This is a genomic window from Pseudomonas sp. GV085 (assembly GCF_003050925.1).
Classification (GTDB): domain Bacteria; phylum Pseudomonadota; class Gammaproteobacteria; order Pseudomonadales; family Pseudomonadaceae; genus Aquipseudomonas.
On the sequence record NZ_QAOV01000016.1, the window covers coordinates 1 to 57,671 of the forward strand.

The window sequence follows — 57,671 nt, forward strand, 5'->3', positions numbered from 1 at the left end:
CTTTGCAACTTCAACCACTTGCGCTTCAGATCTCTCGTCAGCGGGAGGCGAATTCTACAGCGTTACACGCTGCTGTCAACACCTCTTTTTCAACTTCCTTTTGGCTTCGATGAACTGAAGCAACCTGCTGCCGAAAACTGCGTAACTCATTGTTTACCAAGGAGTTTTCCGTTTCGACTGCGCCGGAAGTGGGGCGAATTATAGACATCTATAATCTGCCGTCAAGCACTGATTCGGGTTTTCTATCAACAACCTGCAAATCGCCCCAAAGGACGCCTATATAGAAGGATCAGAACGCCCTTCTATATAGAAGAGCTTCCTCATAGGCAGCCGCAACCCATGTCATAGTCAAAAAACAAAAAAGCACCCAAGGTGCTTTTTTGTTATCGCTGTCAGCTGTACAAAGCCGCCACCCTCGCCCGCGCCATGTGCAGCTTCTTGTAGCTGTCGATCAGACGAAGGTGCCTGTCGAGCCCTTCCAGTTTCATGCTCGTCGGCGTCAGACCATAGAAACGTACGCTGCCATCCACCGACCCTATCGCCGCGTCCATCCGCTCGTTGCCGAACATCCGGCGGAAGTTGACCTCGTAGTCGCTCAGTTCCAGGTCATCGTCCAGCTGCATTTCCAGCACGACGTTCACGGCTTGATAAAACAAGCCGCGCTCGACGGTGTTGTCGTTGTATTGCAAGAAGGCTTCCACCAGATCCTTGGCCTGATCAAACTTCTGCAAGGCGAGATAAATCAGCAGCCTCAGCTCCAGGATCGTCAGCTTGCCCCAAGGCGTGTTGTCGTCGAACTCGATGCCGATCAAGGTGGTGATGTCGGTGTAATCATCCAGCTCGCTGTTTTCCAAACCCTGGGCCAGCGTTCTCAGGCCGACCTTGCTCAGACTGTGCAGATTGAGGATGTCGGCGCGGAACTGCAGCGCTTTATTGGTGTTATCCCAGATCAAATCTTCTACCGGATAAATTTCCGAGTAATCCGGCACCAGAATGCGGCAGGCCTTGGCGCCGATGTGCTCATAGACCGCCATGTACACTTCTTTGCCCATGCCTTCGAGAATGCCGAACAAGGTCGCGGCCTCTTCGGCATTGGAGTTTTCGCCTTGACCGGAGAAATCCCACTCAACGAATTCGAAATCAGGTTTTGCACTGAAGAAGCGCCACGAGACCACACCACTGGAATCGATAAAGTGCTCGACGAAGTTGTTCGGCTCAGTCACCGCCTGACCTTCGAAGGTCGGCTGGGGCAGATCGTTCAGTCCTTCGAAACTGCGCCCTTGCAGCAGTTCCGTCAGGCTGCGCTCCAGCGCCACTTCCAGGCTTGGGTGCGCGCCGAACGAGGCAAACACGCCACCGGTACGCGGGTTCATCAAGGTCACGCACATCACCGGGAACTCCCCGCCCAGCGATGCATCCTTGACCAGCACCGGGAAGCCCTGCTCTTCCAGGGCCTGGATACCCGCCAGGATGCCCGGGTATTTCGCCAGCACTTGCTGCGGCACATCCGGCAAGGCCATTTCGCCTTCGAGGATTTCGCGCTTGACCGCGCGCTCGAAGATCTCCGACAGGCACTGCACCTGGGCTTCGGCCAGCGTGTTGCCAGCGCTCATGCCATTGCTCAGGAACAGGTTTTCGATCAGGTTAGACGGGAAGTACACCACCTCATTGTCCGACTGGCGTACAAACGGCAGTGAACAAATGCCACGCTGGGTGTTGCCGGAGTTGGTGTCGTACAGATGCGAGCCACGCAACTCGCCATCCCGGTCGTAAACCTTCAGGCAGTACTCGTCGAGGATTTCGCTCGGCAGTTCGTCCTTCGGGCCCGGCTTGAACCAGCGCTCGTCCGGGTAATGCACAAACGCCGCATTGGCGATGTCCTCGCCCCAGAATTGATCGTTGTAGAAGAAGTTGCAGTTGAGCCGCTCGATAAACTCGCCCAGCGCCGATGCCAGCGCGCCTTCCTTGGTCGCGCCCTTGCCGTTGGTAAAACACATTGGCGAATGCGCATCGCGGATGTGCAGCGACCACACGTTGGGAACGATATTGCGCCACGAAGCGATTTCGATCTTCATGCCCAGGTCGGCCAGGATGCCCGACATGTTGGCGATGGTTTGTTCCAGCGGCAGGTCCTTGCCCACAATGTAGGTGCCCGCTTCGCCAGTCGAATGCGGCATCAGCAACGCCTGGGCATCGGCGTCGAGGTTTTCGACCTCTTCAATCACGAACTCAGGCCCGGTTTGCACCACCTTCTTTACCGTACAACGGTCGATGGAGCGCAAGATCCCCTGACGGTCCTTGGCGGAAATGTCCGCCGGTAATTCGACCTGAATCTTGAAAATCTGGTTGTAGCGGTTTTCCGGATCAACAATGTTGTTCTGCGACAGGCGGATATTTTCGGTGGGGATATTGCGAGTCTCGCAGTACAACTTCACGAAGTACGCCGCGCACAACGCCGACGAAGCCAGGAAGTAATCGAACGGCCCCGGTGCCGAGCCATCGCCCTTGTAGCGAATGGGTTGATCGGCAATCACCGTGAAGTCGTCGAACTTGGCCTCAAGTCGAAGGTTGTCGAGAAAGTTGACCTTGATTTCCATGCGTGCTTACCAGAATAACGAGCTATACGATTTGGCCGCCATTATCCGGTTTTTCAGCGCAGACCGTTAACTTTCCACTATTTTTCGACCAACACCACCCCGCGCTCCTCGAGCAGGCGCACAAACATCGTCAGGCTCTGCGACACCGTCCCCCTGCGCCACACCAGCCAGGTGCGCAGATAGCGGAACGACTCCGACAGCGGCCAGACGCTGACCGTCGTGCATCCAGGCATGCTTTCGAGCATGCTGCGGGGCATCAGCGCCAGGCCGGCACCGGCGCTGACGCAGGCCAGCATGCCGTGATAGGACTCCATTTCGAAAATCTTGCCGGGCACCGCCGCGCCATTGGCGAACCAGCTTTCGAAATGATGGCGGTAGGAGCAGTTGGAGCGGAAGGCATAGATGTTTTCGCCGTTCACATCCTTGGCCCGATGAATCGGCTCATGGTTGAGCGGTGCAATCAACACCATTTCCTCCTCGAATGCCGGCACGCCCTCCAGCGCCGGATGCAACACCGGACCATCGACAAATGCCGCGGCCAGCCGCCCTGACAGCACCCCATCGATCATGGTCCCGGAGGGGCCGGTGGACAGGTCCAGTTCGACCTTGGCGTGCTTCTGGTTATAGGCGGCCAGTAGCTCTGGAATACGTACCGCCGCAGTACTTTCCAGCGAACCCAGGGCGAAGGCTCCCTGCGGCTCTTCACCTGCCACTGTGGCGCGCGCCTCCTGAACCAGGTCGAGAATACGTCGTGCGTAATCCAGAAAGCTCCAGCCTGCCGGCGACAGGCGCAGGCGACTCTTCTCGCGGATAAACAGGTCCACACCCAGGTCCAGCTCAAGCTGCTTGATTCGGGTCGTGAGATTCGATGGCACCCGGTGGATATGCTGGGCGGCCACGCTGATGCTGCCGTGCTCGGCGACAGCCTTGAAAATTTCGAGCTGAACCAGATCCAAATCATTCTCCAAACGTGAACGTTATGCTCAGTATTATTCAGTTTCCAGAAAACATATAGCCCCATAACCTGAGCACATCCCTACCCCGCAGGACGGTGCCATGACCAACGTTTCCAGCCTTACCCATGCCATTTCGATCAACCCGACCACCGGCGAGCAGATCGGCCATTACCCTTTCGAATCCGATTCGGCATTACAGGCCGCGCTGACGCGGGCCGCTACCGGGTTTCGCGCCTGGCGCCGCAGACCGGTTGAGCAGCGCGCGCAGCTGTTGATCAACCTCGGCCAGGCCTTGCGCAACAATGCGCAGGCCATGGCGAACATGATCACTCTGGAAATGGGCAAGCCGATTGCTCAGGCCCGCGGTGAAATTGAAAAATGTGCGCAGCTCTGCGAGTGGTACGCCGAACACGGCCCCGCCATGCTGAGTTCAGAACCGACCCTGGTTGAAGGCGACAAGGCACGCATTGAATATCGCCCGCTCGGCCCGATTCTCGCCGTCATGCCTTGGAACTTTCCCATCTGGCAAGTCCTGCGCGGCGCGGTCCCAACGCTACTCGCCGGCAATACCTACGTGCTCAAACACGCGCCAAACGTCATGGGTAGCGCCTACCTGCTGCTGGAAGCCTTCCAGCAAGCGGACTTTCCTGAAGGTGTTTTCGAGGTTATCAACGTCACCCCGGAGGGTGTATCCAGGGCGATCGCCGATCCACGTATCGCGGCGGTCACCCTCACCGGTAGCGTGCGTGCGGGCATGGCCATCGGTGCTCAGGCTGGAGCGGCACTGAAGAAATGTGTATTGGAACTGGGCGGCTCCGACCCGTTTATCGTGCTCGACGACGCAGACCTCGATGAGGCGGTGAAAGCCGCGGTGATCGGGCGCTATCAAAACACCGGGCAAGTCTGCGCCGCCGCCAAGCGCCTGATTGTCGAGCAAGGCATCGTCGAGGAGTTTACCCGCAAGTTCGTCGAGGCCACCCAACGACTGGTCGTCGGTGATCCACTGACCACCACCACTTATATCGGCCCGATGGCTCGCTTCGATCTGCGCGACGAACTGGATCAACAGGTGCGCGACACACTGGAAGAAGGCGCGACGCTGCTGATGGGTGGAAAGAAGGCTGAAGGCCCCGGCAACTACTATGAGCCTACGGTACTCGGCGACGTGACCGATCAGATGACATCATTCAAACAGGAGTTGTTTGGTCCTGTGGCCTCAATCATCACGGCCCGAGACGCAGCCCATGCGCTGGAGCTGGCCAATGACAGCGAGTTCGGCCTCACCGCCACTCTCTTCACGCGCAATGTCGAACTTGCCCGGCAGATGGCCGACGAACTTGAAACCGGTGGCGTGTTCATCAACGGTTATAGCGCCAGCGATCCGCGTGTCAGTTTTGGTGGCGTGAAGAAGAGTGGCTTTGGCCGTGAGCTCTCGCATTTCGGGGTGCGCGAATTCTGTAATGCACAAACGGTTTGGCTGGATCGACGCTAAGGACAGCGCAGTACTGCGAACTGGCTCAGTTTCCGACTGCGCAAAAACCTTGATACCGGAATAAAAAAACGGGCGCCTTATCGGCGCCCGTTTTTTGTTCAAAGGATTGATGACACAGGTGAGGTCAGTCCACCAGTGCCCTGCGTGTCGCCCTGCGCTGATATGTTTTTTTTCATTAAGTTGATTTGTGAATTATTTTATGTCATTTATACCCTCGCAAATCATCAGGACAGTCCACCTCACCAGACCGGACGGTAATCCCGTATCACCCCAACGCCCCATCCAAGGAGTCAACAATATGTACAAGACAGAACTTCTAGGTGCTCTGGCACTGTGCGCCGCAAGCTTGCTGGCACATGCCGACGACGACAGCCTGCGTATCGGTATCGAAGCCGCCTACCCGCCCTTCTCTTTCAAGACGCCAGAGGGCAACGTCAGTGGTTTCGACTACGACATTGGCAACGCGCTGTGCGAAGAGATGAAGGTCAAATGCGAGTGGGTCATCCAGGAATTCGACGGCATGATCCCGTCGCTGAAAGTGCGCAAGATCGATGCTGTGCTGTCGTCGATGTCGATCACTGAAGACCGTATGAAGTCGGTCGATTTCAGCAAAAAGTACTACCACACGCCGGGTAAGTTCGCGATGAAGACCGGTAGCGTGATCAACGACCCGCTGGTCGATCTCAAAGGTAAGAAACTGGGCGTGCAACGCTCTTCGACCTATGACCGTTTCGCCACCGAGCAGCTTGAGAAAGCCGGCGCCCTGGTGGTGCGCTACTCCTCGCAAAATGAAGCCTTCCTCGATTTGGCAGCGGGTCGCCTGGACGCCACGCTTGCAGACATCGTCAACACCGATGAGAGCTTTATCAAAACACCATTAGGTAAGGGTTTCGCACTGACAGGGCCGGACATCAATGACCCGAAATACTTCGGCAGAGGTGCCGGAATCGCGGTGCGTAAAGGCGACAGTGCGAACGTTGCACGTCTGAGTGCAGCGATTGACGCGATCCGCGCCAATGGCAAGTACCAGCAAGTGATGGGCAAGTACTTCGCCTTCGATATCTACGGCGAATAAGCCTTTATCCGAGACCCTGGCGCCGGCCCCTTGCGGGCGCCGCTTTTGGCTTGTCTTGCGCGCCTCCCGGCGCTCGCTTGAGGAATTTCATCATGCTTCACGGCTACGGATCGAGCATTCTCGATGGCGCCTGGCTGACCATTAATCTGGCCCTGACCTCCATGACCATGGCCATTTCCCTGGGACTGATCGGCGCAGCCTTTCGTTTGTCGCCATTCAAATGGCTGGCGGTGCTGGGCGAAGGTTACACAACCCTGATTCGCGGTATTCCTGACCTGGTGTTGATCCTGCTGATCTTCTACGGCGGCCAGGATCTGATGAACCGCATTGCCCTCGCACTCGGTTACACCCGGTACATCGACGTCAATCCCTTCATCGCCGGTGTCTGCACCATGGGCTTCATTTTCGGTGCCTATCTCTCGGAGACCTTTCGTGGCGCCTTCATGGCGATCCCTAAAGGTCAGGGCGAGGCTGGCGTGGCCTACGGCATGAGTGGCGCTCGGGTGTTCTGGCGGATTCTGGTGCCGCAGATGATTCGTTTCGCCATTCCCGGGTTCACCAACAACTGGTTGGTACTGACCAAATCCACCGCGCTGATCTCGGTGATCGGTTTGCAGGACATGATGTTCAAAGCCAAAAACGCAGCGGACGCCACCCATGAGCCGTTCACGTTTTTCCTCGCGGTTGCCGCGCTTTACCTGATGCTGACCAGCATGTCATTGCTGGTGCTGCGCTATCTGGAAAAACACTACTCGGTCGGCATCAAAGCCGCCGAACTGTGACTGGGAGCTCCCCCATGATTCTCGACTACAACCTGATCTGGGAAAACCTGCCGCTGTATTTCAACGGCGCCTTGGTGACCCTGAAAGTGTTGCTGATTTCCCTGGCCGTTGGCCTGGTGTTTGCGGTTCCGATAGCGCTGATGCGCGTTTCCCGATCACCGCTGATCAACTTCCCGGCCTGGCTCTACACCTACGTGATTCGCGGCACCCCGATGCTGGTGCAATTGTTCCTGATCTACTACGGGCTGGCGCAGTTCGAAGCGGTACGTCAAAGCGCGCTCTGGCCTTACCTGTCCAGCGCGACCTTTTGTGCCTGCCTGGCCTTCGCAATCAATACCAGCGCCTATAGCGCGGAACTCCTGGCCGGCAGCTTGAAGGCCACGGCCCACGGCGAAATCGAAGCCGCCAAGGCAGTGGGCATGTCGCGCCTGACCTTGTACCGCCGCATCCTCCTGCCGTCGGCCTTGCGCCGGGCGCTGCCGCAGTACAGCAACGAAGTGCTGATGATGCTGCAGACCACCAGCCTGGCGTCCATCGTCACGCTGGTGGATATCACCGGTGCCGCGCGAACCGTCAGTTCGCGCTTTTATCTGCCGTTCGAGGCATTCATCACTGCCGGCCTGATCTACCTGGCCCTGACCTTCATCCTGGTTCGCCTGTTCAAGCTGGCCGAGCGCCGCTGGCTGGCCTATCTGGCACCGCGCAAGCACTAAGGAGCGTTATGAAGCACATTCAATACCTTTTGCCGTGGAGTGCCTCGGGCACAGAACGAAAGTTGTCGCTGTTTCGTTTTGGCAGCGGGCCGCGCAAGGCCTACATCCAGGCTTCCCTGCATGCCGACGAACTGCCGGGGATGCGCGTTGCCGTCGAACTCAAGCGCCGTCTGCAAGAACTGGAAGATCAAGGCCTGTTGACCGGGGTGATCGAACTGGTGCCGATGGCCAATCCAATTGGTATCGCACAGATGTTCCAGGCCACCCATCAGGGGCGCTTTGAATTCTCCAGCGGGAAGAACTTCAATCGCGACTTCCCGGAACTCGCCGAGGCCGTGGTAAAGCAACTGGAAGGTCAACTGGGCGACGATGCCAATGCCAACATCGCACTGATCCGCCGCGCCATGGGCGATGCCCTCACCAACATGCCGGCACCGGCATCGGAACTCGATGGCTTGCGGCGCCTGTTGCTGCAGCATGCCTGTGATGCCGACGTGGTGCTGGACCTGCACTGCGACTTCGAGTCGATCATGCTGCTGTATGCCATGCCGCAAAACTGGCCACGCTTGCGCTCATTGGCCGCCCGCCTGGGCGCTGGCGTGGCCTTGCTGGCCGAGGCGGCGGGAGGCAACGCCTTCGATGAAGCCTGCGCAATCCCCTGGCTGCACCTGGCCGAGCGCTTTCCTGAAGCGAATATTCCGTTGGCGTGCGTGGCCACCACGATTGAATTGCGCGGCATGGCTGACACCGAGCGCGAGCAATGCGTCGACAGTGCCCAGGCCATTCTCGACTATCTCGCCGAGCAAGGCCTGATCAGCGGTGACTGGCCTGCAGCGCCTCCGAGCCGTTGTGAAGCGACACCGTTCGCCGGTGCGCAGTATGCCTATGCGCCGCACCCGGGGGTGGTGAGTTATCTGCAACCGTTGGGCGCCCACGTCAAGGTCGGCGATCCGCTCTTCGAAGTGCTTGAACCGCTGACCGATCAGCACAGCGTGGTGCACGCCAGCACCGACGGCATCCTGTATGCCCGTGAACGCCTGCGCTTTGCCCAGCCCGGTTTGTGGTTGGCCAAAGTGGCCGGTAACGCCCCTATTCGCCAAGGCCGTTTGCTCAGCGACTGATTCCAGAGAGTTGAAACCATGTACAAACTTGAAATTCAGGATCTTCACAAAAGCTACGGCACCCACGAAGTGCTCAAGGGCGTGTCCCTGGAAGCGAAAGCCGGTGACGTCATCAGCATTATCGGCTCCAGCGGCTCCGGCAAAAGCACCTTCCTGCGTTGCATCAACCTGCTGGAGCAACCCAACGCCGGCAACATCGTGCTCAATGGCGAACAGCTCAAGCTTACGACCAATAAACTCGGCGGGCTCAAGGCTGCCGAACCCAGGCAGTTGCAGCGCATGCGTTCGCGCCTGTCGATGGTGTTTCAGCACTTCAATCTCTGGTCGCACATGAGTGCCCTTGAAAACGTCATGGAAGCTCCGGTGCATGTGCTTGGAATGAACAAGCGAGAAGCCCGGGAAAAAGCCGAACACTACCTGAACAAAGTCGGCGTGGCACACCGCATGGACGCCTGGCCGGCGCATATGTCCGGTGGCGAGCAGCAGCGCGTAGCAATTGCCCGTGCACTGGCCATGGAACCTGAAGTGATGCTGTTCGACGAACCGACCTCGGCTCTCGACCCCGAGCTGGTCGGCGAAGTACTTAAAGTCATGCAGGATCTCGCACTCGAAGGACGCACCATGGTGGTCGTGACCCACGAAATGGGCTTTGCCCGCGAGGTTTCCAATCAACTGGTGTTCCTGCACAAGGGGCGAGTCGAAGAGCGCGGCAATCCGCGTGAAGTGCTGGTCAATCCACAGTCCGAGCGTCTGCGGCAATTTCTGTCCGGGAGTTTGAAGTAAGACCGCCGCCCACCCATCCACTGCTCGGCGCTGCCCTGACAGGGTTGGCTTCGGATACACTCCAGCCAACCTTGTCAGGGCATCAGGCACAGCCCTTCTCTCACCTTCAGGAAATGTTGAGCTGGATATGCCAACCCCATCGAAAGACACCACTGTCTATGCCGCACCGGTCATGCGCAAACTGACGGAAATCGTTTCCGAACTGCCGCCGTCACTGCGCAAGGTGGCGGACTTTATCCTGCGTCACCCGCTCAAAGCCGCGACGCTGACCATCGAGGAGATGGCACACGAGACATTGACCTCTCCCGCCGCCGTCAACCGCCTGGCCAAAGCGCTGAACCTGGGTGGCTACACCGGCATGAAGGCCGAGCTGGTGGCGACTTTGCAGCAGATGGTGTCGCCGGTCGACAAGCTTCGTAATGAACTGGCGCATCGACCGGGTGGCGCATTTGGCCTGCATGAGCAAATCCAGAGCGCCACCAGCAACCTCGCCACGGCGGCGACCAACAACCATGAAGATGCCTTTGAAGCGTTCGTCACCCGCCTGACCGAGGCGCGTAAAATCTACATTCTCGGCTTTGGCAACAGCGTCTACTTCGCCGGTCTTGCCGCCTCGACCCTGATGCCCTTCTGTGCGGACGCCACCGCCATCAGCATGGAAGGCGGCAACGAAAACGCCGCTTACCGCCTGGCCGCAATCACCGATCAGGATGTATTGCTGGCGATCTCCTTGCCGCGCTATTCCCTCGACACCCTGCAACTCGCGCGTTTTGCCAATGAGCGCGGCGCCTCGGTGCTGGCAATCACCGACTCACCCGCCTCGCCTCTCACCAGCATTGCCGAACACGTGCTATTTGCCCCCGCCGACCATCCGGTCATGACCAGCTCCAACATCGCCGTGCTCGCCTTGATCGAAGGATTGGTGGCGGGTGTGATGGCCCGCAATAAAGAAGCCGTCAAGCTGGCGACAGAGTTGACCGAAAGCGTGATGTCTTACCTGCATATTCCTTCCAGCAGTAAATCGCCGAAAAAGTGATACTTCTTGGGGGGCGTCGCCCCCGCAGCACTGCGTACGCCTTGATGTCATGGTACCCGCACGACTACGCGCCTGGCGCCAACATGCTGAAATCGGGAAAAGGCGGGGTTAGAGCGAGCGTAAAAAGCCGGATCAGGCGCCGGCCACGGGGGGAGATTTGCAGCAATTGCTGCGGTGTGATGCTCATGTCTTGCATCGCTTCGAATGTAGATCGTCGTAAAGAAAAACGACTGGCCACCGACTTATCGACAGCGCATGGCTTAGCTTATAGAATCGCGCGCCGAAAAAAATAAAACTTTCTTGATTCGCAGGTAGCGCATGACACCCTCCGTTAGCGAAACAAAGAATCTGGACATCGAAGTATTGCGTGCCTATGCCATCGCTATTACTTTCGTTGCTCATCTCGGTCTTTTAAATCCGGATTGGTTTAAATGGACTACCTATTTCTGGCTGGGTGGAGGGGTAGATTTATTCTTCTGCATTTCCGGATTCCTTATAACGACATCATTGATAAAAGCTTTGAACCCGCAAGATCAGTTCCTGCGTTTTGCCGGATCTTTTTGGACAAGGCGGTTGTTTCGATTGTGGCCCGCAGCGATTTTCTGGTCGACCATAACGTTGGCAATTTCATTTACCTTTGACGTCTCCAGGACATTTGGCTCACAAGAGAACATGGTAAATTCCTGGACATTCGGCATGTTGAATATCCAGAATATATACATCTGGTACACTGAAAACTCAAACAGTGCAACTCCACTATGGCACTACTGGAGCTTGTCACTAGAAGAACAGTTCTATGTAATTCTCCCCATCATTCTGTTCTTCGTCCCTAATCGAAAATTATTGATCATCCCTTTTCTTGCCGTAGCAATTTACCATTCCACACAGATACGTCCGTGGGGTACATTGCTTTGGTTTATTCGAAGCGACGCATTGCTTTACGGCACCCTAATCGCGTTGGCCTGGCATTACTACCCACAGCGGATATCAAAAATTTTCTCTACCAACAATAAAAAAACATTACAACTTGCATTATTGATCTGCATTCCCCTACCCATCATCACAGCAAAAATCGGCTGGTCCCCCTACTACATGGGACTTGTCGCAATCACTTCAAGCCTGGTTGTGCTCCTGTGTTCGGAAAATCTAAACCTTACGGGCTCACATGGCCGCCTCCGAAAGATCGCCATTTACATCGGATCGCGCTCCTACTCCATTTATCTTGTTCACAACCCTATATTTGCAATTGTAAGAGAAATATGCCTTCAGTCAGGGTATACGGATCTCACACTTGAAACCGATAAAATATTTGCCGTCCTCATCGCGCTAGTACTAACTGGAGTGATAGCAGAGTTTTCCTACCAAGTTGTGGAAACTCCACTTAGAAATTACGGGTCGCTGCTTTCGAAAGCAAAATTCAAGCGGGTGATGTTGGCCAACTAATGCTATTGGAGTAGCCGTCCTGTTCAGCGAGGCTGATTCAACGCGACGCGGTATTTTTTCAAAGATCTCGAGTCGCTGACTGCCAAGGATGCCAGCCGAACACTCAAAAATAAAAAGGGGGCGGGACGGAGTGATCCCCCTGGCTCCCCATCTTCTTTTTCATACGTCTTGAAAGCTTCGAGAGTTTCTCTCTGGACTTTTCCAGGCAGGAAAGCGGCGACGTGACAGTGCTACGGCCTGAACTGGTGATGGTCAGCCACTTGTTTGTACGCCAGTCGGCAGAGTTGGCGGCAGCAGTGACTCACCGAATGCTGAAGACCTTGCTCGACAATCACTGGCATCCTTCAGGGGTCTTCGACCGTAAGCGCTCCATGAATCCCACATTTTAAAGGTAGGATTTATGGCTATCTTGGAGTTTGCGGTGTGTAGTTGGGCGGAAACTGGCGGGGTGAACGATCAACGTTAGCCGAACGGCATCTCCCGCCCCTCCCACTTATTTTTATTTGTTTCATAATTGACCTGCCAGCCTGCCGGTGAACGGCAAGCGGAGGACTTTGCATGCTCCAAACGACCGAGGTATCGCGCGTGAAGCGCTTCGCCGCAAACACGGCGGGTCGGGATTTCGCTGTCGGCGATATTCACGGACACTTCACCCGACTGCAATCTGCGCTAGACAAGGCCGGCTTCGAACCGTCGGAAGACCGACTGTTCAGCGTCGGAGACCTGATTGACCGAGGCCCTGAATCTCTGGACGTCGATGAATGGCTTTTATGCAAGCCCTGGTTTCATGCTGTGCGCGGCAATCATGAGCAGATGACCGTCGATTCGTACGCCGCTGGCTGCACCGGCGCTCAAAGCTACATGCACTTGATCAATGGTGGAGCCTGGTTCTACGGCCTCTCCAGCATTGAGCAGGACTGCTACGCGAACATTCTCCAGGCCTTGCCGCTGGTGATCGAGGTCGAGACGGCACAAGGCCTGATCGGCATCGTGCACGCCGATGTACCTCGGGGCAGCTGGGGAGAAATGATCTGTGCACTATCCGGATCGGAATTCGAAGCGGATCACGTAGCCGCAATGCTCCTGTGGTCGCGCAAGCGGATCACTGAAGAAGACCCATCAGGCGTGGAGGGTATTCGGGCAGTGATCGTGGGCCACACGCGTCTGAGTCAGCCTGCCGTACTCGGGAACGTGTATCACATCGACACTGGCGGCTGGATGGATGGTCACTTCACGCTGCTGGATCTCGCCACCCTGCAATGCATCCCACCCATCAACCCAAAGCTCAGACACGACCGGGGTTAACCACCTTCTGCCGTCACGAACGGCATGGAACATCACAGTCGATGACCTGATCGGTGGTGAGATCATCATCTTTCAAGGCGAATTCAGCGAAGACTTCATGGCCGATCCAGCGTCCCCCTGGTTGTGCCGCTGCGAGGCCGAACCTGCCTGGATACGCAGCGTTCAGTCCAGCGCCGGGGCATCAGCTGGGCTACAACGAGTTGAAGACGCTGGAAGTGCATGAGCTGATCATGGCCTTGGCCGGCCATGGACAAGCCGGCACCGATTTCGAGCAAGCCCTGGAAGTTGAGCGACTGGCGACGGCGATTCGATTGGCGGCACGGGAACAGCGCTGGGTCAACATCAGCGAGGTTTGATCGCGGATAACGCCGCCAATCGGCGGCAATGACGCTATTGCCCTCGGACATACTGTCGATGAGGTTGCCGGCGCGTTCAAACCGGGCCTCAAGCAGGTGATGAAAGAACAGGCATCAACAACCAGCAGGACATTCACCAACGGCTGCTGATCTACCTGATCAATTCAGACTTCGATACAGCGGCGTGGATGCTTAAGAATCTCATGGCACCTTACGAGACCAGCGAAAAGGTCTCGCGAGCATTTAAGGATAAGCGCTTGGCGCAGTTAAAGCGCGATCCCGGAAAGCTACCGAGCGATACTCGGTGATTGTTTTGTCCAGAGGAGGTTTATGGCATCTGTTTCAAGCCTCAGGCTGTTACCGACCCTGAGCCAGAACAGTACGTCGTTAGGTGTCAATACGCTGAAAAAGATCCAGTGCCCCGAGCCGTCAGCCTTTTCCTCTACTTCTGCAACGTACAACGCGACCTCGCTTTCGCTAAGTTCCAAGGCATCGGAGATTTCTCGCTGTGTCGGCTTTCTTACGCTGCTCATAGTGAAATCCATTTCTTGAACAAAGTGCTGAAAGCATAGCTGAACACCGGAACCTGGAATCTCCACCTGTCGCATCCGGCGCGTGCAGGGTTCACCCCGCCAGTCACCTCAGGGGAGAGTGTGTGTAACGCAACTGGCGAGGCGAACGATTGAACGTTAGCTGAACGTCTCAGCTTGTCGCCTGCACCTTGTCTGAATGGGTGCCCACCCTGACCAGTTGCTGGCCATTCAGTAATCCGTCTGAAACACACCAGGCCGGGCGAGCGATCATGACTTTACCCAGCGCAGCGCCAAGTGTCTCGAACACAACCCTGAACAAAATTAACATTGAGCCAGCCGGTGAACGGTGGGCCAGGAATCGCCATGTCCGATTTTCAAATGGGTCGCTTGATAAGGCGTTTTGAAACCGCCACTATTCCTTAAAATATATCAGTCAACTTCTTTAAATATATAAACCGGCATCAAACCATCGAAGACGATCAACACTCTCACCCTACCGCGTCAATATACCCATTATCACATTACACCTCATTGAACAGTAATTATTGGGTGCACTCCAAGACGCACACTTCCCACGAATAACGCAACGCCTTAATAACACCCAACCCAACACCAACAAGCATCACTGACTTCTTATAACATTCGTTGACACCGGGACGCAGGCACCCTAGATTAGTGGCACTCTGCCAACATCCAGACTACGCATCAACTTTGTCAAGTTAATGGAATGCTGAGTTCCTGAGCTATTTCATTCCTGGTACAACGCATGAAATATGTAGACGACATTACGAAACTTTTTACACGTTTTGGCGCCAATGCGGAAAGCTACCAGGAAATACAACCGAACTATAAAGACTTCAAAGACGACCCGGTTACACCTGCACTGGCTGAGCCAGAGCCGTCAGTGGCATTGCCTCCCCCAACACCAACGCCCCCCGTGTTTCTACTGGACGAGCCACAGCCTGCTTTATTGATTGGCGCGCCGGTCGAGCCCGTGAAGAATGCTGCCCTCTCGCTACCTTCGCCAAAATCCTCTTCCCTGACCGAGCCACCTGCGAGTTCTACTACGGGTGACCGTCAGCGATTGAGCGACCTGTTGCGTGAACTCAAACAGGTTCGTCGAGACGGTCTGCCAGAAACGACTGGCAAGCGAACCAGGGCGAAGGTCATCGCTATCGTTTCGGCGAATGGTGGGGTGGGTAAAAGCACCGTCGCCGCTGGCCTCGCAAAAACACTTCGGCGCCCTGGCGGACGAACCATCGCAATTGATCTGGACCCTCAGAACGCGCTGTCCAGCCACTTGGGTATCACCAGGCAGGTTCCCGGGCTGCTCCAGCTCAAAGAGCAGGACGCAGACTGGGGCGCCCATCGCCTGCCGGGCTTTGGCGACAGCGAGTGCCTGCCCTTCGGCACTGGCGAGGTGAACGATCGCCGATTGCTCAAGCAATTGATGCTTGAAGACTCTGACTGGTTGAATCAGCACCTTGCGTCAATGGACCTCAGCGAAAACGATACCGTGATCCTGGACACGCCTTCAGGTGCGACCGTCTATTCGCAACAGGCACTCGATGCAGCCGATCTGGTGCTGGTGATGACAGTGGCCGACGCGGCCTCCTACCTGGCACTGGACACCATGACCCAGTGGCTGGAAACCAGCCGACGACGCGCACAGCAACAACGGTATGTGCTCAATCAACGGGATGACTCGCGTTCGTTCTGCAGGGACATGGGCGTGCTGTTTCGGCGGCGGCTCGGTGCCAACCTGATCGGGACGGTTCGCCTCGACCACCAGTTCAACGAGTCGCTGGCCTATGGTCGGGACCTGTTGCAGTACGCACCTGAGAGCATTGGCTGTCAGGACATTCTTTCGTTGTCAGGCGCGGTCCATGCCCTGCTTTGGGCGGATGCTTCAAGTCAGCAGGACACGCCATGACCGCCCGGCTCAATCAGCTGCCTGCAAAGACATGGTGGTTGCAGCAGCTACTGGATTCTTTCCAGGCTCGCGTCAGTCGCTGGCCCCTGCGTTGGCGCCAAGGCCTGAAGATCTCGGCCGGGCTGATCGCTGCATTGTTGGTGCTGGGTATCCTCACTGCGCCGCTGAACCTGTATTCCCAGGCCGCGTTTGCCGCCGTCTGTTTTGCCGCCAGCCTGATCATTCGCAAGCAAGCCGGGCGTCTGGCGATCCTGACCCTGATCACCCTCTCGCTGATCGCTTCGCTGCGCTACATGTACTGGCGCCTGACCGACACCCTGGGCTTCGACAACTGGCAGGATGCCGTATTTGGCTACGGGCTGGTGCTGGCCGAACTGTATGCCTTGCTCGTCCTCATCTTCGGCTATGTACAGACCGCCTGGCCGCTGCACCGCACACCGCAGTTTCTGCAACAACCGCCCGCGCAATGGCCGACGGTAGATGTCTTCATCCCCACCTACAACGAAGCGTTGGGCATCGTCAAACTGGTAGTGCTTGCGGCTCAGGCCATCGACTGGCCCGAGGGCAAACTGCGGGTGCACATGCTCGATGACGGACGCCGGGAGGAATTCAAGGTTTTCTGTGAGCAGATTGGTGTCAACTACATCACCCGCGACAACAATCAACATGCCAAGGCCGGCAACCTCAACGAGGCACTCAAGGTCACCGATGGCGAATTCATCGCCATATTCGACGCCGACCACGTGCCCACCCGCTCCTTCCTGCAGATCACCATGGGCTGGTTCTTAAAGGACCCGAACCTGGCGTTGCTGCAAACGCCGCACTTTTTCTATTCACCGGATCCGTTCGAAAAGAACCTCGATACCTTTCGCTCGGTACCCAACGAAGGTGAACTGTTCTACGGCCTGGTGCAGGACGGCAACGACCTGTGGAACGCGGCATTCTTCTGTGGCTCCTGCGCGGTCATCCGGCGCACTCACTTGCTGGAAGTCGGCGGCATCGCCACCGAAACCGTGACGGAGGATGCGCACACGGCGCTCAAGCTCAATCGCCGTGGTTTCAACACCGCCTACCTCGCCATTCCACAAGCGGCGGGCCTGGCCACCGAAAGCCTTTCCCGACACATCAGCCAGCGCATACGCTGGGCACGGGGCATGGCGCAGATTTTTCGCACCGACAATCCGCTGTTTGGCAAAGGTCTGAACCTGGGGCAGCGCATCTGCTATCTCAACGCCATGATGCACTTTTTCTACAGCCTGCCTCGCCTGGTGTTCTTGACCGCACCCCTGGCCTACCTGATGTTCGACGCGCAGATTTTCCATGCCTCGGCACTGATGGTCACGGTCTATGTGCTGCCGCATATTTTCCATTCCAGCCTGACCAACTCCGCCATCCAGGGGCGCTTCCGCCACTCCTTCTGGAACGAAGTGTATGAGTCGGTGTTGGCCTGGTACATCATGCGACCGGTACTGTTGGCCCTGATCAGCCCTTCGCTGGGCAAGTTCAACGTGACCGACAAGGGCGGCACCATCGAAAAGGACTATTTCGACTGGAAGCTCGCGCGGCCTTACATCGTCCTGCTGACCTTGAACATGATCGGTCTGGTGATTGGCGTGGTGAAACTGATCGGGAGTGATTCGGCCCAGGTCACGACCCTGCTGATCAACCTGGCCTGGACGGTGTACAACATCATCATCGTCAGCACCGCCGTGGCGGTGGCCACCGAGTCCTCTCAGGTGCGTACCGAACCCAGGGTGCCCGCAGATCTGCCTGTGCGCGTCTATCGCGAAGACGGCACCTCGTTCGATTGCAAAACCCAGGACTTCTCACAAAACGGCGTGGGCCTGGCACTGCCACCGCAGGTTCAGCTCAGCGTCGATGAGAAAGTGCGGCTGTGCATTCTGCGCACACCGCCCTCAAGCCTCTTTCCCGCAACAACGATCTTCAGCAACGACAACGTGACGGGCGTGCAATTCGAGGCTTTGACCCTGCGCCAGCAAAGTGAACTGGTGCGACTGACCTTTTCACGGGCCGACACCTGGGCCAACACCTGGGGTAACGGCCGCCTCGACGCGCCCATGTCGGCGTTGCGCGAGGTCAGCAGCATTGGCTTGCGCGCCATCCTGCGCTTGTTCGTTGCAACCCTTAAGGACAGCCACGCGCTACTGCGCAAACGCCCGGTCGCTCCATCACCTATCGACTCCACCGCGGACACGCAACGATCTTGAAGCCTTCCACTCGCCGGACCTTTCTTCCTCGTCGCTCACTCATGCTGATCGCCTGCTCGCTAGCGGGCTGGAGCGGCTTTGCCTTGAGTGCTGCCGCCCCAATCAGCGCCACGGACACGGCGCTGATGCCAGTCGCATCGCTGCCGGGGACCGATGCCCCGGGCAACAGCTATACCCGCACCCTCAAGGAGCTGGGCAAAAGCTATTCGATGACCCTTAAAGGCGTGGAGGCTACCGACAGTGTGAATTTCGATGTGCGCGCCGATGAAGTCGTCACGGCTGCGCAAGTCACGCTGCAGTACAGCTACTCACCGGCGCTGCTGGCCGATCTTTCGCAAATCAACGTGCTGATCAACGATCAAGTGGCCGCCAGCCTGCCCCTCCCGAAGGAAGAGGCCGGTAAAGTGCAGACCCGGACCGTGCAGATTCCACCGCAGACCATCACCGAATTCAACCGGCTCAGCCTGCAGTTCATCGGTCACTACACGATGCAATGTGAAGACCCTTTGCACTCCAGCCTGTGGGCCAGGATCGGCAACGAGAGCCAGCTGAGCCTCCAGGTGTCCTCGATTAAACAGCCCAACGACCTGTCCGCTCTGCCGCAGCCTCTGTTCGATCGTCGAGACGCCTCGCCCCTGAAGCTACCCTTCGTGTTCGCCGCGCGCCCAAGCAATCCTGCGCTTGAGGCCGCCGGCATCCTGTCTTCCTGGTTCGGCGCACTGGCCAGCTACCGCGGCGCAACCTTCCCAGCCAGCCTCAGCAGCCTGCCGGCCAAAGGCAACGCGGTGGTGTTTATCAGCGCCAGCGAGTCAACGACCTTGAGTGGTTTGCCGATCAAAGAGGCCACCGGGCCGACATTGACCCTCGTGAGCAATCCCAATGATGCTCAGGGCAAACTGTTGATCGTCTCCGGGCGCGACGGCGCCGATCTCAAAGTCGCCGCGACCGCGTTGGCCCTCGGTGGCTCGGCCTTTTCCGGGCAGAGCGTGGTGATCGACCGGATCGACTCGCTCAAGCCACGCCAACCGTACGACGCGCCCAACTGGCTACCCTCCGATCGCCCGGTTCGTCTGGGTGAACTGGCCAAACCCGCAGAACTCAATGTGTCGGGTTATAACCCGGGACAAATGACCGTTGCCCTGCGCTTGCCACCCGACCTGTTCAACTGGCGTGAGCCCGGTGCACAACTTGACCTGAAGTACCGCTATACGCCGCAACCGGTCTCCACCAACTCTTCGTTGCTGATCAGTTTCAACGACACTTTCATCAAGTCGATCGACCTGCCTTCGATCGAGAAACTCGGCAACAGCGACAGCCTGCTGTCGATGCTCAAAACCGACGACAGCCTGGCCCGCACGTCGCGCATGCTGTTGCCGCTCAATTCAGTCGCGCTGCAATCGCGCCTGCAATTTCGTTTCATGTATGACTACATCAAACAGGGCGAATGCCGCGACATCATCATCGACAACATGCGCGGTGTGATCGACCCGGACTCGACCCTGGACCTCAGCCAATACGAACATTTCATGGCGATGCCCAACCTCGGGGTGTTCAAGGACAGTGGCTTCCCGTTCACCCGCATGGCCGACCTGTCTGAAACATCGGTGATCCTGCCCAACGAGCCAGGCCCGGCCGATCTGAGCGCCTATCTGACCCTGTTGGGCCGCTTCGGCGACTCCACCGGTTATCCGGCCACCGGCGTGAAGGTGGTCCACGCCGACCAGGTGGCCGAGCAAAGCGACCGGGATTTGCTGGTGCTCGCCTCGGGCAACAATCAGCCGCTGCTGGATCAATGGCAGCACCTTTTGCCGGCCAGGGGCGAAGACGCTGCGCAGTACTTTGAACTGTCTGACCTGCCCTTGCGTCTGCGCAACTGGATCAGCCCGGATACGCAAACCAATCGGCGTGAAGCGCGCAGCAGCTTCAGGTTCAGCGCCGAGGGCGGCAGTGCTTATCTGACCGGATTCGAATCGCCGCTCAAGAGTGGGCGCAGCGTGGTGTTTATCGCCGGCACAAGGCCCGACGGCCTGGCCGACGTGACCAGTGCCTTGCTCAGCAGCGAGGAAAATGCCCGGCAATTGCAAGGCAGTCTGGTCGTGGTCAAGGGCAAGCAGGTCGAATCGCTGGTCGCCGAGCAGGATTACTACGTCGGGCGCCTGGGTCCGTTGCGCTATCTGCAGTGGTACCTCTCGCAGAACGTCATGGCGCTCATGCTGTTCACGCTTCTCGGGGTCCTGCTGCTTGCGTCCATGGCCTACCTGGCCCTGCGCTTACGGGCCAAACGTCGTCTTGGCCAATGAGCCGCGCGGGCCAGTGTCGTTCATGCCTGTGCCGTCCATGAGCAGCCGGGGTACTTCACGTCGCCAGGGCCTGCGCGGTAACGCGCGCAGGTTGAGCGCTATGCTTGCGCTCGCCCTGCTGGCGCCGGCGATGGCGGCCGCACAATCCTGCGAGCCGCCGACCTGGCCCCTGTGGCAAACCTATGCAACACGCTTCGTCCAGGCCGACGGCCGGGTTCTGGAATCGAGCCTTGAGAACAATCACAGCACCTCTGAAGGGCAGTCCTACGGCATGTTCTTCGCACTGATCGGCAACGATCAGCCACGCTTTGACAAACTCTGGCGCTGGACCTCGGCCAACCTCGCCGGCTCCGCCACCGCCACACGCCTGCCGGGCTGGTTATGGGGGCAAGGCAAGGACGGTCAGTGGCGCCTGCAAGACGTCAATTCGGCCGCCGACGCCGACCTGTGGATCGCCTACGCCCTGCTCGAAGCCGCACGCCTGTGGCATCGGCCGGACTATCACCGGGACGCCCTGCAACTGATGGCGACGATCGAGGCGCAATTGGTCGTCAATTTGCCAGGGCTGGGCCCAATGGTTTTGCCTGGACCACAGGGCTTCGTCCAGCCGGACGCGCTCTGGCGCCTGAACCCCAGCTACCTGCCACTGCCGCTGTTACGGCGGCTGGCCAAGGAAGCACCCTCCGGGCCCTGGCAAGCGATTGCCGATAACACCGCGACGATGATTGCCCAATCCAGCCGCCACGGTTTCATCGCGGACTGGGTCGGTTATCAAGGCACTTCAGCACAATCGGGCGTCTTCGTGAGCGACCCGGTCAACGGCGACACGGGCAGCTACGACGCCATTCGCGTGTACCTCTGGCTGGGCATGAGTGATACCTCCGAACCGCTGGCAGCGCTGCTGCTCAAACGGCTGGACGGTATGGCCCGCAGCACTGTCGCGACGGGTTCCCCCCCGGAAACAGTCCAGGTTATGCACGGCAGTGTCCAGGGTCAGAGCCCTTTCGGCTTCCGGGCTGCACTGATTCCCTACCTTCAGGCCAAGGGGCAACCCAGGTTGGCCGATCAGCAACGAGACCGCGTGGAAGTCGCCTTGCGCGAAGCGCTGTCCAGGCCTGATACCGACGTTGGTCCGCCGCGTTACTACAACTTCATGCTCAGCCTGTTCGCGCTCGGCTGGGCAGATAAACATTATCGATTCCGGGAAGACGGAACGCTGAAACTCTCCTGGGAGACCGCATGCACGCGCACCACCGCACGCTAGCCATCGCCGTCATGAGCGCATGGACGGCCGCTGCTGCCCACGCTCAAAGTCCGACGCCACAGACATTGCTCGTCGAGCAAGGGCAGTACTGGCAGTTGCACAAAAACCCTCAACGCGCGGCGGAAGTCTGGCTGAAAGTCCTGTTGCTGGACCCGGCCCAGGTTGACGCACTCTATGGCCTGGGCTTGATCGGCGTGCAACAGGACAAGCCACAACAGGCGCAGCAATACCTCGCCCGCTTGCAGGCCATCCAGCCTTTGCCGCGGCAGGCACTGCAATTGGCGCAGGACATCGCCCTGGCACAACCGCAGAACCAGCAGCGCCTGGAAGAGGCTAGACGCCTCGTCGATGCCGGTGAGCGCGACAAGGCGACCGTGGTGTTTCGCTCGCTGTTCGATGGCCGTCCACCTCAAGGTACGATCGGCCGTGAGTATTACAACAACCTTGCCTTCAATCAGGCGGACTGGGCTGAAGCACGCGGTGGATTTCAGCGCCTGCAACGTGAGATGCCCAACGACTCGATCGTCGCGCTGTTTTACGCCAAGCATCTGGTACGCCATGAAGACAGCCGTGCCGAGGGCATCCGCGCCCTGGCCGCGCTAACCCAACGTACCGACATTGCCGGTGATGCCGACGAAAGCTGGCGCCTGGCGCTGACCTGGATCGGTCCGCCCGATCCAGCACAAGTACCGTTGTTCGAGGCGTACCTCAAGACGCATCCGGATGACGTGGAAATCCGGGCACAGATGAACAAGGGCAAACAACAGGCAGCGACGACGGCTAGCAAGGAATGGCAACCGCCCGCCGAAGTCGCGCGCGGCCTGAAGGCGCTCAAGGAAGGCGATCAGGCCACCGCCGAACAGGCTTTTCAAGCGCGCTTGAAAACCCGGCCCGACGATGCCGATGCGCTGGGTGGCCTTGGGGTGGTTCGCCAGCAGCAACACCGACTGGCCGAAGCGGAAAAGCTCCTGGCTCAGGCCACGCGACAACAGGGCGGCAGCCACTGGCAAGTTGCGCTGAACGAAGTGCACTACTGGTCTGCGTTGCAGCAGGCCCGCGACGCCCAGGCCAAAGGCCAGACAGCCCAGGCACAGGACTTGGTCAACCAGGCCCTGCGGCTCAACCCAAACGGGGTGGACGCTCGCCTCGCCCTGGCGGACATTCAGGCCAGCGCGGGCCAGTTCGATGACGCCCAGCGCAACTATCGCCAGGTGCTGAGCCTGCGCCGCGACGACCCTCAAGCACAGGAAGGGCTGGTCAACGTGCTGCTCAAGAGCGGCAGGAACGATGAAGCCCTGCAACTGATCAACAACCTGCCCGCCACCGGACAGGCAAAGATCGGCCAGTCCGCACGCCTGCAAGCTTTGCGCGCGACGCAACTGGCCGCCCTCGCCGAACAACGCAACGACCTGCCCGCTGCGCGTAACGCCTTGCAAGACGCGCTGCGCGTTGAGCCGGACAACATCTGGACGCGTTTCGCCCTGGCCCGCCTGAATCTGGCGATGGGCGAACCCCAGAAGGCTCGGGACCTGATCGATGCCATGCTCCAGGCCCACCCCGACAATGCCGATGCGCTTTACGTCAGCGCCTTGCTGTCGGTCCAGATGGGTGAGTGGAAAGCCGCCCAGACAACCTTGGGACGCTTGCGCCCCAACCAGCGCACCCCGGACATGCAAGCGCTGGCCGCTGACGTCAGCTTCAACCTGCAACTTCGCCAGGTGATCGAGTTGGGCAAGCGCGGACAGCGCCAGGAAGCCCTGACCTTGCTCGAGCGCATTCAGCCGACGGCCAACGACAGTCCAGACCGCACGGCCAGCCTGGCCTCGGCCTACGTCGACATCGGCGAGCCGGGCCGTGCGCTGGCCCTCATGCGCGGACGGTTGCAACAGACCACGGCGCCCTCGGCGGACTTCATCCTGCAATACGCCGCTGTCCTGCTTAAAACCGGAGAAGACACGCAGGTCAACCAGATTCTGCGCGACCTTCAGAACAAGCCCTTGAACGCGCCGGCCCGCAAGCGATTCGACGACCTGCTCTATCTCTATCGCATCCGCCAGGCGGACCAGCTGCGTGAGCGCGGCGATCTGGCCAACGCCTATGACACGCTGGCGCCCGCACTGGCGCAACGTCCCGGTGACAGCGCGGCCGTCGCGGCCCTGGCGCGGATGTACTCGGCAAACGGCGATACGGCAAAAGCCCTCGAACTCTACAAACCGCTGTTACAGCGCCAGCCAAACGACCCGCAACTACTGCTGGGTGCTGCCGACGCGGCGGTGCTGGCACATGACGCGGCCTTTGCCGAACAGGCACTGCAACAGCTGCTCAAGACCGAATCCGGTAACCCTCAAACGCTGACCGAGGCCGCACGTCTCTACCAGAACATGGGCAAGACCGGCACGGCGACTGATCTGCTGCGCAAAGCCGTGGCCATCGAACAGAGCGAGAAACACAGAAGCCAGGGCGGCCAACTGGCCGGCTCGACGGTGGCGCCCAACCCTTTTGCCGGGGTATCGGGCTCACGTAACGAAGTCAGTCGCGACACCTTGCTGGCAGCCATCCCGCCACCGGTTCAGGAGATGCCGGGCAGCGCCCCTTTTGCCATCGATGCCCCGCCTAGGCCGCAGCAGGCGAGCAATCCATTCGAGTCGCAGTTGCCCCGCGCAGCACTGGTGAGCGAGGACATCAGCCCCGCGCAACTGGCGCTCAATAAAATCCTTCAGGAGCGCAGCGCCTACGTCACCCAGGGCGTGAGCATTCGCAGCAACAACAGTGAGTCGGGGCTGAGCAAACTCACCGATATTGAAACACCGCTGGAAATCAATATCCCGCTGGATGAGAGCCGCGTCGCCCTGCGCGTGACGCCGGTCTCGCTGAACGCCGGCAGTGCCAACAGCGAGGCGCTGTCGCGTTTCGGCAACGGTGCGCAGAGCGGCAGCGTTGGGTCGCAGAAAGCCGAGGGCGTCGGCCTTTCCGTCGCCATTCAACGGCCCGCGGATGGGCTCAAAGCCGATCTCGGCACTACCCCGCTCGGCTTCAAATACACCACCGCCACGGGCGGCATCAGCGTTGATCGCCCCATCAGCGACACCTCTAATGTCCGCTACGGCGTGAGCGTTTCCCGGCGTCCGGTGACTGACAGCCTCACCTCGTTTGCCGGCACCACGGACAAACGCAGCGGGCAGTCCTGGGGCGGTGTGACCGCCAACGGCGGACGCGGTCAACTGAGCTTTGACGACAGCGAAGTCGGCGCCTATGGCTACGCCTCCTGGCACCAGCTATTGGGTAACCATGTCGAGTCCAACAGCCGCAGTGAACTGGGCAGCGGTGTGTACTGGTACCTGCAAAATGCAACGGACAGCAAACTGACCGTCGGTTTGAGCATGACCGGCATCAGCTACGCCAACAACCAGGACTATTTCACCTACGGCCACGGCGGCTATTTCAGCCCGCAGACGTTCTTCGCCCTGGGCATTCCGGTGACCTGGGCACAACGCACCGGGCGTTTGACGTATCAAGTCAAGGGCTCGGTCGGCGTGCAGCATTTCGAGCAGGACAGCGTCGACTATTTCCCGACCGACAAAGCCCAGCAGGCGGCCTCGGGCCTGCGCTACGAAGGGCAAAACAAAACCGGGATCGGCTACAGCGTCGCCGCGGCGGCTGAATACAAGGTCGCTGCGAACTTCCTGCTGGGCGCCAATCTGGGCCTGGACAACGCCCGCGACTACCAACAAATCAGCGGAGCCCTGTCCTTGCGCTACCAGTTCGAGGAGATCAGCGGCCCCATGAGCCTGCCGGTCAGCCCGTACACCTCGCCTTATTCCAACTGATCATTCTGGAGCTTTCGATGCCCACTTCTGCCCTTGCCGGTCTGACTCTCCTTGTCCTTGGGGAGAGCCATATGAGCCTCGCGGACCATTTGCTGGAGCCGCTGCACGACAACCTGACTCGCCAAGGCGCCCAGGTCCACTCCATCGGTGCCTGCGGCGCCAGCGCCGGTGACTGGCTGATCAGCAAGAAGGTCGACTGCGGCGCCGAGCGCAAAGGCAACGACAAGATCATGATCAAGGGGCGCGAGGCAACCACCACACCGATCCAGGACCTGATCGCCGCCGACAAGCCCGACCTGGTGGTACTGGTCATCGGCGACACCATGGCGTCCTATGACAAACCGGTGTTTCCGAAGGCCTGGGCATGGCAAAGCGTCACCGGCCTGGCCAAGGCCATTGCCGCTACCGGAACCCGCTGCGCCTGGGTGGGTCCAGCCTGGGGCAAAGCCGGTGGCATGTACCAGAAGAATGATGCCCGCACCCAATTGATGTCGCAGTTTCTGGCCGCGAACGTGGCGCCTTGCACCTACATCGATTCGCTGACGTTCTCCAAACCCGGGCAGTGGATCACCACCGATGGGCAGCACTTCACCGTCGCCGGTTATCAATCCTGGGGCAATGCGATTGGTGGCGCGTTGGCCAAACTGCCTGCCGACACTGTCAGCAGCACGGGAGCCGGTAAATGACCCGGTCCACCTGTGGCTGGGCGCTGTTCGCGCCCTTGATGCTGAGCCTGCACGCCCAGGCCGCCGACATTGCCCTGTACCCGACGGGCCCGGATCAGGACTCGGCCTTCCTGCGCTTTATCAACGCCGCCGACCAACCGCTGCAGCTGCTGGCCGAAGGTTCGCGCGCAAGCCTCAAACTGGAAGGCTCGATTGCCGTGTCCGACTACCTGCCCGTGCCCGCCAATCAGCCGATCAAGGGCACCCTGGAACGCAACGGCAAAAGCCAGCCGCTGGACATCCAGGTGGCGGCAGGCGAATTCGCCAGTGTGATCGCCTTGTCAGACAGCGCTCAAGGTATCCGCCAGGTCGTCATCCGCGAGCAACCCGACGACTTCAATAGCCTGAGAGCCTCGCTGGCGTTTATCAGCGCCGATCCAGCGTGCACCCAGGCCGGTTTGCGCGCTGCGGGGAAGAACGCCGACCTGTTCAAGGCGGTGGCCGACGGCAGCGTGCAACGCCGAGCGATCAACCCGGTCAACCTGTCGGTGCAATTGGTCTGCGCCCAAACCAACGTCGGTGCCCCGCTGGACCTGGGCCAGCTCAAGGCTGGCGAGCGCTATAGCGTTGTGCTGCTGCCTGGCGCAAATGGCCCTCACCTGTTGCTCGCGACTGACGTCCTGGCCCACTGATCGGATCGCGCCACCACCATGGTTTTTGCCTCTCTCGAGTTTCTGACGTTGTTCCTGTCGCTGTTCCTGGCGGCCTATGCCGTGTGCCCGGCCGCCTGGCGCAACGTCACGTTACTGATCGGCAGCTGGCTGTTCTATGGCTGGTTGAGCCCACGGTTCCTCGCGGTGCATGTGGTGCTGACGATCACGGCGTGGGTCGGCGGCTTGCTGATTGACGCCTTGCGCGAAGATGGCAAGGGCCGCGTGCGGCTACTCGCGACGCTGATCGTGCTCAACACGGCGGTGCTGTGCTGGTACAAGTACGCCAACATCGTTGCGGGCACCTTGATCGATACCTTCACCGGGTACGGCGCCATGCCCCCGGACTGGCAGCGGGTCATCATGCCGGCGGGGCTGTCGTTTATCGTCTTGCAGGCGATTTCCTATCTGGTGGATGTGCATCGCCGTACCGTGCCGGTTGAACGCAGCTTCACTCACTACGCCACCTATATTTCGATGTTCGGCCATTCGGTCGCCGGCCCCATCATCCGCTATGACTGGGTTCGGCGTGAGCTGAATCGACGTTACTTCAACCTGCAGAATTTCTCGCTGGGCGCACGCCGGTTCATGGTCGGGATGTGCATGAAGGTCCTTGTGGCCGACACCCTGTCGCCGGTAGTCGACGTGGCGTTCAGTGTGCCGAACCCCAGCTTCTCCGACGCCTGGATCGGCTGCCTTGCCTATTCCTTGCAACTGTTCTTCGACTTCGCCGGCTACAGTGCCATGGCCATCGGGCTGGGGCTGATGCTGGGATTTCACTTTCCCGAGAACTTCGATCGTCCGTATCTGGCCAACAGCATCCAGGACTTCTGGCGCCGCTGGCATCTGTCGCTGTCCAGCTGGTTACGCGACTATCTGTATATTTCGCTGGGCGGCAATCGCAACGGCACCTGGAAAACCTACCGCAACCTGTTTCTGATCATGGCCATCGCCGGCCTCTGGCACGGTGGCGATAGCTGGAATTATCTGCTGTGGGGCAGCGCCCATGGCATTGCGTTGTGTGTGAATCGTGCCTGGAACAGCTCTTCCCTGCCCCCGGTGCCGCCGGTGCTTTCCCATGGCCTGACACTGCTGTTCGTGTGCCTGGCCTGGACACTGTTCCGCGCCCCCGACTTTCATAGCGCGCTGAGCCTGTATGCCGGACAGTTCGGTCTGCAGGGCATCGCCCTCGGTGACGAACTGTCCACGACCCTGCGCCCGGTGCACGGCCTTGCGGGTTTGCTGGGAGTGTTCGGTGTCGTCGCACCGCTGCTGCGCCCTTACTGTGAGAAACAACTGGGCGGCCTTTCGCTCTACACCGCCGCCCTTTGGCCCATCGCCGGTTTCATGCTGTCGTTCGCACTGATCGCCAGTCGCGAAACCGTACCCTTCCTGTATTTCCAATTCTGATGACGAGCTTAAAGCACACCCCGCCCCCCACTCAGCCAGATGATCTGGCGACACGCAGCAGTCGGTTGGCCGGCGTGGCGCTGCTGATATTCCTGGTCGTCGGCCTGCTGTCCTCTGGCCGCCTGATCGTTTCAGGGCAGATCTCGCTGCTACCCGATAAAGTGCTGGCCACGCAGATTCTCGATGGCGATATCACCCATCGGATCGCCAAGGAACTGTCCAACGCTTACCTCCCCACGACCTTCGCCGAGCTGGAGCGCGGTGTCAGTTGGCTGCTCCTGCGCGACACGGGTCCGAGGGTTCGCTCGGGCTGTCCTGACTGGTTGTTTTTGGCCGATGAACTCAAGGTCAATCATCAGGCACAGCGCAATGCCGATGCCAAAGTCCAGGCAGTGATTGATCTGAAGCAGCAGCTCTCCCAGCGTGACATCAGCCTGCTGGTGGTCATCGTTCCAGACAAGAGCCGCATCGCTGCCGGGCAGCGTTGCGCACTGCACCGCCCGGCCGCTTTCGAAGGGCGCATCCTGGCCTGGACCTCGAAGCTGGATGCGGGGGGCGTGTCGAATCTGGACCTCACCGGTGCGCTGATGCCACTGGGGGCCAGTGCCTGGTTGCGCACCGATACGCACTGGAGTGAATCCGGTGCGAAGGCGGCGGCCGAGGCCATTGCGCAGCGCCTGAAGGCCCTGGACATCAGCGCAACGCCACGCAGGTCGTTCAACGAAAGTCATGCCCCGCTCGCGGTGCGACCTGGTGACCTGGTCCATCTGGCGGGCATCGACTGGCTGCCGCTCAAATGGCAACCCGCACCCGAAATGCTCGCCGAGACCCGCACCCACGAACTTCCCGTTGCGTCAGCCGCCAGCCCTGATACCGAGGCAGACCTGTTTGGCGATGCCGACCTCCCCAATACCGTGCTCATCGGCACTTCATTCTCACGCAACTCCAACTTCGCAGGGTTTCTGCAGCAGGCACTGGGCGCCCCCGTAGGTAACTTCGCTAAAGATGGCGGAGCGTTCTCTGGTGCTGCAAACAGCTACCTCAACAACCCGGCCTCCAAAGAAACGCCGCCAAGGCAAATCATCTGGGAAATCCCGGAGCGGGACCTGCAGTCGGCTTACATCGACCCCATTGCCTATCGCTCGTTGCGGTAGGTCAATCGCAGCCGGTCGAACCGCCGTCGGGTACGAGAAGCCCCTACCCAACATGGTCGATAAAAAAGGGCCGGGGGCTATCTCCATAAATGGGGCATTTCACCCACCCAACCGGGCGTTTACCACCTGATTTGAGGAATATTCCCCCCTTCCCCTTTTCTCTCGCGTCAAACACTCAGTGCCTGTTCATTCATTTGAATTTTTCCTTTGCACTATTGAAGTGGCTCATTAGTTGCAGCCCCCCTGGTACCCGCAACAGCTGTCGTCCCGTACATCATGGAGACGGCGGGCCCGGCATGATGCGAGGGGTGAAAAATGAATCGTGCGACACCACCATGCAACGCCATCGCCTTGCTGCCCGGGTCAAGCCCGCCCTGTGCGATGCGCCTTACCCTGACTACCGCCAACGCCGTGCCGCTGGATGATTTCGGCCCGCCATCCGTCAGCCTGTGGGCGACGGCATCAGCGGCCACCCGTCGGCTGTTCGCCCTGATCGGCGCGCAGTTCATCCTGCCGGTGATCCTGATGTACTCCTTCTGGAGCGATTACGTATTGGGCGGAAAAGGGAGAATGGGTGATGGCTTCCTCTAATAAATCAATTGCACGAGTCACGAAAAGGCCGACTGCCCTTTATAAGCAGGTCGCCGAGTTGAGCCTGATGTTTATCGCGTTGCTGATTATGCTGGCGTTGTCCGCTGTACTGGCGATGGAGTTGACCTTTGGAACGCTCTGACGAGTCCGGTAAAAAACAAGTCATCCTTCGCTTCCAAAGCTAGCTGAACGGCATGGAAAGACACACTGCAACGGACACTGGATTTCAGAACTCTTAAGGTTTGCTTAAGGACTTTAAATGTCCCCGGCGGACAGACTTTCCTGAACGATCAGGAGAGCCGCCATGAACCCGCAATCGGTGATTTCAAACCATCCATGCACCCTTGCCCGGCCGCTGGGTGCCCTGTCCGGCTGGCAGGAGCGCCGCGCCAAGGAGCTGATGCTGCGTGACATGGGCAGTTGCGTTCGCATCAGCGAGATTGCCGAACACTGCAACCTGTCCCGTAGTCACTTTTCCCGGGCGTTCAAAAAGGTTACCGGCCACTCGCCGCAAGCCTGGCTAGTGATGATGAAAATCGAAAAAGCCAAAAGCCTGCTGATCACCTCGATGCCGATCACCGATGTCGTCTATGAATGCGGTTTCGCAGACCACTCGCATTTCACCCGCACCTTCAGCCGCCTGGAAGGGATGACACCCAAGGCATGGCGACGGACCTTTGATCATGTAGCGAGCCACCCTGGCCAGCCACCCGTGATTGATCGGGACATACCCGAATGGATAATTCGCGAAAGCCTGGTCGACGGCGTGGGACAGTCGCGCGCGCAAGAGCTGCACGCGTGAACTGATCGAGATCGACAAAACGAACTCCTCCCCTTTGGCCGCTCATGCGGCCTTTTTTTAGGTTCTTCACGTAATCCCGGGGAACTGTAGGAGCCAGCTTGCTGGCGATGGACTCAAGTACGCCGCGTTTATCCGGTTCACACGCGTTATCGTTACCGACCATCGCTGGCAAGCCAGCTCCTACAGGGGAACGCGTGCACCACCAAACAACGAGGTCGAGCGTTAGCTCGCCTCGCGGTGCTGTTGCGGTGCACGCCGCCTCGTGAGGCCGAGCGCAGGTTCTGCGCAGTGGGCAACCCGGCATGGATGCCGGGTTAGCCGCGCACGGCCATGGATGGCCGATCGCGGCGGGCCCACGGAGCAGGACCGGAGCGAGGGCATGCCGAGCCACAGCGAGGCACCGAATGTAAGGGGCAAAGCGCTTTGGTTACTTTCCGCCGGGCCGCGCAGGCTTTTCGAAAGTGACCCGCCGTCAGGGCGGAACCCTAAGTGGCCGTTACCGCAGCAATGAATATGTACACCAGGAAGAAAATGCTCGGCCGTAAGGTCGCCATCGCTGGCAAGTCGGATCGCCGCATCGCAGTTTCTACAGGTATCGGTGTTCCCCCGGGATTCCGTGAAGAACCTTTTTTTATCCGGCGCTGGCCGGTGCCAGTGGCAGGTTGAAGCAAATCCGGGCGCCCTGCTCGCTGTCCTGGACCACCAGCGTCCCGCCGTGCGCGCCGATCACCGACCTGCAGATGGCCAGGCCCATTCCCATGCCGCTGCCTTTGGTGGTGTAGAACGCATCGAAGATCTGCTCGCGCTGGTGCGTGTCAATTCCGGGGCCGTTGTCCTGGAAGCAGACCTGGACATGAGCGTCCTTTACCGCTGAGCCGATGATAATGCGTCCATTGGGCAACCCTGCTCCGGCGATGGCCTCCAGCGCATTGGTGATCAGGTTGAACACCACCTGCTGGATCTGTACCGCGTCGACCGACACCGGGCATTGCGCATCGAGCCGGGTTTCCAGGCTCACGTTGCGGTTCGCCAGGTCGGTGGCGGTCAGGCGCACGACCTCACCGATCATCTGATCGATATGCACCGGCAACCGTTGCGACGGCACCTGTTTGGCGAGTACGCGAAGCGCCTGGACAATGTCCGCGGCACGGGCGCTGTCCGAGCGAATGTCTTCCAGCCCCTGAATCGCCTCTTCCAGATCGGGTCGATCACGCTTGAGCCAGCGCAGGCTGGCCGAGGCATTGGACACGATGCCCAGTAACGGTTGGCTGATTTCATGGGCAATCGAAGCGGAAAGCTCGCCCATGACCTTGAGGTGCGAGCTACGCGCCAGTTCCGCCCGGGAACTGCGCAAGTCCGCTTCCATCTGCGCGCGCAGCTGGTTGTCCTCGACCAGCTGTTCATACAGCTTGGCGGTTTGCAGTGAAACCGCAGCCTGAGAGGCGAGAATTTCCAGCATGGTCAGGCGTTGGGCGCTGAACAGTTTGGGAACCAGGCTGTTTTCCAGATACACCAGGCCAATCAACGTGCCTTGTTTGAGCAATGGCAGGCACAACACCGACCGTGCCTGGCGCTGTTGCAGATCGGCGCTGTAGGCCTCGGGACAATCGGTGCGGGCATCGTCGAGCACCAGGGGCGTGCGCGTGCGCATCGTAGCGTTGAGCACCGAGGCCGGCGCCATCCGTTCGAGCGGTTGCCCGGCGTCCAGAGCGACCCGTACATTGCCGGCTTCGACCGAAGCCGTCGCCGCCAGTTGCAGTTCGGCGCCGCTGACGATCATCAGCACGCCATTGTCGGCACCGGCCTGAATCATCAAGTGATTCATCAGGGTTTCGACCAGTCGGTCGAGCAGAACCTCCTGCGACAGTGCACGCGCCGCTTCGATCCCCACCTCAAGATCGAGGCGGACCTGGGTCACAGGCCGGACCGGCTCGAACGACGGCTGCGCACTCAGAAACGGGTGCAAGGTTTCCAATTGACGTGCCTTGCCTTCGGCGCCCCACAGGTTGTAGCAGTCACGCGCGACACGCAGGTGGTGGCTGGCACCCGACACCAGCCCGTTGGGTAGGCAAATATCGGCCAGCTGCTCATGGGCCAGCGCCTGCTCATGGATGAAACCGGCCGCCGCCGCCGCGATCTGCGACTGATCGAAACAGCGGATGGCTACCAGTTCCTGACCGCGCAAACGGGCGATGACACCCTCGATCAACAGCAATTTATTGCGGAAGGTTGTCGGGTTGAGTTCGACCCACAGCAGGAACCGCAGGCGTTGCCGCTCGAGTTTTTCCAGTTTTTCCGCCACCTCGCCCGGCGCTTGCGCACTTCCCAGCGCCAGGCTGTAGAACAGGTAGTAATCAGCGAGATTGATATGCGCCGGAATGGACCAGGCCAGCGCGGCAGCTTCTTCGAAACGTCGCAATGCGTAAGGGATATCGCCGAAATAAAACGCCGACATACCGGAGTACAGCCACGACCAGAACAGCGTCGGCTGCGACACACGGGTACGGTCGATGGGGCCGAAACGGTCATGTTCGATGCCATCCAGTTCGGCCAACGGCCGATGCGGGCGCCCGTCGCGCAGGTCGGTGGCGAATGCCTGTTGCGCCAGCAGGATGCGCTCGATATCGATGTAATGAAATTGCCGCACCCACGCCAACCCATGCTCCAGTTCGTTCAACACCCCTTGCAAGGGTTCGCCCATGAACAGCAGGTCGGAGCCGATGTGGTTGCAGGCATAACAGGACATGCCCAGGTCGCCACCGGCCTGGCCGCACTCGAATGCGGCGAACGCCTTCTGTCGAGCGTAGGCCATCGGGCGGGTCCATGGGCTGACCTGATCGAGCGCCACCAGTGTGCCTGTGCGCCCTGCTTCGTAGCCGTGCTTGTCGGTGAGTTCAAGCGCCACTTCGGCGAAGGCCTGCCCGTCCACATATTCGCCATAGCGTTCGGCAATCATCACGCCAAACCAGGCAAAACCGTAACCGCTGCTTGGCGTGGTGCCATGCAGCAGTGTGAGTTCGACCATTTTCGCCAAATGCAGCAAACGAATGTCGTCGTCGACGAAGAACGAAGAAATCAACGTACTGAGTAACTCCATGGCGGCTTCGACAGGCGGGTCATCGGCCTTGGGCAAATGCACCAGATCGGCGATGCGGCGTGTGCCGACAAGCTCGCGAACCTGGGTAAATGCCAGGGTCAAATCGTTCTGTGAAGGCCTGCGCTGAAGGGGAATATCCAGCAGGGCCAGACCGTTCAACGCCTCGGTGATCGCCCCCTCGTAATCGGAATGCAGCGTGCGCAAGGTGGCTCGTAACCGATAGGTCTTCGCGCGGTCGAGCACTGTGGTGGCCTGGGTCAGGCAATCGTCGAGGCGGCGCCGGGCGCTTTCCAGATCGGCCAGGAGCATGTCGCACTCGGCCGCCAGCCATTGGGTGGCGAACGCCTGGGTGTAGAGGCTCGACCAACCCGTCTGGCCGAGCAGACTCTCGGCCGTGCGAAGATAGCCCACGGCCTGCTCGACAGCGGCGGTGTCCCTGGCGCGTTCGGCGGCTTCGACCAACAGCTCGACGAACGCGGCGCGGCGATGCGCCTCCAGTTCATCGGCGTCAATGCGCTGGATCTGACTGGCGATTTCGAACACATGCTCATGGATCTGCTCGCCCCAATGATCAAGCATGGCGCCAGCGATACGCGCATGCTCGGTGGCGCGCCCCGCTGACGCCGCCAGCTGACAGGCCGCCTCAAGCACACGGTCATGGGGAAACACCAGTTGCTCGCGCTCACGCAGCAGAAAACCCGCATCGACCAGGCTTTGCACATCATGGGCGATTTGTTGCGGCTCACACGGCAACAGCCGCTGCAGCAGTGATTCATCACAGCGCCCGCCGACATAGCCGGCCGCGCGCAGCACTTCGCGCTCCATCGGTGACAGGCGTTCGAGTCGCAATACCATCAAGTCCGCGACGTTGTCGGCGTAGCGATAACCGTCCACCTCCTGTTGATTCCAGACCCAGTGGCGACCCTGCACATCGAAGCGCACCAGACGTTCATCGATCAATGCGCGCAACACCTGGCTGACGAACAGAGGGTTGCCGGCCGTCTTGTAATGCACGACTTGCGCGAGCGCCTCAATCTCCCTGGGGGCGGTGTCCAGCTCAGCGGCGATCAGCTGCGCGACGGCGGGCACCGACAATGGCCCCAGCATGACGCTTGCGCAGGGCAACGATTGCTCGCGGCCCAGCACCTCCAGCACTCCCCCCTCGCGCTCGAGGGCCTGCGACTCGGCCTCGCGATACGCCAGGATCAGCACCAGATGCCGGGGCCGCCGGGCGACGAAGGCCTGCAAAAACGACAGCGTCGAATCGTCCGCCCATTGCACGTCATCCACGAATAGCACCAGGGGGCGTCCCGGCTGAGCGAAGACTTCCAGTACATCGAGCAGGGTCCGGTTGGCGCGATCGAGCGCATGTCGGGCCGGCATGTTCGGCAGCTCAGGCGTAACCCCGATCACCAGCTCGGCCTCGGGCGCCAACTCCACCAGAAGCCTGCCCCGCCCCTTGAGCCGTTCGACCAGTTGCTCGCCCAGTGTCTGCAACTCCAGAGCCGGCTTGCCCAGCAACTGGGTCATCAGCGACTTGAAGATTTCTGCCAAGGGTGCAAATGGAATTTCCTGCTGCAACAGATTGCTCTTGCCACTGGCCCAGTAGCCGGACGCCAGCGGCCGGACACCCTGATGGATCAGCGTCGACTTGCCGGCGCCCGGCGCGCCACCGACCAGCAGAACCCGGGCAATGCCATCGCTGCCCACCTGATGCATCAGCTCGACCAACTGCGTACGTTCGTCCTCTCGACCAAACAGCACATCGCTGCGGGCCAGGGAAGGCAACGCATCGAAAGCGCCCAGGCGGAACGCGTCGATACGCTCATGTTCCAGCCACTGCCGTTGGCACCAGGCCAGATCCGCGGCTATTGATTCGGCACTCTGGTAGCGGGCACCCGGTTCTTTCGCCAGGCCTTTGAGCAGCACTCGGCAGATGCCTTCCGGCAGATCGGTGACATGAATCGCCGGTGATTCCGGCTGGACAGCGGCGTGCACGTGCAGCCATTGGGACGGGTCGCGGGCGGTGAGTGGCAGTCGGCCGGTCAGTGCCTGATAAAGAATCGCGGTCAGCGCGTAGACATCGCTGCGCGCATCAAAGCTGGCGGCATCGCGTCGTACCTGCTCGGGGGCCAGATAAGGCCATTGTTCCAGGTCAGGCAATTCATCGGCGGGCGCTTCCCCGGCATGGCGGTGAAAATTCAGTAGTCTGACCGAGTCGGCCGCATCCACCACCAAGTGGTGGGGTAGCAGGCTGGCATGTCGCACGCCCATCTTCTGGGCGCTCGCCAGCGCGTTGGCCGCGGCTACGGCGATGGCCAGCAAGCGCGCCAGTGGCAGCCCTGTGTCAGTGATCAAATCAGTCAGCGGAACCCCAGACACGGGATAGATCAACAAAGGCCCCTCGGCCGAGCGGATGAACGCGACAGGGGCAATCGCCCAGGCCGGATCCAGCCTCAGGTGAAAATCGCGCTCCAGCCGCTGGCATAGAGCAGGCCGTTGAATCGGCGCCCGGGCGGCGAGCCAGCGTGTGCCCGATGCCCGATCCTGGAGCGTGAACCAGGTCAGGTCGTTTTCCCGGCGCAGTATGGTGAAGGTGCAACGCTCCAGCCAGGCTTCATCGTGTACGACATCAAGACTGTGGGAACCGGATGCTGAGAGAGGGCTGCTGGGCATGAACAATCACCGCTGAAGATTCGTTTCGGGCTGAGCCTGGGAGTATACGCAAGGCTCTGGTCCGCGGGCTGCGCTCAAGCAATCCTGTCCGTCATCGGCACCAGAATGGCAGTTGAGGGCCCCTGCCGCCTGTGGTTTTTGCGCTCTGAAATCGCCGCGTGTTATCCCTCGGGATAATTGCATTATGCGAGGCCGTCCCCTAGGGTGCGTTCTCAGTTAGTTTTCCCGTGAAAACTAACTGAGAACGCACCCTAGCGTGTAGCCCTGATGAAACGACGTTCCGGCGTCACGCCCCGTCAACGCAGTGCAGAGGAATGTATGATCCGACTCGGCCAAGCCACTATTTCCCTGGAACGGCGCGAAGCCTTTCTTGATGGACGGCCGCTGCGTGTCGGGGGCCGGGCGTTCGAAATCCTCTCGGTGCTGATGCAGGCCGATGGCCGAATCGTCAGCAAAGATGAATTGATCACACAGGTCTGGCCTGACACCGTCGTCGAGGAAAACAATCTGCAGGTGCAGATTTCCTCGCTGCGCAAGTTGCTCGGAGAAAAAGAGCTCATCCAGACGGTCCCGCGCCGAGGTTACCGATTATTGAAAGAACGTGAACCGCCCCTGCCCCTGTTCCATCCTGCGGCCCCGGGCCCCTTGGCGTCCGAGGATCAGCAGAGGATCGATCCTGACAGCGTGCCGGTGTTCATCGTGGACGATGACGCCTGCGTGCGCACAGCGCTCAGCCGACTGCTGCGGGCCGAAGGCATCGTGCACCGGATATTCGCCTCGGCCGAAGAATTGCTCGGCGCTGACCTCGATATCGGCCCCGCTTGCCTGTTGCTGGACGTCAGCCTGCCCGAGGCGACAGGCCTGGAACTGCAATCCACACTCGGGCGGCGCGGACTTCCGTGGCCGGTTATTTTCATGACCGGTTTCGGCACCATCCCGATGTCGGTGCAGGCCATGAAAGCGGGAGCGGTCGAGTTCCTGACCAAGCCTTTCAACGACGGCCAGTTGCTGGACATCCTGCGCACCACCCGTCAGCGCGCAGCGGCGACGTTCGAGCAATGGCAACGCACTCAGAGTGCCCGTCAAAGGGCCGCCCTGTTGACCCCCCGTGAGCGCGAAGTGCTGCCACTGATCGTGGAGGGTCTGTCCAACAAACACATCGCCAACCGGCTGGGCACCAGCGAAATCACCGCCAAGGTCCACCGCAAACACATCATGGAGAAGATGCAGACGCGCTCGCTGGTGAGTCTGGTCAGCCTGTATGGCTTGATTAGCTCAGAGCCGACGTTTGGCGTGCAGAGTCCTACATGACTACCAACAATGACTGCGCCGCGCCCGGGTCATCCGTCAGCGCCATGATCATCGTCTGCATCGTGGACGACGATGCGTCCGTGCGCAAAAGCCTGGCCAACCTGCTTCGGTCGGCCGGATACCGCGCCCGGGTATTCGCCTCGGGCGAGGAATTCCTGGCCCTCGAAAACTTCGATGACATTGCGTGTCTGTTGCTGGATTTGAAGATGAACGGCCTGTCAGGGATAGACGTCATGCACGCACTGACGCTCAAGGACAGAAAATTCCCGGTGATTTGCATGTCGGCACATTGGGATGAAGCGACACTGGCCGAAACCGGTCGCTATAAACCCATCGAATGCCTGCGTAAGCCCTTCAGCAGCGATGCTTTGCTGAGCGCTATCGAGTTTGCACTTCAAAGTGAGTAATGCCGACCCGCCAGCTACACTCATTCGATACATTTGCGCACAGAGACTTCCGCCATGGCGACCAAAACCGCAATCGTATTCGCTGGCGGTGGCAGTTTGGGGGCGGTGCAGGTGGGAATGTTGCGGGCCCTGGTCGAAGCCAATGTTCGATTCGACATGGTGGTTGGTGCTTCGGTAGGCGCTATCAATGGTGCCTACTTTGCCGCAAGACCCGATTCCGATGGCGTCGAGGCGCTCGCCGGATTCTGGCGCGGGCTGAGTAAAACTGACATCTTCCCCCTCTCTTGGTTCGATACCTGTAGAGGATTGATCAAACGGCGTGGCTATCTGTTGCAGCCGTCGGCCTTGAATCGGCTGCTGGGTCAGGCATTGCCCATTCACCGCATTGAGGATGCGGTGCTGCCCCTATACATCGTCACCACCAACCTGCTCAGTGGTGCCGAGACGGTTCTGTCCAGTGGCGAACTCGAGCAGGCGTTACTGGCCAGCGCTGCCATTCCGCTGGTGTTCCCCTGCGTACAAATCGCCGATCAGTTCCTGGTTGACGGCGGCGTGGCAAGCAATACACCTATTTCGACTGCCGTAGCCTTGGGAGCCACCAACGTCGTGGTCATCCCCACCGGAATGAGTTGCGACCTAATGCAACCTCCCCGAGGACTGGTCGCCTTAGCCCTGCACACCGTCAATCTGATGAGCATGCGCCAACTGGTGAGCGACATCGAACACTTCCGCACTTTCGCCAGTCTGCACATCGTCCCGCCTTTGTGCCCGGTGGATGTCTCGGTTTTCAACTTTGACCAGACCGAGTCTTTGCTGCAGCGTGCCTATGAGCAGACCCTCCGGTGGCTGGAACGTGGGGGACTCGAACGCACCAAGGTACCTGGTGCCCTCACGATCCATTCGCATGCCCATGAGCATTGAGGGATGTGAATCACCAAAAAAAGAGGCCCGCACCAGCGAACCTTCAGGCCGGAGCAGCCAGAACGATGCCTGCTTTTCAAGATCAACCCGAATCAGCTCGCCCTACCCGCCCTGAATGCCGCCATATTGGAGTTCACACTTCGGGTTGCCCATGAGGTGGCGGCGAGGCTTCCGGGCTCGGATTTCACGTAGCAGTGTGCAAAAAATGCGTTTTAACCAGTCAATGACCAGGCTGTTTGGGCGAACCGACTTTTTCAACAGAATCGGCCAATAGCTACCTCTCACACAGCTCTTCATATTTATCCCCCCGCTGCGCGCTCATCAACTGCCAGAGGTGTGACGTCCCGATTGAGTAGTTGATTAACGACGAAAGGGAAACTTTCGGGAAGGCTCGCAAATATGGACTCTATTAAAAATTGAGTCCTGTCGATTAGTACCGATAGGTTGCCTGTACTGAAAATCCATTCGCACTATTTTCGTAGTTGGCACTGTATTCCGGCTGAAGACCGGAGTTGTTCGACTGTTTCACTGAGACTCTGGAATCCCAGAGATAACCATAAGCAAAGTCTATCGTCAGATCGGAACTCGGCGAATAAGCACCGCCCAAAGTCACGGCCTGGCGATTCCCAACCGGAACGCGCACGCTGCGATCGGCATTTCTAATGGGCGACGGATCATAGGCGTAACCTGCGCGCAGCAGCCATTGTTGGTTCAATTCAAAGGACGCGCCAACTGCGGTGGCCCAAGTGTCACGCCAGTTCATTTCTTCGGTCACACTTCCCAGGCCAGCCGCCTGGCCCAAGGGGGAAAGACCGCTGTTGACTGCCTCGACCTTCTTGATCCGGCTCCAACGCTTCCAGGTGGTTCCCAGGTATCCCGTCCAGCGACTATTGAAATGATGGGTGATGGACGTGTCCACGGATTCGGGCATAGTGATGTCTATCTTGTTGTCATAGTTTCCGTCCAGCGGGATAACGCTCGGGGAGCCGGAAACCTCAGTATGCCCTTTGAGGTGATAAGCCACTTTTGAGTGATAGTTAATCCCCCAACTCGTCGCCTCACTCAAGTCAAACAAGATGCCGAGATTGTAGCCAAGTGCCGTGTCATCGCCTTTAATAGTGACCTCTGTGTCCTGGCCGTTGTTCAGGGCACCGGTGGCCAAGTCATTCTGAAGCTTTGCAGTGAAACGGTTGATGGTCGGCCCGCCACCAATGGATACGTAATCGTTGATCCGATAGGCAATGGTGGGCTGCAGGGTTACTTCCTTGGTCGTGCTATAGGAACCATGGTAGCGGCCCTGAAAACCGCTCTCGTAATCATTGATCAGGCCACTCGGAGCATACAGGCCCAGACCAATCGAAAAACGCTCGTCAAGCGGCGTCGACATATAGGCGAAGGGCACGACCCCCAATGGTACCGAGTCCCCTTTATTCGTTCCCGGGGCACTGCTCTGCGCATCACTGATGTCATCGCTCACCGAGACAACCGCGGCTCCGCCGGAAATCTCGGTACGCTTCAATTTGGTCAAGCCCGCAGGGTTGCCAAAGATGGTGCTGGCGTCCAGCGCAGAAGACGATCTTCCCGCATAAGCAGTACCCGCGCTGCTTGCACTTTGTTCGTTCAAGGCAATGCCATTGGCCCCCGCGCTTGTTGAAACGCTGAGTATTGCCGCGGCACCTGTGAATTTGATCCAGGAAGACACTTCTCGCACAGCTGAGAGACACGGGATTGCACGGTTGCTCAGGTTCATTTCCCACCTCGTATTGTTGTTATTGATTGGTGCGCAGGCAAAGCTTCGCCTTCCGGTGCACTTGGCAGTGCCGGTTGAAGTTCATCGTTTTTTTGAAAAAGGCCCTGGCTGATCAGTACCAGGGCCGGAGTGGCGAAATTACAAAGTCAGGATCATTTGAGCCACTCCACCTGAAAGCTATAGCGACCTAGAAGGAGGGCCAGGGACTCTTGATTTCTCCCGGCCCGGATGCAGGCGACCAGTCCACGTTGTTCATGCGCAATCACTTCGACCCCAATGTCCTTCAGACACATACGATCCACATCCTGCCGGACTACCCTGGCAACTTCGCGCCGCTGCAACGCGGGCTTGAAGATCTTGCCCACCGCCGTCAACGGCAGCGCTTCGAGAATTTCGATCCGCTTGGGAATGGCCGCCCGCTCACTGATGTGGTGTTGAGCAAACCGCTCAAGTTCTTCGACATCGCAAACGTGGCCTGGCCGCAGTTGCACGTAGGCAACCGGCACTTCACCCGAATAGGCGTCCGGGCTGCCGATGGCAGCCGCCAACGCCACCGCTGGGTGGGCCTGCAAAGCCTCCTCGATTTGCTTGGGATCGATATTGTGGCCGCCACGGATAATCAGCTCCTTTTTGCGCCCGGTCAGCCAGAAGTAGCCATTTTCATCCTGGCGACCCAGATCGCCCGTATTCAGCCAGCGCTGACCATTGATGTCGATCCACAGGCCCCGGTTATGGCTTTCTTCAACGTAACCCTCGAACAGGTTCGGACCGGTGATGGTGATCAGGCCAATTTCGTCGGTGTCGGCGTCGCGCAGATACTCTCCAGCGTCATCGAGCATGACTGCACGCATGTCCTGATAGGCAATCCGTATGCCGATGGAGCCGACCAAGCGCTCGCCATGGGGCGGATTAACCGAGGAGACGCACGCGCCTTCCGTGAGTCCGTAGCCTTCGAGGATCTTCACCCCGGTCCGGCCTTCGAACTCCCGGAAAAGCTCAACCGGCATCGGCGCGGCGCCACACATGGCATAACGCAGGCTGGACAGATCGTGGCCCCGTGCTTCATTTTGCAAAAGCGCGGAATAGACAGTGGGTACGCCGGAAAAAAAGTTGATGCCGAAGTGTTCAACCATCTCCCAGAAGCGTGGGATCACACCCTCGCCGCGATAACCTTGCGGCGTTCCGAGGATGACATGATCACCTTGCGTCCAGGGCATCAGTCCTGTCACCAGCTGGGCATTTACATGGAACAGCGGCAACCCACAAAAAATGACCTGGCCACTCCCATGTGGTTGCATGTGCGTGGCCATGGCCCACGCGTTGAAGACCTCCGCCCCATGCGTACGCATCGCAATCTTGGGGAGCCCGGTGGTACCGCCGGTACAGAAGTAAGAGGAACGCTCCTCAGGGCGGAACAGCCGAGCACTCTTCAGATGCGTGCCTGGCTGGGCATTCATCAACGCTCGTAATTCGTGAATCGTGGCATCCCTGTGCACCTCACGTTCTTTCTGTGCCAGGGATTCAAGCGATTCACGCTGAGCTGCATCAACATAGGGTCCCATGCCAACCCAAACGACGTGCTTGATCTCGGGAAGTTGATCCAGCTGGGAGGCCAACTTAGGCCACAGGTCACTGCCCGGCGTCGGTGCGAGCGTTACCACCACGCTGGCCTTGGCGGCCCGCAGCAAGGCAGCCATCTGTTTGGCTTCTTGCAGTGGGTTGATCGCCATGACGACACCGGCCGCTTCGCCCCCCCAGATGGTGAAGTGGGTTTCCGGCAGGTTGGGCAGGATGAAGGCCAGCACTTCACCCGGGGTAATGCCCAGATCGTGGAAAGCATTCGCCGCTCGAGTGATATCTTCGATGAGTTCGGCATAGCTCCAGTGATGGGTGTTCCTGAAGCAGGTAGCGTCAGCGAAGAAACTCAGTGCGGGCGCATTGGGAGAAAGTTCGGCTGTACGCGCCAGTGCTTCATAGGTGCTGGAAGCCAAGCCACGTTCCGACAACGGGACCTGCTCGATACGTTCAATGTCGTTCAGAGATTGCACCATCATTTTCAGGCTTCCTCTACGACTCGGTTGCGTTGCACACCCAGGTCAATCACGCCATCCGCACTGCGAATGCGCGCTTCGACGACGTCTCCTGCCTTGAGATACTGCGTCCGCCCTTCCTGCGCCTTGAGGAACAGCTTCCACTTGGTGGCTTCTGGCATCAGGGCCGCAATGCGCTGTTTGGCGGGCGACGGTATGCTCAGAGCGCATCCCGCCGGAGTACCGGTGGCGATCAGGTCGCCGGGGGCAAGATCTTGCACGGCGGAGAGTTCGGTCAGGGTTTCAGCGGGGCCATACACCAGGTTGGCCGTACTGTCGCTTTGCCGTACTTCGCCGTTGACCGTCAGGCGCAACTGCAATGCTTTCAGGTAATGCATGTCCTGGGCACCCAGCAAGCAGAGGTAGGGGCCGACCGGGCCAAACGTGCGAAAGCTCTTGCCCTTGTAGAACTGCATCTGGGGGATCTGAATGTCGCGTGCCGAGTAGTCATTGACAATGACCACGCCGGCAACGAATTCATGCAGGTTGGCATCGTTGACGGTCACTGCGCCACTGATAACGCGTTTCATCACCAGCCCAAGTTCGATCTCATAGTCAAGGAAACGGACGGTGCGCGGCTTGATCAGGACGCTGTCTGCGGCCACCAGGCAACTGGTCGCCTTGGTGAAGATCATGTTGTATTTCTTCGCATCCGGGTCCATGCCCGACTCGATCATGTGCTGTCGATAGTTGGCCCCTTGGCAGACGAATTGTTGATTGCGGGTCACCGGCGACAGCAGTTTCACTTGGTGCGCCTCCAACTGAGTACCATTGAGTTGAGCGAGCTCATCGATACTGTTCTGGTTGATGAAGTCACCCGTGGTCTCAAAAGTACCTGGGACAATCGTGATACGGTCTTGGCGTAACACGCCCCAGTGGATACCGTTCTCAAACTCAAAGCGGACTACATGTACAGCAGACATTGAAGGTACTCCTGGGACAGCGTTTGTCCCGCGCTCGATGGCGCGAGAACTGTGGTGTTGTTCTGAGGGTGGGCTGGCGACGCTGTAGATCAACGAGCCGCCGGCGATCAGGGCACCGGCTTTGAGCACGTCTCGCCGGCCATATCGTGTCGCGTTGCCCGACATGGCGGCCGCGCTACCCGAACATCCGCATCAGCGTGATCAACTTGCGAAGCGTCAAGTCCGGGCTGCGCCGCAGGTTGCGGATCAGGGCTCGTACATTGCTCAAGCTCATCCTGGGTTTGGTAAAACTCTTGGGCATGCGCTGCCCCCACTGCGCCATTGCCTCGGGACTCACGGGATGGATGCCCACAGGTTGTATGGCGGTAAAGATATCTCCGTCGCAGTAGTGCTCGTGCTTATCACCCCAAGGGTCTTGCCAGTAATCGAAGATCTGACTGCCCAGGATGTGCCGGCCGATTCCCCACGAGTGCTCCCAACCCCGCTCTCGCAGGACCCGTTGCCCCATGCCCACCGCGTCGGCATCGACGACCTCATAGGCACTGTGGCTATAGGTCGCCATGAACCCCTGGGCAATCGCGAGCGTATGGTGATCCGCAGGCCTGTCACCGAGATCAAGGCGCATGAAAGCGACGATGGGGGTGCCGTCAGGGAGTACCTGCACATCGCTGGGAATAAACCCGAAATGCCGGGTGTACCAGGCACAGGTCGCCTGATAGTCGGCCACTTCAATGACGATGTGACCCAGTTTGATTACTTCAGGCGGTGCAATCGGCGGGCGCTGCGTGGCGTTGATTCGCGATTGCTCTTGCGCCAGATTCCAGGGAAGTGGGGCTCTGTGCAGCAGGGTTTTACTTGGCGTCTGGCCACAAACTGCTTCGACGGTAAACCCTGAAGGATCGGTCAGTCTGAGGTAGTGCCCGCCGCCAGGATGTGTCGATGTCTCGATCGATGACGCACCTGGAATTTGCGTCAGCTTTTCCAGATCCTCGAGCGATTGGACTGCCAGCCCGAACCCGACAAAACATGCATTTTCTGCACGGTGGACACGGTAACAATAGGGAGCCGGTTCAGTGCCGCGCAGATAGAGCGTTTCGGCGTTCTGATGACTGACGGCCAGGCCGAAGTCTGTCAGGAAATGCGCCGCTTCATTCAAGTCTGGCCTTTGAAAGATCAGGTGAGTCAGACCTTGGGCTTTAACCGTCGGTTGCGGATACCGGACAGGCTGTTGTGTTGCTAACTGGGGCAGTTGATTTTTGTTATTCATTGTTCTTGTTTTCCAGTTTTCAAGGCAAAGCGATCCCCGAACCCCTGAAAACGCCAGGGGTTTTTCGTTGTTTCAGTTACCGCGCTTAGTCGATAGGAGGAAGTGCCGGCAACTCTACGGTCGCCAGCGCTCTAGCCTCCTCCAGAGGCACACCCAAGGCACGCAGCACGAGTTCAGCCGTATCAGATCCCGATTCGCGCCACGTTCTGTGCCCTTCCAGCACCAGAAAAATCGAGCCCAGGACGCTGCTCGAAATCAGCGTCAGTACTGAGAGCAATTGCTCCTGCGCAAACGTATAGCGTCCAGTGGAAAGCCCGCTCAGAAGATCCGTAGTCGCCTGGCTGCTGAACATTTCGCGTAACGAAGAATTGCTCATGGCGAACTTATGGATGAATGCGCCCCACTGTGAGTCTTCGTGCGCTCGACGAATGAACAATCGAATGCCATTGGCAAGGCGCTGAGCCGGATCAGAGAGGGAATTGAAGCTCTTGTTGACGCGCTCATGCATCTCCTTCGCGAGATGGCTGGCGACCGCCTCAAACAGGCTTTCCATGCTGTCGATGTTGCTATAGACCGTTCCGCGCGCCACGCCTGCCTCTTGGGCGAGGTCGAGAATGTTCACTTGTGAGGTGCCTCTTTCAGCGAACAGGCGGAAGGCGGCTTGATGAATGCGGCGCTGTGTTGGATTCAGGGATTCCACGGTTCTCTCTCCAGGATTACCTTATGGACAGATTGAACACTCGTGTTCATTTTACGTCAACCCTATTTTTAAACGTGTCGCTTGTTCTGTCTGAAAGTCGCCTGAAGCCGGGTCAATTAAAGTCAGGCGCCATTGACACAACTGAACACGCATGTTCAATTGTGTTGTGTTTCAGGCTTGCCTTCTCGGCACATCAAGCCCTGCGCTGGCCGGCCGACTTTTTATTAGCTGAAGGACAGAACATGACCGGCTCAATGCTCTTCAAACCGCTTCGTTTGCCTAACGGTACGGTGATTCCAAACCGGATCGCCAAGGCTGCCATGGAGGAGAATCTTGCCAATGAGGATCACGCTCCAGGGGACGCGCTGGTCAAGCTCTATCGGCGTTGGGCGCAGGGTGGTGCCGGCCTGATCATCACTGGCAACGTCATGGTTGACCGCCACGCCTTGACCGGCCCCGCTGGCGTGGTGCTTGAGGACGATCGGAACCTGGACGAATTCAGGCTATGGGCCGATGCCTGCCGCAGTCGTGGGGCCCAGGCCTGGATGCAAATCAATCATCCCGGACGGCAGCTATTGGCTTCCATGGGGCAATCGGCACGGGGGCCCTCTGCGGTTGCCGTCGACATTCCCGGACTATCAAAAGCTTTTGTGCCGCCCAGGGCTTTGGAGGAGCAGGAGATCGAAGAGCTGATTGAGCGCTATACCCAAGCGGCGGTGCTGGCCGAGCGTGCCGGATTCACCGGCGTGGAGATACATGCAGCGCATGGCTACCTGTTCAGCCAATTCCTTTCACCCTTGACCAACCGGCGTAGCGACCGCTGGGGTGGCAGCCTGGAAAATCGTGCGCAAATTCTCCTGCGAACCATCGACGCAATACGCCTGCGAGTGGCACCGATCTTTTGCGTCGCTGTGAAGCTCAATTCCGCGGACTTTCAGCGCGGCGGTTTCGATGCCGAGGACGCGGCTCGCGTGGTGGAAATGCTCAACGCCAAGGCGGTCGACCTGGTCGAGTTGTCCGGCGGCAGCTACGAAAGCCCGGCGATGCAGGGGCAAACACGCGATGGCAGCCGCTTGGCTCGAGAAGCCTATTTTCTCGAGTGTGCGGAAAAAATAGGAGAAATAGCGCGCATGCCGCTGATGGTCACCGGCGGCGTGCGTAGAAAGGAGGTGGCGGAGCGAGTGGTGAGCGGCTCGGTGTCGATGGTGGGGCTTGCCACCGCGTTGGCAATCGAGCCGACCCTGCCAAGCCAGTGGATGGCAGGTAAGGACACCGAAGTGGAGCCCATCGTCGTCCGCTGGAAGAACAAGGCGCTGGCATCGCTTGCAACGGCGTCGGTGATCAAGAAGCAGCTCGGCTTGCTGAGTCAAGGAAAACGGACAAAACCCAGGACGTCGCCACTCATGGCATTGATCGGCAATCAGCTGAAGTCTCGTCGCCAGGCGAAGAACTATCGGCAATGGATTGGCCGGGTTTAGCCGGCCGGTAGCGGCTTATCGGCGATTCTCCTGGCTTTGGCAGGTGTTACACCCAGAGCCTTGAGAATCATCTCGGCGACCCGCTGATCGTGCTCTTCCACCGCACGCCCTTCGACAACCGAGCGCATGGCGCCGGTTGTGCACGATACGACCATGTCCAGAGCGATCCCTTCATCCTCATAAGCGAAAGTCCCCGCGCGTAGACCTTCACGCAAATCGCCCAGCACATGAGCAGCCAAGCGCGAGCGCATGGTCTGATCGGAATGGATGATGCGCAGCAGTGCGTTGGCCCATTGATGGTCGTACGCAGCCCGGCATACGAACATGCGCACACCAATCGAAAGCCGCTGTGCACCGCAGTGCACGTCCGAACTCAAGGCGGAAATGGCATCGGAGAACTCACTCGCCATGGCGATGCCAACGGCCTCGAGCACTTCGTCGCGCGTTCGAAAATAGTTGTAGATGGTGCCGTTGGATACCGCGGCCTCCGAGGCGACATCGAGCAGTGCAATCTCCCCCACCTCCTTACGTGCGACAAGACGCAACGCCGCGTCCACCAGGCCGCGACGGGTACGTTCACGCTTCTTGTGGCCTCGAGTGAGAGGCTCTTGCTCAGTTGCTTCTGAAGGGAAAGTGGGGGAAGGCATCTTCAGGCTCTTAATCGAGGGGGCTCGTTAATGGTAATGGAAACGCTATCGGCTGTGGCGTCGGCGCTAGCCAACAGGCCCATACAGTCTCGAACGAGACTGCCTGCGTCGAAGCCTGGGGCGTGGTGCATGATGATACGGTCGGGGCGAACAGCAACCAGCGTGCCTTTGGCAGCCAGCGGCAGGATGCCATGGTTCAGGTCTTCGATGAAGTCGCAACCGCCGCCGGAGCGCTGGCCGCAGGGTCCGATCTGCAAGAAGTGGCCTCCCATTTTGTCCCAGGAAACAACCTGAGCAGCGGTCAGCAGTGACAACGGGTCAACACCGAATCCAACCAGGGTCAGGTTGCCTCCAAGCGCATCGTCGCTCAGTTGGATCTGCTGTTGCATGTTGCGAACCCAGGCTTGGGGAAACAGGCTGCCACGAACCAGTTTGTCGCCCCGACGATGCTGCACGAACAGGCCATGCTTGAAGGTGTTCTTCGGCTTGATGTCCAACTGCTCGAAGTACCTTCTGGTAGCGGGAGTCAACGCCAGCATGCGCATCAGGCCATGGATGAAAAAAGCTGCGATCCTGTTCTTGGGCATCACCAGGCGGCCCATGAGTTTCGCCAGATCGATCATCGCCTGGGCATGGGGGCGGCGCTCTTCGTCATAGGTATCGAGTATTGCAGGCGCGGCATGGCCGCGAAGGACCCAGGCCAGTTTCCAGGCTAGGTTGGCGCCATCTCGAAGGCCCGCTACGAGTCCTTGCCCGACAAAAGGTGGGGTGATGTGCGCTGCGTCGCCGGCGAGGAAGATACGTCCCTTGCTGAATCTGTTGCAGCAACGCGCGTGGAATCGATACACCGCCTTGCGCTCGATTTCCAGTTCCTGCGGGTTGATCCATGGCGCGATCAGCCGGGCTATGCTTTCCGGGCTTTCCAGCTCTTCCCGGGATTCGCCTGGTTGCAGCATGAACTCCCAACGCTCCCTTCCACCGGGTGCGGGCATGTGCGGCGTTGGACGCCTCGGATCACAGATGAACTCGATGTGATCAATGGCTGACTCATGCCGGTTCCTGGCATCGACAATCAGCCAATCCTCTGCATAGGTTTGTCCTTCGAACTCCTGGCCAATCAGTGCCCTGACCCTGGAGCTTGCGCCATCCGCACCGATCACATACTGGGCGCAAACGCAATGCGAGTGTCCATTTTGATCCCGGACGGTGGCCACCACGCAATCTGACTCCTCGACCAGATTTTCCAGCTCGAAACCGCCCAGACTGGTCACTGACTTCAGCCGGGAAACCTGGCCGCGCATCGCTCGCTCGAGGTCGGGTTGATAGAAAGTCACCAGTTTGGGGTGGCCGTCGATACAGCCCTCAGTATTGGCTCGACCGAATTGCCCGAGGACCGGGGAGTGCATCCTCACTTCAGGGATAGCGATCTTCTCGAAAGCGTCTTCCGACAACCCGGCGAGTTGCAGGATGCGCAGGGCCTCATTGTCCAGAGCAATGGCACGGGGCATCAGTACGATGTCATGGAGCTTGTCCAGCACCAGGGTCGTTACTCCGTAGCGGCCGAGCAGCGCCGCGATTGTTGCACCTACCGGACCGTAACCGACGACCAGCACATCGACGGCGGAGGGAGTCAATTCGGGAACTTTCTTGTTGTTGTTCATCTCGAGCCCTTGTTGTGATTGAAGTCGTGAGGCGTACAGGCCTCATCGTCAGGCAGAGTCAAGGTATTCAATATTGAGAGATATTTCAATATTGATGTTTTTGTCATTAATTTTTTGAGATCATTACCGTACCGTGATGAGGACATGTGAGCTATGCGCAGGGCCAGTTTCCGACCGGTGAGGCTTGGCTTCTGAGTCGATCAGCGTTGTTATTGGAGTGACCAGGTGCCATGCCTCACGAGGGCACACCCATGTATTAGTCTTCAGGAATCCAACGTGGCACGTCCGCAGCCCCAGCCGAACCCAGTCCAGCTCCGCTTCGTCGAGTTCGAACTCGACGAGGCTAACGCCTGCCTGTCACGCAACGGAGAAGCTGTGGCGTTGGCACCAACTCCCTTCACACTGCTGTGCGTCCTTGCACGCCAGCCGGGATCGCTGGTGACCAAGGATGCCTTGCTTGATGCCGTGTGGGGGCATCGGTTCGTCAGCGATTCGGTGCTGAAGACGGCCATCAGCGATCTGCGCAAGGTGCTGGGCGACGACCCCAGGCAGCCCCGCTATATCGAGACTGTGTCGAGGCGCGGCTATCGCTTCATCGCCGCGCCCTCCCCTGCACCTTCGATGCCGCCTGCATCCGCGACGGTGCCGGCGGCCGGCGCGCATCCGTCACCGCCATTCATCGGTCGCGCCGACGAACTCTCAAGACTGCAACGGGCATGGGAGCGGGCGGATGGCGGTCAGCGAGCCGTGGTCTGGCTCGCTGGAGAACCGGGGATTGGCAAGACCACGTTAATCGAAAATTTCCTTGCCAGCCTTGGCGGCATCACCTGCGCACGCGGCCATTGCGTGGAGCATTACGGCACCGGCGAGCCGTATCTGCCGGTGCTGGAAGCGTTGGCCGATCTATGCCGCGGCGACCCTACCCTGCCGGCGCTGATGCGCGCAGTGGCGCCGACCTGGTTGCTGCAACTTCCGTGGCTGAGCACCACGCAGGAGAGAGACGCATTGCGGCGCGAGCTTGCCGGCGTCGGCCCGGATCGCATGCTCCGGGAAATGGGCGAACTGCTTGACCGCTATACAGAGCAGCGGCCGCTAATGTTGGTGACCGAAGACCTGCATTGGAGCGATCGGGCGACGGTTCAGCTTATCGACTATGTGGCGCGGCGACGTGGCCGTGCGCGACTTATGTGGTTGTCGAGCTTTCGCCTTGCCGAAGTTGTGGCTCTCGAGCATCCGCTCAGCTCGTTGCGCCATGAACTGCGTCTGCAGCGTTTGTGCGAGGAAGTGGTGCTCGACCCGTTCTCGGAAACCGAGGTCGCTGACTATGTTGCGCTGCGTTCAGCCTCGCTGGCAGGCGATGAAGCCTTTGTGCGCGCACTGCACGAACGGACCGATGGTGTGCCGTTGTTCGTTTCGTCGATCATCAGTGAAGTGATGGACTCAAAGGGCGACAAAGCCACCATCGAGGCTCGGCTTGCGGATCTGGCGGTTCCCGAAAACCTCGCAGCCATCATTGATCACTACATCGCCAGGCTTGGCCCGGAGCGACGTACACTCCTCTCGGCAGCAGCCGTGTGTGGGGTCGATTTCCGGGTTGAGACGGTTTCTCTGGCCCTCGAACGCGACCTCTCTTCGATAACCAGCGCTTGTGAGACGCTGAGGCAGGAGCAGGTATGGCTCACACAGTCACGAGCCCCCGAAGTTGAAGAGGTAGAACTGCCGTACTCGTTCCGGCATGCCCTCTTTCGTCAGGTGCTGTATGAACGCACGCCACGTTCGTTACGCACCCATCTCCATCGTCAGGTCGGTGCTGCCCTCGAACGCGAGCGCACGACCGGCGTGCCGGTTGCTGCCTCTGAGCTGGCGATGCACTTCGACCGCGCCCGGATGCCGATGATCGCACTGAGCTACTACGCCGAGGCCGCAGAAGCAGCACTGCTGCACTTCAGCCCGGACTTGTGCATTGGCCTCACCAAGCGCGCCCTGGTCCTGCTCATGCAGGCATCCGAAGGGACGGAGCGCAATGCACTCGAAATAACCCTGGCTACGTTGCAGGGGGTTTCGGCTTTCCACATGTTCGGTGTCGGCAGCGAAGCCAGGAGCGCCTTCGAACGTGCGTACACGCTGCTGGCGGATGTTCCCGAGCACCCCATGCGCGCTCGCCTGCTGCATGGGTTCGGCTATCTGCTCGGTTTGCGCGGCGAGTATACGGTGGCGCTGGAAGTGGCCGAGCGTGCCGAGGCCCTCTCCTGCGACTCGAAGGATCCAGAGCTCATGCTGGCGGCGTGCATCGTACAGGGCGAGGTGCATCACCTTCAGGGACGCACTGAAACAACCCGCAGTTGGCTGGAGCGCGCCCTCGCGATCGCCGAGCCGCTGGACATCGGAACGAACGAGATCTTTGCGGCCGATCCACAGGTCATGCTGCACGGCATGCTGGCCATCGAGCTGGTGCGATCCGGCCTGATTGAGCAGGGTCGAACTCATATGCAGCACGCGCGAGCCCGTGCACAAGCGCTGCGCCAACCTATGACGTGGCTGGTCGCTGCCTGGCAGGAGGTGTTGATCGAGGTGCGAATGGGAAACCACGTGCGTGTGGCAGCGCTGGCTGACGACATGCAGACGCTGGTGGATGAGTATTCGCTCGCTCTGGGGCGCACGGCTTGCCGCTGGTGGCGCGGCTGGGCCGACGCCCGCAACGGTGCACCCCGCGACGGCTACCGCCACATCCGTGAGGCCTACGAGGAACACACCGGGCTCGGTATGCGCTCCGGTGCCAGCGAAGTACTCGGCTACGCCGCCGAGGCACTCCTGCTGGCAGGTGATTACGACGCAGCGCAAGTCCAATTGCAGGAAGCACTTCAGGTGGGCGAGGAACTGGGCGAGCGCGTGTACCTGCCACAGTTATTGCTGCTAGAAGCAGCGATCGCGCGAGCGCAGGGTCGGCCCGACGCCAGCAACGTTGCGGTGCGGCGCGCGGTTGAGGAGGCTCGCGCCCAGGAAGCACCATGGCTGGAGCTGCTCGCGCTGGTCGAGCTGTGCGAGCACCACGACGCCGTGGCCGAGGACCACCAGGCATTGGCGACGCTGGTTGACCAGTTGCCTGAAACTGACGGAACCGGGCTGGTGAAACGTGCGCGCTCGCTGATTCAGGCTGCAAAGTCTGATTGAAAAATTAAGGACACAGACCTGTGGGAGCGAGCCTGCTCGCGATGGTGACGGGTCAGCCAATATTGATGCTGAATGTACCGCCGTCATCGCGAGCAGGCTCGCTCCCACAAGTTCGCATTGTTCAAATCCTTAACTTACCGACATTAATTTCTGTGGAAGCGGCGCTGTCCCGACCGAAGCCTGACCTTTCGCTTACGACTCGACCCAAGGGGCAGCTTACGCTGTCGTCGAACTTTCTTGCCCCCTTGGACTGTGATGATCCTTAACTCTGAAACCAAGTACCCGAGCCGCCGCACATACGTCATCAAGCTGCGTAGCGATGCCGCTTCGGGGGCCCTGGTGGGCCGCCTCGAAAACCTGGTCACCGGACGTCAGCGCGAGTTTTCGTGCGCCGAAGAGTTGCTGGAGTCGATCGACTCGGACCTCAGGTCGGCGGCCAGCGAGCACGCGGCAGATGCCGACGGCGAGTGACGTCTCCCACCTGAATGTGCGCTCGATATGGCGACCGAACGGCGACGCTTCGCTGACGACTTCGTGCACATCGGGCCTTACGCTGATGCCATCTCGAATCCACACGAGTCCAATGCGATGCCGCGACTTCCAGTTTCCTTTCCACTGCCCCTCCTCACCGCCCGGACAACCTTGAAACGGGCCGAGCGCACGACCGGCTTCGTTATTGCGGCCGCCCTTGCCACTTCGATCGCCCTCGCCCTTTCCGGTTGCTCCACACCGGTCTTCAAGCCAGCGGTTGACCTGCCAAGCAGTTTCGCCGCCAGCACGGCCTCCGAAATGGAACCCGAGGCGGCGTGGTGGGAGGTCTACCACGATCCGTTGCTGACGGATCTGGTGCGCCGGGCTGCGCGTGAGAACCGCGACGTCAAGATTGCCGCCGAGCGCCTGCGTGCCGCGCGTGCCGGAGAAACGGTCAGCCAGTCCTGGCTGCTCCCGAGTGTCGGCGCATCCGTCTCCGGCAGTGACCGCCGCAGCGGCTACAACTTGGCCACGAAACAGGGCTATCCGGATACCAAGACCACCAGTGTGGGTCTGGACGTCTCGTGGGAACTCGACCTGAGCGGCCGTCTGCGCGCCGGCGCAGCGGCGGCTGACGCCGATGCGCTGGCCGCGGAACACAGCATGCGCGGCGTACGCCTGCTGGTGATGAGCGACGTGGTCAGCAACTACTTCACACTGGTCGGTGCGCAGCGCCAGGTCGCGACGCTTCGCGCAATCTCGGCGATGCAGGACGAGACGCTGCGTCTGGTCACCGCACGTCAACAGGTCGGGCTCGCATCCGCTTTCGACGTCGAACGCGCGCAGACCGACGCCTTGTCGGCGCGGGCGCAGATTCCGCCGCTGGAAACCCAAGTGGCGGTGGCGCGTCACCGTATCGCAGTGCTGACTGCAGACCAGTCTTTCAACACCGCGAACATCCAGCCTTCAAGCGGTGATTTGATCGATGTGCCCGAGGCCAAGCCCGGCCAGCCCGCCGAGTTGCTGCAACGCCGACCTGACGTACTGGCGCTGATGGCACAACTCGACGCCGCCAATGCTCGTCGCCAGCAAGCGAAAGCCGAGTGGTTCCCGCAGCTCTTTCTCGGCGCTTCCTTCGGCCGCCAGGGTCTCAACCTGAACGGTGCCGATCTCGGCGCTGCGCGCTTCACCAACGTCGCGGGCCTGCTGGCGATGCCGCTCTTCAACGCCGGGCGCACGCAAGCCATCAACGAAGCGGCTGAAAGCGCTCAACAAGAGGCGCTGCTGCGCGCCGAAGACGGCATCGTACGGGCGCTCGAGGATGTGGAAAACGCCCTCGTCACGCTTGCGCAGGAACGCCGCCGGTCCGGGTCGCTGCAATTGGCCGCCGCGTCCGCAGAGTCCGCGCAAAACCGCGCCCAGTCGCTCTATGACCGCGGGCAGATCGACCTGTTGCCACTGCTGGATTCGCAGCGGGCGCGCCTGGCGGCACGCTTGAATTCTAACGAAAGCAACACCCGACTGCTGCTCGACAGCGTGCAGCTCTACAAGGCACTGGGCGGGGGCTGGCAGGTGTTCGAACAACCCTCCAACCCAACCGCATCCGCCGAAGCCGACCGGCCACCACTTTCCTGAGAATCTGTCGTTTTCCAAAGAGGAACCGTCTTGAAACATTCCCTTACTACGGCCGGCGTTTTGGCCGTCGCCGCCATGCTTTGCGCGTGCAGCCCGGATCAGCCGTCCGTGCAGGCCCCACGACCGGTACGCACCGTTGAAATCAGCTACGACAATGCCCGCGAAAGCAATCGCTACGTGGGCACCGTGCAGTCACGGCATGAAGTCGATCAAGCCTTCCGCGTAGGCGGCAAGGTAGCCCAGCGCAAGGTCGATGTAGGTCAGTTTGTGCGCGAGGGCGACATACTGGCTGTGCTGGACGACAGCGACTACCGCCTCGCTGAGCAAGCGTCGCAACAGCAGTGGGCAGTTGCCGTCGAGCAGACTCGTCAGGCCGACTCGGACCACCAACGCCTTACCGCACTAAAGGCTGATGGCTCGGTCAGTGCGGCCGACGACGAGCGTGCACATACCAATGCCCAGACCGCTCATGCGACTGCCGAGGCCGAGGCGCGAAAACTCGAGCTCGCGCGCAACCGGCTCAACTACACCGTGCTGCGCGCCTCCCGTAGCGGTGTTGTCACGGCTGTGCGCTTCGAGGCGGGCCAGGTCGTGGCGGAGGGTCAACCGGTGGTCTCGGTTGCGAATCCGGATGAATCCGAGATCGTCATCGACGTGCCCGAGGATCAGTTGTCCGTCTTCAAGGACGCGCAGTTCAAGGCCTCGCTGGCCAGTGCGCCGAACGAGACCTTCGATGTCACGCTGCGCGAGCTGTCGCCGCAGGCTGCGGCGCAGACGCGCACCTATCGCGCGCGGCTCAAGCCAATGCAGGCGCTGCCGCTGGGCGCCACCGCCACGGTAATGGCCAAGAGCGTGATGACAAGCGTCTCGGTGGCGGCGGTGCCGGCGACGGCACTGACCCAAAGCGGCGGTCAGCCGGCGCTTTGGGTCGTCACGCCTGTGGGCAAGGATCCGTTAGGCATCGTCGAACTGGAGCATGTGGCAGTTTGGGCCTACCGCAACGACGAAGTGCTCGTCTCCGGGCCGCAGGCTGGCGCATTAGTCGTTACCGCCGGGATCCAGAAAATGACGTCCGGACTGAAGGTCGCGCTCCCCGGTGCGGCGATCGCTGACACGAACACTACGCAGCAGGCCACCCGATGAACAATTTCAACCTCACCGACTGGGCGCTGCGCCATCGCGCCATCGTCCTGTTCATGCTCCTCATTGTCGCGGCGGCCGGCGCCTTCAGTTTCACCAGGCTCGGTCAGCTCGAAGATCCGAACTTTTCGGTGCCTTCCATGACCGCCATGGTCATCTGGCCGGGCGCCACCGCCCAGCAATTGCAGGACCAGGTCCTCAATCGTATGGAGAAGAAATTCGAGCAAATCGACAACTTCGAAAAGGTGGTCACCTACGCGCGGCAGGGCTACGCGGGCATGACGCTTACCGTGCGCGGCGGCACCTCCAAGGCTGACCAGCGCGAGGCCTGGTACCAGGCGCGCAAGAAACTCAACGACCTGAGCCTGGAGATGCCTGACGGCGTGATCGGCCCGATCCTGAACGACGAGTACGGCGACGTGTACGGCCTGATGTACGCAGTCAAGGGCGACGGCGTTGGCCACGCTGACCTGTCGGACGTGGCCGAGGACATCAAGCGCCAGATGCTGAAGGTGCCGATGGTCAAGAAGATCGATGTCATCGGCAAGCAGGCCAAGCGTGTCTACGTCGAGTTCTCGCACGAGCGCCTGGCAGCGCTGGGCATTACACCGCTGGCCATCGCCGAAAGCCTCAAGAGCCAGAACACGATGCTGCCCGCAGGCCAGATCGACACCCACGGTGATCGCGTCATGGTGCGCGTGAGCGGCCAATTCGCCAGCGAAGAGGCTATCCGCAATGTGCCAATCGCCGCGGGCGGCCGGCTGATCAAGCTCGGCGACATCGCGACCGTTACCCGTGGCTTCGAAGATCCGCCGACCTACACGGTCCGCCACAACGGCCAGCCAGTGCTGATGCTCGGCATCACAATGACCAGCGACGGCAACATCGTGGACCTTGGCAAGGCGATGGACACGGCCGTCGCCAGGATCCAGTCGGAACTTGCGCACGGCGTGGAGCTGGAGCTCGTGGCCGACCAACCCACCACGGTAAAGGATGCTATCCACGACTTCGCACACGCGCTGATCGAGGCGCTGATCATCGTGATTGCGGTGAGCCTGGCCAGCCTGGGCTGGCGCGCAGGCCTCGTGGTCGCGGCCACGGTGCCGCTGGTACTGGGCGGCGTGGCGCTGGTGATGTTGGCAATGGGCTGGAACCTCGAGCGCATCTCGCTCGGCTCACTGATTATTGCGCTGGGACTGCTGGTGGATGACGCCATCATCGCCATCGAGATGATGGTGGCGAAGATGGAG

At 59.7% G+C, this 57,671-nt stretch carries 40 protein-coding genes and 2 pseudogenes (1 of these 42 running past the window's edge); 31 read left to right on the plus strand and 11 right to left on the minus strand.

All coding sequences use genetic code 11. The annotated features are described in order from the left end of the window. Positions 1 to 392: 392 nt before the first annotated feature. Positions 393 to 2,597 carry an OsmC domain/YcaO domain-containing protein gene (locus C8K63_RS26125; RefSeq protein WP_108219306.1) on the minus strand — a complete coding sequence of 735 codons (2,205 nt, stop codon included), beginning with the start codon at positions 2,595 to 2,597 and terminating at the stop codon, positions 393 to 395. A 77-nt stretch (positions 2,598 to 2,674) separates the two neighbouring features. Further along, positions 2,675 to 3,553 carry a LysR family transcriptional regulator gene (locus C8K63_RS26130; protein ID WP_008047600.1) on the minus strand — a complete coding sequence of 293 codons (879 nt, stop codon included), beginning with the start codon at positions 3,551 to 3,553 and terminating at the stop codon, positions 2,675 to 2,677. Positions 3,554 to 3,653: 100 nt separating this feature from the next. Between C8K63_RS26130 and C8K63_RS26135 the strand changes: the two genes are divergently transcribed. The 10 genes and pseudogenes from C8K63_RS26135 to C8K63_RS26180 form a co-directional block, all read left to right on the plus strand. Beyond that, positions 3,654 to 5,045, plus strand: a complete 1,392-nt coding sequence (locus C8K63_RS26135) for an aldehyde dehydrogenase family protein (RefSeq protein WP_108219307.1) — start codon at positions 3,654 to 3,656, stop codon at positions 5,043 to 5,045. A gap of 298 nt (positions 5,046 to 5,343) precedes the next feature. Further along, complete coding sequence (locus C8K63_RS26140) at positions 5,344 to 6,120, plus strand: ABC transporter substrate-binding protein (protein WP_108219308.1); 777 nt, start codon at positions 5,344 to 5,346, stop codon at positions 6,118 to 6,120. A 92-nt stretch (positions 6,121 to 6,212) separates the two neighbouring features. Further along, positions 6,213 to 6,902, plus strand: a complete 690-nt coding sequence (locus C8K63_RS26145; protein ID WP_108219309.1) for an ABC transporter permease — start codon at positions 6,213 to 6,215, stop codon at positions 6,900 to 6,902. A gap of 14 nt (positions 6,903 to 6,916) precedes the next feature. Then, positions 6,917 to 7,615, plus strand: a complete 699-nt coding sequence (locus C8K63_RS26150; RefSeq protein ID WP_108219310.1) for an ABC transporter permease — start codon at positions 6,917 to 6,919, stop codon at positions 7,613 to 7,615. 8 nt (positions 7,616 to 7,623) lie between these two features. Next, positions 7,624 to 8,736 (plus strand): succinylglutamate desuccinylase/aspartoacylase family protein, encoded by a 1,113-nt coding sequence (locus C8K63_RS26155; protein ID WP_108219311.1) that lies wholly within the window; start codon positions 7,624 to 7,626, stop codon positions 8,734 to 8,736. An 18-nt stretch (positions 8,737 to 8,754) separates the two neighbouring features. Then, positions 8,755 to 9,519 (plus strand): ABC transporter ATP-binding protein, encoded by a 765-nt coding sequence (locus C8K63_RS26160; RefSeq protein ID WP_108219312.1) that lies wholly within the window; start codon positions 8,755 to 8,757, stop codon positions 9,517 to 9,519. Between the two features lie 127 nt (positions 9,520 to 9,646). Next, entirely contained in the window at positions 9,647 to 10,555 is a 909-nt protein-coding gene (locus tag C8K63_RS26165; RefSeq protein ID WP_108219313.1) for a MurR/RpiR family transcriptional regulator, read from the plus strand. A 318-nt stretch (positions 10,556 to 10,873) separates the two neighbouring features. Beyond that, complete coding sequence (locus C8K63_RS26170) at positions 10,874 to 11,998, plus strand: acyltransferase (protein WP_108219314.1); 1,125 nt, start codon at positions 10,874 to 10,876, stop codon at positions 11,996 to 11,998. Positions 11,999 to 12,556: 558 nt separating this feature from the next. Next, positions 12,557 to 13,303 carry a metallophosphoesterase gene (locus tag C8K63_RS26175; RefSeq protein WP_108219315.1) on the plus strand — a complete coding sequence of 249 codons (747 nt, stop codon included), beginning with the start codon at positions 12,557 to 12,559 and terminating at the stop codon, positions 13,301 to 13,303. A 131-nt stretch (positions 13,304 to 13,434) separates the two neighbouring features. Next, positions 13,435 to 13,659 (plus strand): annotated as a pseudogene (locus C8K63_RS26180) (gfo/Idh/MocA family oxidoreductase); the annotation flags it as partial. A gap of 287 nt (positions 13,660 to 13,946) precedes the next feature. Here the strand turns inward: C8K63_RS26180 and C8K63_RS26190 are convergent. Next, positions 13,947 to 14,192 carry a hypothetical protein gene (locus C8K63_RS26190; RefSeq protein WP_108219316.1) on the minus strand — a complete coding sequence of 82 codons (246 nt, stop codon included), beginning with the start codon at positions 14,190 to 14,192 and terminating at the stop codon, positions 13,947 to 13,949. 766 nt (positions 14,193 to 14,958) lie between these two features. Between C8K63_RS26190 and bcsQ the strand changes: the two genes are divergently transcribed. The 12 genes and pseudogenes from bcsQ (at position 14,959) to C8K63_RS26245 (ending at position 31,076) form a co-directional block, all read left to right on the plus strand. Next, complete coding sequence (gene bcsQ / locus C8K63_RS26195) at positions 14,959 to 16,125, plus strand: cellulose biosynthesis protein BcsQ (protein ID WP_108219317.1); 1,167 nt, start codon at positions 14,959 to 14,961, stop codon at positions 16,123 to 16,125. Beyond that, positions 16,122 to 18,353: a UDP-forming cellulose synthase catalytic subunit gene (gene bcsA / locus C8K63_RS26200; RefSeq protein ID WP_108219318.1), complete on the plus strand. Its 2,232-nt coding sequence runs from the start codon at positions 16,122 to 16,124 to the stop codon at positions 18,351 to 18,353. The genes bcsQ and bcsA overlap by 4 nt, the downstream gene beginning before the upstream one ends. After that, positions 18,350 to 20,653: a cellulose biosynthesis cyclic di-GMP-binding regulatory protein BcsB gene (gene bcsB, locus C8K63_RS26205; RefSeq protein WP_371920810.1), complete on the plus strand. Its 2,304-nt coding sequence runs from the start codon at positions 18,350 to 18,352 to the stop codon at positions 20,651 to 20,653. The genes bcsA and bcsB overlap by 4 nt, the downstream gene beginning before the upstream one ends. Positions 20,654 to 20,675: 22 nt before the next feature. Beyond that, positions 20,676 to 21,917 carry a cellulose synthase complex periplasmic endoglucanase BcsZ gene (gene bcsZ, locus C8K63_RS26210; protein ID WP_108219320.1) on the plus strand — a complete coding sequence of 414 codons (1,242 nt, stop codon included), beginning with the start codon at positions 20,676 to 20,678 and terminating at the stop codon, positions 21,915 to 21,917. Beyond that, on the plus strand, positions 21,893 to 25,744 hold the full coding sequence (locus tag C8K63_RS26215) for a cellulose biosynthesis protein BcsC (protein WP_108219321.1): 3,852 nt from the start codon (positions 21,893 to 21,895) through the stop codon (positions 25,742 to 25,744). The genes bcsZ and C8K63_RS26215 overlap by 25 nt, the downstream gene beginning before the upstream one ends. A 17-nt stretch (positions 25,745 to 25,761) precedes the next feature. Further along, a complete protein-coding gene (locus C8K63_RS26220; protein WP_108219322.1) occupies positions 25,762 to 26,430 on the plus strand; it encodes an SGNH/GDSL hydrolase family protein in 669 nt (222 codons plus the stop codon). After that, entirely contained in the window at positions 26,427 to 27,101 is a 675-nt protein-coding gene (locus C8K63_RS26225) for an alginate O-acetyltransferase AlgF (RefSeq protein ID WP_108219323.1), read from the plus strand. The genes C8K63_RS26220 and C8K63_RS26225 overlap by 4 nt, the downstream gene beginning before the upstream one ends. Positions 27,102 to 27,119: 18 nt before the next feature. Further along, positions 27,120 to 28,529, plus strand: coding sequence for an MBOAT family protein (locus C8K63_RS26230; RefSeq protein WP_108219324.1), 1,410 nt, complete (start codon positions 27,120 to 27,122; stop codon positions 28,527 to 28,529). Next, positions 28,529 to 29,683: a cell division protein FtsQ gene (locus C8K63_RS26235; protein WP_108219325.1), complete on the plus strand. Its 1,155-nt coding sequence runs from the start codon at positions 28,529 to 28,531 to the stop codon at positions 29,681 to 29,683. The genes C8K63_RS26230 and C8K63_RS26235 overlap by 1 nt, the downstream gene beginning before the upstream one ends. Before the next feature lie 432 nt (positions 29,684 to 30,115). After that, a pseudogene (locus C8K63_RS31295) lies at positions 30,116 to 30,274 on the plus strand (ubiquinol oxidase subunit II); the annotation flags it as partial. Beyond that, positions 30,261 to 30,416 carry a hypothetical protein gene (locus C8K63_RS30545; RefSeq protein ID WP_177413306.1) on the plus strand — a complete coding sequence of 52 codons (156 nt, stop codon included), beginning with the start codon at positions 30,261 to 30,263 and terminating at the stop codon, positions 30,414 to 30,416. The pseudogene C8K63_RS31295 and the gene C8K63_RS30545, both read left to right, overlap by 14 nt. 162 nt (positions 30,417 to 30,578) lie before the next feature. Then, positions 30,579 to 31,076, plus strand: coding sequence for a helix-turn-helix transcriptional regulator (locus C8K63_RS26245; RefSeq protein WP_108219326.1), 498 nt, complete (start codon positions 30,579 to 30,581; stop codon positions 31,074 to 31,076). A 631-nt stretch (positions 31,077 to 31,707) separates the two neighbouring features. Here C8K63_RS26245 and C8K63_RS26250 read toward each other — a convergent pair. After that, entirely contained in the window at positions 31,708 to 36,762 is a 5,055-nt protein-coding gene (locus tag C8K63_RS26250; protein ID WP_108219395.1) for an AAA family ATPase, read from the minus strand. A 405-nt stretch (positions 36,763 to 37,167) separates the two neighbouring features. Here C8K63_RS26250 and C8K63_RS26255 point away from each other — a divergent pair, with 405 nt between their 5' ends. Genes C8K63_RS26255 through C8K63_RS26265 form a run of 3 tightly spaced genes read left to right on the plus strand, consistent with a single transcriptional unit; the run spans position 37,168 to position 39,488 of the window. After that, positions 37,168 to 38,160, plus strand: coding sequence for a response regulator (locus C8K63_RS26255; RefSeq protein WP_108219327.1), 993 nt, complete (start codon positions 37,168 to 37,170; stop codon positions 38,158 to 38,160). A gap of 44 nt (positions 38,161 to 38,204) precedes the next feature. Continuing rightward, a complete protein-coding gene (locus C8K63_RS26260) occupies positions 38,205 to 38,567 on the plus strand; it encodes a response regulator transcription factor (RefSeq protein WP_108219396.1) in 363 nt (120 codons plus the stop codon). A 54-nt stretch (positions 38,568 to 38,621) separates the two neighbouring features. Continuing rightward, positions 38,622 to 39,488, plus strand: coding sequence for a patatin-like phospholipase family protein (locus tag C8K63_RS26265; protein WP_108219328.1), 867 nt, complete (start codon positions 38,622 to 38,624; stop codon positions 39,486 to 39,488). Between the two features lie 430 nt (positions 39,489 to 39,918). Here C8K63_RS26265 and C8K63_RS26270 read toward each other — a convergent pair whose 3' ends face one another. From C8K63_RS26270 to C8K63_RS26290, 5 genes are all read right to left on the minus strand, one after another. Further along, entirely contained in the window at positions 39,919 to 41,238 is a 1,320-nt protein-coding gene (locus C8K63_RS26270) for an outer membrane protein transport protein (RefSeq protein ID WP_108219329.1), read from the minus strand. 152 nt (positions 41,239 to 41,390) lie between these two features. Beyond that, on the minus strand, positions 41,391 to 43,292 hold the full coding sequence (locus C8K63_RS26275; protein WP_108219330.1) for an acyl-CoA synthetase: 1,902 nt from the start codon (positions 43,290 to 43,292) through the stop codon (positions 41,391 to 41,393). Positions 43,293 to 43,294: 2 nt separating this feature from the next. Beyond that, the gene (locus tag C8K63_RS26280; protein ID WP_108219331.1) at positions 43,295 to 44,251 is read right to left on the minus strand and encodes a fumarylacetoacetate hydrolase family protein; all 957 of its coding nucleotides are present in this window, start codon (positions 44,249 to 44,251) and stop codon (positions 43,295 to 43,297) included. Positions 44,252 to 44,426: 175 nt separating this feature from the next. Continuing rightward, positions 44,427 to 45,518 carry a VOC family protein gene (locus tag C8K63_RS26285; RefSeq protein WP_108219332.1) on the minus strand — a complete coding sequence of 364 codons (1,092 nt, stop codon included), beginning with the start codon at positions 45,516 to 45,518 and terminating at the stop codon, positions 44,427 to 44,429. An 85-nt stretch (positions 45,519 to 45,603) separates the two neighbouring features. Next, complete coding sequence (locus C8K63_RS26290; RefSeq protein ID WP_108219333.1) at positions 45,604 to 46,218, minus strand: TetR/AcrR family transcriptional regulator; 615 nt, start codon at positions 46,216 to 46,218, stop codon at positions 45,604 to 45,606. 242 nt (positions 46,219 to 46,460) lie between these two features. Between C8K63_RS26290 and C8K63_RS26295 the strand changes: the two genes are divergently transcribed. Then, complete coding sequence (locus C8K63_RS26295; protein WP_108219334.1) at positions 46,461 to 47,696, plus strand: NADH:flavin oxidoreductase/NADH oxidase family protein; 1,236 nt, start codon at positions 46,461 to 46,463, stop codon at positions 47,694 to 47,696. On the opposite strand, the gene C8K63_RS26300 is transcribed toward C8K63_RS26295, so the two are convergent. Both C8K63_RS26300 and C8K63_RS26305 read right to left on the minus strand, forming a co-directional pair. Next, a complete protein-coding gene (locus C8K63_RS26300; RefSeq protein WP_108219335.1) occupies positions 47,693 to 48,343 on the minus strand; it encodes a TetR/AcrR family transcriptional regulator in 651 nt (216 codons plus the stop codon). The two genes, C8K63_RS26295 and C8K63_RS26300, sit on opposite strands and share 4 nt — an antisense overlap. Positions 48,344 to 48,345: 2 nt before the next feature. Then, positions 48,346 to 50,004: a bifunctional 3-(3-hydroxy-phenyl)propionate/3-hydroxycinnamic acid hydroxylase gene (locus C8K63_RS26305; RefSeq protein ID WP_108219336.1), complete on the minus strand. Its 1,659-nt coding sequence runs from the start codon at positions 50,002 to 50,004 to the stop codon at positions 48,346 to 48,348. Positions 50,005 to 50,280: 276 nt separating this feature from the next. On the opposite strand from C8K63_RS26305, the gene C8K63_RS26310 reads away from it, so the two are divergent. From C8K63_RS26310 to C8K63_RS26335, 5 genes are all read left to right on the plus strand, one after another. After that, on the plus strand, positions 50,281 to 53,175 hold the full coding sequence (locus C8K63_RS26310) for an AAA family ATPase (RefSeq protein WP_108219337.1): 2,895 nt from the start codon (positions 50,281 to 50,283) through the stop codon (positions 53,173 to 53,175). A 255-nt stretch (positions 53,176 to 53,430) separates the two neighbouring features. Further along, positions 53,431 to 53,646 carry a hypothetical protein gene (locus C8K63_RS26320; RefSeq protein ID WP_108219339.1) on the plus strand — a complete coding sequence of 72 codons (216 nt, stop codon included), beginning with the start codon at positions 53,431 to 53,433 and terminating at the stop codon, positions 53,644 to 53,646. 117 nt (positions 53,647 to 53,763) lie between these two features. Next, on the plus strand, positions 53,764 to 55,281 hold the full coding sequence (locus C8K63_RS26325) for an efflux transporter outer membrane subunit (RefSeq protein WP_108219397.1): 1,518 nt from the start codon (positions 53,764 to 53,766) through the stop codon (positions 55,279 to 55,281). Positions 55,282 to 55,311: 30 nt separating this feature from the next. After that, a complete protein-coding gene (locus C8K63_RS26330) occupies positions 55,312 to 56,424 on the plus strand; it encodes an efflux RND transporter periplasmic adaptor subunit (protein WP_108219340.1) in 1,113 nt (370 codons plus the stop codon). Then, positions 56,421 to 57,671 carry the 5' end (the start) of an efflux RND transporter permease subunit gene (locus C8K63_RS26335; protein ID WP_108219341.1) on the plus strand. Its footprint extends 1,857 nt past the window's final position, so only the first 1,251 of its 3,108 coding nucleotides appear in the window; its start codon is at positions 56,421 to 56,423; its stop codon lies off the right edge, out of view. The genes C8K63_RS26330 and C8K63_RS26335 overlap by 4 nt, the downstream gene beginning before the upstream one ends.

What these genes read in the sequence shown, in the direction of transcription:
- C8K63_RS26190 (WP_108219316.1), bottom strand. Translation starts at nt 14,192, where the DNA reads ATGAGCAGCGTAAGAAAGCCGACACAGCGAGAAATCTCCGATGCCTTG.
- bcsZ (WP_108219320.1), top strand. Translation starts at nt 20,676, where the DNA reads ATGCCTGTGCCGTCCATGAGCAGCCGGGGTACTTCACGTCGCCAGGGC.
- C8K63_RS26275 (WP_108219330.1), bottom strand. Translation starts at nt 43,292, where the DNA reads ATGATGGTGCAATCTCTGAACGACATTGAACGTATCGAGCAGGTCCCG.
- C8K63_RS26175 (WP_108219315.1), top strand. Translation starts at nt 12,557, where the DNA reads ATGCTCCAAACGACCGAGGTATCGCGCGTGAAGCGCTTCGCCGCAAAC.
- bcsA (WP_108219318.1), top strand. Translation starts at nt 16,122, where the DNA reads ATGACCGCCCGGCTCAATCAGCTGCCTGCAAAGACATGGTGGTTGCAG.
- C8K63_RS26285 (WP_108219332.1), bottom strand. Translation starts at nt 45,518, where the DNA reads ATGAATAACAAAAATCAACTGCCCCAGTTAGCAACACAACAGCCTGTC.
- C8K63_RS26135 (WP_108219307.1), top strand. Translation starts at nt 3,654, where the DNA reads ATGACCAACGTTTCCAGCCTTACCCATGCCATTTCGATCAACCCGACC.
- C8K63_RS26255 (WP_108219327.1), top strand. Translation starts at nt 37,168, where the DNA reads ATGATCCGACTCGGCCAAGCCACTATTTCCCTGGAACGGCGCGAAGCC.
- C8K63_RS26125 (WP_108219306.1), bottom strand. Translation starts at nt 2,597, where the DNA reads ATGGAAATCAAGGTCAACTTTCTCGACAACCTTCGACTTGAGGCCAAG.
- C8K63_RS26160 (WP_108219312.1), top strand. Translation starts at nt 8,755, where the DNA reads ATGTACAAACTTGAAATTCAGGATCTTCACAAAAGCTACGGCACCCAC.
- C8K63_RS26225 (WP_108219323.1), top strand. Translation starts at nt 26,427, where the DNA reads ATGACCCGGTCCACCTGTGGCTGGGCGCTGTTCGCGCCCTTGATGCTG.
- C8K63_RS26245 (WP_108219326.1), top strand. Translation starts at nt 30,579, where the DNA reads ATGAACCCGCAATCGGTGATTTCAAACCATCCATGCACCCTTGCCCGG.
- C8K63_RS26270 (WP_108219329.1), bottom strand. Translation starts at nt 41,238, where the DNA reads ATGAACCTGAGCAACCGTGCAATCCCGTGTCTCTCAGCTGTGCGAGAA.
- C8K63_RS26260 (WP_108219396.1), top strand. Translation starts at nt 38,205, where the DNA reads ATGATCATCGTCTGCATCGTGGACGACGATGCGTCCGTGCGCAAAAGC.
- C8K63_RS26220 (WP_108219322.1), top strand. Translation starts at nt 25,762, where the DNA reads ATGCCCACTTCTGCCCTTGCCGGTCTGACTCTCCTTGTCCTTGGGGAG.
- C8K63_RS26140 (WP_108219308.1), top strand. Translation starts at nt 5,344, where the DNA reads ATGTACAAGACAGAACTTCTAGGTGCTCTGGCACTGTGCGCCGCAAGC.
- bcsQ (WP_108219317.1), top strand. Translation starts at nt 14,959, where the DNA reads ATGAAATATGTAGACGACATTACGAAACTTTTTACACGTTTTGGCGCC.
- C8K63_RS26150 (WP_108219310.1), top strand. Translation starts at nt 6,917, where the DNA reads ATGATTCTCGACTACAACCTGATCTGGGAAAACCTGCCGCTGTATTTC.
- C8K63_RS26235 (WP_108219325.1), top strand. Translation starts at nt 28,529, where the DNA reads ATGACGAGCTTAAAGCACACCCCGCCCCCCACTCAGCCAGATGATCTG.
- C8K63_RS26215 (WP_108219321.1), top strand. Translation starts at nt 21,893, where the DNA reads ATGCACGCGCACCACCGCACGCTAGCCATCGCCGTCATGAGCGCATGG.
- C8K63_RS26295 (WP_108219334.1), top strand. Translation starts at nt 46,461, where the DNA reads ATGACCGGCTCAATGCTCTTCAAACCGCTTCGTTTGCCTAACGGTACG.
- C8K63_RS26320 (WP_108219339.1), top strand. Translation starts at nt 53,431, where the DNA reads ATGATCCTTAACTCTGAAACCAAGTACCCGAGCCGCCGCACATACGTC.
- C8K63_RS26305 (WP_108219336.1), bottom strand. Translation starts at nt 50,004, where the DNA reads ATGAACAACAACAAGAAAGTTCCCGAATTGACTCCCTCCGCCGTCGAT.
- C8K63_RS26145 (WP_108219309.1), top strand. Translation starts at nt 6,213, where the DNA reads ATGCTTCACGGCTACGGATCGAGCATTCTCGATGGCGCCTGGCTGACC.
- C8K63_RS30545 (WP_177413306.1), top strand. Translation starts at nt 30,261, where the DNA reads ATGGCTTCCTCTAATAAATCAATTGCACGAGTCACGAAAAGGCCGACT.
- C8K63_RS26265 (WP_108219328.1), top strand. Translation starts at nt 38,622, where the DNA reads ATGGCGACCAAAACCGCAATCGTATTCGCTGGCGGTGGCAGTTTGGGG.
- C8K63_RS26155 (WP_108219311.1), top strand. Translation starts at nt 7,624, where the DNA reads ATGAAGCACATTCAATACCTTTTGCCGTGGAGTGCCTCGGGCACAGAA.
- C8K63_RS26165 (WP_108219313.1), top strand. Translation starts at nt 9,647, where the DNA reads ATGCCAACCCCATCGAAAGACACCACTGTCTATGCCGCACCGGTCATG.
- C8K63_RS26300 (WP_108219335.1), bottom strand. Translation starts at nt 48,343, where the DNA reads ATGCCTTCCCCCACTTTCCCTTCAGAAGCAACTGAGCAAGAGCCTCTC.
- C8K63_RS26280 (WP_108219331.1), bottom strand. Translation starts at nt 44,251, where the DNA reads ATGTCTGCTGTACATGTAGTCCGCTTTGAGTTTGAGAACGGTATCCAC.
- C8K63_RS26170 (WP_108219314.1), top strand. Translation starts at nt 10,874, where the DNA reads ATGACACCCTCCGTTAGCGAAACAAAGAATCTGGACATCGAAGTATTG.
- C8K63_RS26325 (WP_108219397.1), top strand. Translation starts at nt 53,764, where the DNA reads ATGCCGCGACTTCCAGTTTCCTTTCCACTGCCCCTCCTCACCGCCCGG.
- C8K63_RS26230 (WP_108219324.1), top strand. Translation starts at nt 27,120, where the DNA reads ATGGTTTTTGCCTCTCTCGAGTTTCTGACGTTGTTCCTGTCGCTGTTC.